The sequence below is a fragment of the Olleya aquimaris genome (assembly GCF_003259525.1).
GTDB classification, from domain to species: Bacteria; Bacteroidota; Bacteroidia; order Flavobacteriales; family Flavobacteriaceae; genus Olleya; species Olleya aquimaris.
On record NZ_QLLO01000004.1, the window covers coordinates 115,344 to 173,014 of the forward strand.

Here is a 57,671-nt window from a genome sequence, read left to right on the forward strand (position 1 = left end):
TAAATAGTTTTATTAACTGTTCATCTTCATTGGTAGGTTTGCGTAAATCTTTAATCATTTTAATTAATTCTTTTACACGAAGATTGCTTGGAAAATTAGCTATTTGAGGTAAATAATCTATTTTATGTCTGTAGTCAGAGTTTTTATAAATGTTTTCTCCTAGAACTGTAATATTTCCTTTATTAGGTATAACCATGCCTAAAACCGCTTTAATTAAAGTAGTTTTACCAGAACCGTTTGGTCCAAGCACTGCAAAAATTCCGCCTTCATTAATGGTTAAATTAACACCACTTAAGACTTGATTTTTCCCAAATTTTTTATGTAAATTTTCAATAATTACCATGTTATTTTTTTCATTTGTGGTTTATTATCCAATAAATTATCAGGTGTAAAAACAGGTGATACTTTTTCAGAAAAATCAATAATATCTATAAACATACTACGTAATAAAATGATGGTTTCTGGAGTACGATTAACAATGTAAGAAAATAGTTTTACAGGTCGATAAGGCACGTCTCCATTGCCATCTTTGTCTAAGTCGTAACCTGTGTAATTACTCCAATAGTTTTTGTCAAATAGGTTATCATTTACATTGCTATTGTAGGCAATGTCAAAAGAGTTGTATAAAAAGTTATTCTCTATAAATGTATTAGTGTAACAAGCGCCTTTTATTTTTATAGCCCAACCATTGTTTTTAAAATTATTATGCTGGTATATAATACGATTAGAGCCTTCTATATTTATGCCTATGGTGTTGTTTTCAAATGTATTACCTATAATTTTGGCATCATTTATTTCTTTTAATAGCATGCCATAAGAAGCAGTTCCCCAATTTTCTTTAAACGTATTATTATACATTTTTATTTTTTTTGAGAACATAACTGCAACACCTGCTCCGTTGTTTTCAAAAGTGTTATCACAATATTCATCGTTATTAGAAAACATAAAATGTAAACCGTATCTTATGTTTTCTGCACTAACATTATTTTTTATGAGGCAATCGTCAGAAAATTCTAAATAAATACCATCACGTACATGCTCCACATAATTATGTTCAATTTCTATATGGTTACTGTACCATAATTGTATGCCATTTCCAGAGTTATATTCTTCTTTAGCGTCACCTATAATTTTGTTATGATACACTCTACCGTAACTTGATTTTTCAAGATAAATACCAAAAAAAAGTTTTTCTAAAACAAGGTTCTGAATCAGGAAATGTTTGCTTTTTTTTATTCTAATGGCTGCATAATCTTCGGTATAACTTGTGCCAACGTTAATTATAAATAAACCGTCAACAGTAACATGATCTGCTGTAATAGTAATAATTTCACCTTTTAATTCGCCATCAATTATAGGATAGTTTTCTCCTATTATAGTAAGTGACTTATCCACTAAAATAGAATGCTCTTTATAGGTGCCTTTTTTAACTCGGATAGTATCAAAATCTTTAGCTTGCGTGATAGCTTTCTTTAAAGTTGAAACAGGGCAAGTTTCACATACGTTAATAGTTTGAGCATGTGAAAACAATGACGTAATTAGCAGAATTATAAAACTTAATATTGTTTTTGTCATGATTATCTAATAATCAAAAATTTAGAATTCTGAATAGCTTTTACCCAATGGTCTTTATCTTTTGGGAAACTGAAAATTTGATGTTTTAAAAGAGTATAATCTGTATTATTTATAGTGAAAATAATTTTGCCTTCCAAAACCAATAAATAAGCATCTCTTGGTGAGGAGTGTTTAGGAAAAACAGCATTGGCTTCTAAACTAATATGAAGCATTTCTTTAGCTTCAATATCTAAAATCTTTTTTGCTTTTAAACCCTCGTATGGTGTTTGATTTAATATGTTGTTAGTTAAATACATAGCCTTTTATTTTAGGTGTAATTTTAATTCTTCCCAATTGTATAGTGTACCACCTTTTTCTGATTGTACTTTTTCTGCATCCACTTTATTTTTAAAAGCAGATAAAAAAGCACCCATTGGACTAGGTACGTTTTTGCTTATTAAAAATGTGGCTTTATTAGCATCAATAAGTACTTCAGGCTCGGTATAGTTGTTGGATAAGAATAAGCCAACCTCAGAAGTGTCAAAGTCTTCTAAAAAATGAATCATACATTCTGTAGCATCAAACTTATAGACTTTTCCTTTTTTAGTTACAATTTCTGCAGCATGGATTTTATCTACAATGGTCATTTTACAGAAATGACATCCATCATTTCCATAATCTATGGGTTGTGGTGAGATATTACAGCCTACAAAAAATAGCGATAATATAAGTGTTAAAAGGTGTTTTAGTGTTTTCATGATTTTAGTGTTTTAGCTATTTAAATATTACATAATCTTAAGTTTTCTATTATTTTTCTTACCAACGATATAGGCTATAAATCCTGTGGCTATTCCTAAGCCTAAAAATAAAGCACCTAATTGTGGATAGGAGTGTGCTCTAAAATTAAGAATGTCTTTACTTCCAAAAAGAGGTGGTTGAAAGCCCATTTGAGTTCCATCTGGATTAGTAAATTTCATGATGGCTTTCGGATCTAGATTATGTCCATAATCATGCTCCCAAAGGTAAAAGTCATACATGCCTGCTGCACTTAATACTAGCATTAATATAAACCATGCTAAAAACCATTTATAATTTCCTTTAAAGGCTATTATTAAACCAATTAGTGTGGTAATAAGTATTCCTGCCGGAAATATTTTAAACTCTGGAATAGCATCTGGAATGTACTGCATGCCCACATAATGATTCATTAAATTTATATTTTTAATATCATGAGGGTTGGCGTCAGAAAAATCATTAATGTGTATATACATACCTAATGGTGTCGGATATTGTGGTGCTTCCAAAGTGATTTTCCAGAGTGGAAACAAGAATAATCCTAAAGGTAAAATTGCTGCAATTAGCATAATGATGTTTGACTTTTTCATCTTTGTAGTTCTCGCTAAGCGGGAATATGGTTTTAAGTTAAAAGTGTGAGATAATATTTAATGAAAAGGCGAGAGCGAAAAAAACAACTCTCGCCTTTAATAGAGAAATAAACACTAAAACAAAATCTCTCTAGACCTTAATTATTCTTCTATTTCTTCTCCTAACGACCATTTTAATGGTACATCTGAGTTGCTAGGTGAGACTCTAATATAACCTTGCATTTCTTGGTGTAATGCAGAACAGAAATCTGTACAATAAAATGGCCACACACCTACTTTTGTTGGTTCCCAAACCGATGTTTTAGTTTGTCCTGGCATGATTAATAACTCTGAAGTATTTTGTCCAAGTACAGCAAAGCCATGTGGGACGTCAAAGTCTTGTTCTAAATTTGTTACATGGAAGTACACTTTATCTCCTAACTTAATACCTTCAATGTTGTCTGGTGAAAAGTGACTTCTAATTGTGGTCATATAAATATGCACCTCGTTACCTTTTCGTACAATCTTAACATCATCATCAGAAAAAGCTGCATAAGGGTGTTTGTTGTCTTCTAAGTTGTAAATTTTTTGAGATCGTTCTTTAATAATATCTGCTCGCATTGCAGCAGCATAATGTGGTTCTCCATGTGTTGGAAAATCTAATAGTAACTCCATTTTATCTCCAGAAATATCATACAGTTGAGCACTGTGCTCTAATTCTGGACCTGTTGGTAAGTATCTGTCTTTTGTTATTTTATTCATAGCAAACATATATTTACCTTGAGGTTTTCTAGAGTTTCCTCCAGGAATGGTTAAATGACCAACAGAATAGTATGTAGGTTTTCTATCAATAACTTCCCAAGTGCCTAATTTCCATTTTACAACTTCAGAAGAAATAAAGAACGTTGTATACGCATTACCTTCACTATCAAACTCTGTATGTAAAGGTCCTAAACCTGCTTGTTCAACAGAACCAGCTAAAACATCTTCAAATTTTAAAATAGGAATACCATAGGCTTCACCATCAAATTTCTTACTATCAATAGCAGCTAACATTTTGGTAAAAGAATGTACTGTCAGATTAGCTGATAGTTTACCATTACCTACAATATATTCTCCAGAAGGATCTACATCACAACCATGAGGCGACTTTGGTGTTGGTAAGAAAAATACAGCTCCTGGCACATCTGTTGGGTTAACAACACGTACTTGTTTTTTCATTGTAGAGGTTGCTGTATGTGTATGTTCATCATAAACATTATGTGCATAGTCTGCAGGCATCATTTTTCCGCCTCCATTATTTACATATTCTTCAATTTTTTTCCAGTTTATTGCTGCAATAAAATCTTTATCGTTTTGAGAAGCATTAACTTCTAATAATGTACTTGCTTCTTCAGAATTATAAGTTGAGAAGAAAAACCAACCATGTGAGGCACCTCGTCCAGGATGGGCTAAGTCATAATTAAAACCTGGCATAAGCACTTGAAATTTGATATCCATAGCTCCAGTTTCTGGTGCTACACTAATAAAAGATAATGCACCTTGAAAATTACCTTTATATTCAATAATTGGCATATCACGTTGCGGAATTGGAACCGAAAAACGTGTTCCAGCGACAACATATTCTGTATTTTCTGTTACAAATGAAGAACTGTGGTTACCAGCACTATTTGGGACTTCGATAATCTCTGTAGTTTCAAATGTTTTAAGATCAATTTTTGCGATTCTTGGTGTGTTATTTTCGTTAATAAAAATAAAACGACCATCAATCTCTCCATTGGTTTGTGAAATATCTGGATGGTGAGAATCTCCCCAAGGTATAAAGCCATGAGAGGTGTTTAACATTGGCTTAGTTTCTTCAGAATACCCATAACCTGAAGTTGGAAATTGAGAAAACACAGGAATCTCCTTAAACATTCTACCTGATGGTAATCCATAGACTGTTAAATTACCACTGTATCCTCCAGAAATGAAGGCGTAAAACTCGTCATGCTCTCCAGGAGCAACGTACACTTTTTCAGCTACATTACTTGCTAATGCACCAGATTTATTATTTGATTTGCTAGAATTATTACAACTTGTTAATCCTATCAAGATTGCCAAAGTTGCGAAAACAATTTGTATTGAATTTTTCATTATTTATAGGGTTTTATTAGTGTTTAAAATTATTCGGTTGGAGGTAATAATACTTTGTCAATAACATGTACTATTCCATTACCTGCATTAATACTTGCAAGAATTTTTGCACCTCCAATGACTGGCTCACCATTTACAACTTCAACTTTTACATAACCATTATTGGCTTGGCCTAGTTTTTTAAATTTCTTTAAAAAGTCTTTAGAGTAATTCCCAGGTGTCACATGATATTTTAAAATATTTGCTAAAGCTTCTTTGTTTTCTGGTTTTAATAAATTTTCTACAGTACCTTCAGGTAAGGCTGCAAAGGCGTCGTTAGTTGGTGCAAATACCATTAATGGACCTGCGTTTACTAAAGCATTTTCTAATGAAGCTGCTTGTACAGCATCCACTAAAGTTGTGTGGTCTTTAGATTCCATTGCAATGCTTAAAACAGTAGGTTTACTTTCATCATCTTTTATAAAAGCTTGTCCAGATTTTTTATCTGGTGTAGCAGCTGTAGATGTTGTTGTTGTCGAGGTTGAGTTTTGGTTATTAGTTTCTTTGCATGAATAAGTTAAAACAACACATACACAAACTAATAATAGTTGCTTGATTGGTTTCATAATAAGTTATTTTAAAGTTCTAAAATATTCTAGTACTGCTCTTGCATCTTCTTCTGTAAGTCCTTGATTAGCCATAGGAGAACCATTAAACTCCATTAATAGTTCTTTAGCTAAGGGGTCTTCTTTAACCATTTGTTCTGGATTTAAAATCATATTCATTACCCATTCTGGTGTACGACGCTCTAAAATTCCAGTTGGTGCAGGTCCAATAAATTTTTTATTAGGTCTGTGACAAGCAGTACACATTTTTTTGAAGACTTCAGTTCCATGGGTAACCAATTTTCGGTCAATCTCATTTCCTAGGTCAATGTTTTTTATTGGGCCAACGCCTTTATTAACTAAATCTACTTTATTAGAGGCTAGTATTTTTTCTGGTTTAATAGCAGTTGTTTGATCTGTGGTTGTTTTCTTTTCGTATGAAAAGGTTTCTTTTTTCTTTTCATCTTTCCCACCACAACTAATTAAAAGTGTAGCAAAAAAAATAGTCATAAGTTTTAGTGTTGTTTTCATGTTATCTAGTTTTATTAACCAAAATTACAAATAGGTTGTAGCTTAAAACATGATAAAAATCATATTTAGGATAAATTTATCCTAATTAAAAAAATATTAGTTTTTATAAAAAATCCTCTTAACAATGAAGTAAAGAGGAGTGATTAATAGTAGTAAGATTTTGTATTAAAAGAACACCCTAACAAAAGGGACCCAAGCATTAGCATAAACGCTTTTGGTGTCGTCGTAAAGTAAATCGTATCGTATACCAACAGTAACATTGTTAGTTCTGTAACCAGCACCAACAAATAAAGCAGGTACCCAATAATTTCTATCTGGATTATTCGAAAAACTACCTTCAAATTTTTGATTTACATTAAGTTGCTCAAACTCGGCAGATAATTGTATCTCTTGGATAGGGTTGTAAAAAGACATAATACTACCACCAAGTATAGTAGATTTATAAACATTTTTACTTCGGTTATAGGTTCCATTTAATCCAACACCTAAAGCAAATGCATTATCAAACTGGTAAATAGCACTTGGAGCCAAAGTCGCACTAAAAAAATTATTTCCGGTACTTAATCCTAAACCACCTCCAAAACGTACATTTTCCCAAAAATCACCGCTTTGTTTAGGTGGATTATCTTGTGCAATTGATGATGTTGTAAAAAAACAAGCAACAATTGTTAAAATGATAATTCTAATGCTTTTAATAAAGCTTATTTTCATAATAATTAATTTAGATATTTTTGAATGTTATAAATATAATAAAAGCATCTCTATATTTAGTAAAAGTTGTATTTTTGATAAAATTTTGTTGAAGCGAACACGACTTACATATTGTAATGGATAAATATTCCTTTTTAAACGCAGCACATACAGCATACTTTGCTGATTTATACGAACAATACTTAAAAAATCCTGACTCTGTAGAGCCTAGTTGGAGAGCCTTTTTTCAAGGTTACGACTTTGGTAGCGAAACCTATGGTATGGATGGCGAAATTGTAGAAGGTGTTTCTACTCAAATTCCAGAGCATGTTCAAAAAGAATTTCAAGTAGTAAAATTAATAGACGGTTACAGAAACAGAGGACATTTGTTTACCAAAACCAATCCTGTTAGAGAGCGTCGTAAGTACGAGCCTACTCTAGATATTGAGAATTTTGGATTATCTCAATCTGATTTAGATACCACTTTTAATGCTGGAGAAATCTTAGGTATAGGTGCTAATACTTTACGCGAAATACTAAAACACTTAAACAGCATTTATTGTGATGCTATTGGTGTGGAGTATATGTATATAAGAAAACCTGAAGAAATACAATGGATTCAAAATAAATTGAATATTAATGATAATCAACCTAACTTTTCAGCAGAACAGAAAAAACATATTCTAAAAAAACTTAACGAAGCTGTTTCTTTTGAAAGCTTTTTACATACTAAATATGTTGGGCAAAAACGCTTTTCGCTTGAAGGTGGAGAATCTTTAATTCCAGGTTTAGATGCAGTTATTGAAAAAGCTGCAGAACTGGGTGTGCAAGAGTTTGTTATGGGAATGGCACATAGAGGTCGTTTAAGCACTTTAACAAACATATTTGGTAAGTCAGCAAAAGACATTTTTAGCGAGTTTGATGGTAAAGATTATGAACAGGAAGTTTTTGATGGAGATGTTAAATATCACCTAGGATGGACTAGTAATCGTCAAACAGATACGGGTAAAAAAATTAATTTAAGTATCGCGCCAAACCCTTCGCATTTAGAAACTGTTGGAGCAGTAGTAGAAGGTATTGTAAGAGCAAAACAAGACACATCTTATAGTGATAATTTTAGTAAAGTATTGCCAATTGTAGTCCATGGTGATGCAGCAATAGCTGGTCAAGGATTGGTTTATGAGGTCATACAAATGGCACAATTAGACGGTTATAAAACAAATGGTACAATCCACGTTGTGGTAAATAATCAAGTTGGATTTACAACTAATTATCTAGATGCAAGATCAAGTACCTATTGTACAGATATTGGAAAAGTAACATTGTCCCCTGTATTACATGTTAATGCAGATGATGCCGAAGCTGTAGTGCATGCTATGTTGTTTGCTTTAGATTTTAGAATGAATTTTAAACGTGACGTATTTATAGATCTTTTAGGATACAGAAAATACGGTCATAATGAAGGTGACGAGCCAAGATTTACACAACCAAAATTATATAAAGCAATTGCTAAACATGCCAATCCAAGAGATATCTATGCTGAAAAATTAATAGCTCAAGGTATCATTGATAAAGGGTTTGTTAAACAATTAGAACAAGACTATAAAGCTAGTTTAGAAGAAAAACTGGAAGATTCTAGAAAAGAAGATAAAACAGTGATTACTGCTTTTATGGAAGAAGAGTGGAAAGATTTTTCACAAGTAGATGAAACCCAAATGATGCAACCAGTAGACACAACAACGTCTACTAAAAAGCTTGAAGAAATCACTAAAGTGATAGCTAATCTTCCAAAAGACAAAAAATTTATTCGTAAAATAGAACGTCTAATTAACGATCGTCAAACAATGTTTGACGAAAACCGATTAGACTGGGCTATGGCAGAGCATTTAGCATACGGAACCCTTTTAGACGAAGGTTACAACGTACGTATATCTGGTCAAGATGTAGAGCGTGGAACTTTCTCTCACAGACACGCAGTAGTAAAAGTAGAAGATAGTGAGGAAGAAATTGTATTACTAAACCAAATTAACGATAAGCAAGGTAAATTTTACATTTACAATTCTTTACTTTCAGAATACGGAGTTGTAGGTTTTGATTATGGTTACGCTATGGCTAGCCCAAATACTTTAACCATTTGGGAAGCTCAATTTGGAGATTTTAGTAATGGTGCACAAATCATGCTAGATCAATATATTTCAGCAGGAGAAGATAAGTGGAAAACCCAAAACGGATTAGTTATGTTACTACCTCATGGTTATGAAGGTCAAGGTGCAGAACACTCCTCAGCACGTATGGAACGTTATTTACAATTATGTGCAAAAGACAATATGTTTGTTACAGATTGTACAACTCCAGCTAATATGTTTCATTTGTTAAGACGTCAAATGAAATCTAAATACCGTAAACCACTAATTGTATTTACACCTAAAAGCTTATTGCGTCATCCAAAGTGTGTGAGTACTGTAGAAGAGTTTGCAAATGGAAGTTTCCAAACTTTAATAGATGATTCTGCTGTAAAAGCAGATAAAGTAAAAACTTTAGTATTTTTAACAGGAAAGTTTTATTACGATTTAGACGAAGAACGCGAAAATTTAAAGCGTGACGATGTTGCATTAGTTAGAATAGAACAATTATTCCCATTACCAATTAAAGAAATTAAAGCGGTATTAAACAAATATAAAAACGCAGAAGATATTGTTTGGGCACAAGAAGAACCACGTAATATGGGAGCTTATAGTCATATGTTAATGCATCTTGATGAGGCAAAAACATTTAGGTTAGCATCCAGACGACCATATGGTGCACCAGCAGCAGGTAGCTCAGTACGTTCTAAAAAGCGTCATAAAGAAGTAATAGATTACGTGTTTGATAAAACAAAAAATAATCAGCGATAAGCTAAAATTTTCATACTATGAAAAAACTACTAATAGTTATAACTATAACGTTTTTAAGTGTTTCTTTTGGATTTGCTCAAGAACAAGATTCGTATAAAACTGTAGCGTCTACTTTTCAAAAGTATTTTAATAATGGCGATGTAGAAGGTATTTATAATATGTTTGACGAAAATTTCAAACAAGTTTTAACTTTAGAAAAAACCAAAGCTTACTTTAATGATCATATTAATATGGACGCTTTAGGCAAAATTAAATCTATTGTATATAAAGACACTGTAAGAACAGCCCATAATTATACAGTAACTTTTGAAAACGGAGTGTACAACGCCTTTTTTATGTTAGGAGACGGTAATAAACTGCAAAGTTTTCAAATGGATCAAATAACAAACAAACAATAACACACACAAAATAAAATTACATTACGATGATTTTAGAAATGAAAGTGCCTTCTCCAGGCGAATCTATCACAGAAGTTGAAATAGCAGAATGGTTAGTTCAAGATGGTGATTATGTAGAAAAAGACCAAGCTATTGCAGAGGTAGATAGTGATAAAGCAACTTTAGAATTACCAGCAGAAGCTAGCGGTATAATTACGCTTAAAGCGGAAGAAGGTGATGCAGTAGCAGTTGGACAAGTGGTTTGTTTAATTGATACAAGTGCAGAAGCACCAGCAAGTAGTACCTATGAAGGTGGTGATGAAGGTGGAAATACTGATGCTGAACAAGATTTAGCCAAAGATCAAAAAGCAACTCCAAATAAGGAGAATCATGAGAAAGCTCCAAATCCTGCACAAAAAACATATGCTTCAGGTGTTGCAAGTCCAGCAGCTAAAAAAATATTAGCTGAAAAAAATATGGAATCTTCATCGGTTTCTGGAACAGGAAAAGATGGTCGTATCACAAAAGAAGATGCTGTAAATGCTGTGCCTTCTATGGGTACTCCAACTGGAGGGAATAGAGGGACTTCACGTAGTAAAATGTCTATGTTACGTCGTAAAGTAGCAGAGCGTTTAGTAGAAGCCAAAAATACAACTGCAATGTTAACGACGTTTAATGAAGTTGACATGTCACCAATTTTTGCATTAAGAAAAGAATACAAAGAAGCTTTTAAAGCAAAGCATGGTGTTAGTTTAGGATTTATGTCGTTTTTTACTTTAGCAGTAGTTAGAGCATTAAAACTATATCCAGCAGTAAACTCTATGATTGATGGTAAAGAAATGCTATCATATGATTTTGTTGATATTAGCATAGCAGTATCAGGACCAAAAGGTTTAATGGTCCCAGTAATTAGAAATGCTGAAAACTTAAGCTTTAGAGGAGTAGAATCTGAAGTTAAACGATTAGCTATACGTGCTAGAGATGGACAAATAACTGTAGATGAAATGACAGGTGGAACTTTTACAATTTCTAATGGTGGTGTGTTTGGTAGTATGTTATCTACTCCAATAATAAATCCACCTCAAAGTGGTATTTTAGGAATGCACAACATTGTAGAGCGTCCAGTTGCTATTGATGGTAAAGTAGAAATTAGACCTATCATGTACGTTGCTTTATCTTATGATCACAGAATAATTGATGGTAAAGAAAGTGTAGGGTTTTTAGTAGCAGTAAAAGAAGCGCTAGAAAACCCAACAGAATTATTAATGAATAATGATGTTAAAAAAGCTTTAGAACTTTAAAAACATACTATTAAATTTATCTATAAAGAGTGGCTAACGTCACTCTTTTTTTTTAAATTATTTATCAAAATAAATAAAGAGATTAAACGATATTATTATTAATATTATAATAATTAAACAAACAAAAATAATACGGTTTTGCTCTCTTGTTCTTTTTTCTAAATCCACACTTAAAAACTTTTTGAATAAAACTCTGCACTATAACAATAACAGTGCAGAATTTCCTTAAATAATTCTCCCTAAGAACTAATTAATAGTACTAGCAAGTTATAATATAATTATGACCTATCAAATACGTAGAACTACGTATTTTTTTTGTTTTTAAAACAAAAAAAAGCTCCAAACAAATTAATGTTTCAGAGCTTTCACAATTCTCCCTAAATTGATTAATAACAACTGCAAGTTAGGTTATATATTTGACCTGTGAAATACGTAGAACTACGTATTTTTATCTGGATTTAAAACAAAAAAAAGCTCCAAAACAAACTAGTGTTTCAGAGCTTTTCCAATTTTCCCATAAATTGATTAATAGCATATGCAAGATAAAACATTTAATTGACCTATGAAATACGTAGAACTACGTATTTTTATTTGATTAATAAAATAAAAAAAGCTCTAAAACAGGTGTCCCATTTTAAAGCTTTTAGTGGTTGTAAGGTTGGTTAAAAGTATATGCAAGTTTAAAAAAAATTTTTTTTTAAAAACCCTTATAAAACTGTTTTAAAATAATCATAAAAAAAAGAAAAGCTCTATTTGTAATACAGATAGAGCTTTTTTCCTGATTTTCCCCTCAGAATGATTAATTAATAGCATTGTAAATATAGCTAAATATTTAGACCTATACAATACGTAGAACTACGTATTTTTTAAAACCTCTTGATTCATACTAGCCCAAAGCTTTAATTCGTTATGTGATTTTTTTAAATCTAATTTTTTCACAATATTACTTCTATGCTTTTCAATGGTTCTTGGAGAGCTCTGTAATTGTTCAGCAATTTCTGTTGAGGTAAGTTTTTCTGACAATAACTTAACTATTTTAAGCTCTGTAGGAGTTAACATCTCGATTAAGTTATTACTTGTGTAAGTTACTTTAGCATTAAGGTAAGAGGCAATCTCCTCACTAAAATAGGGTTCGCCTTCCAGGACATGAGCAATACATGTTTCTATTTCTTCAACAGCAAATTCTTTTAAAATGTATCCATAGACATTATAGGCTCTGGCTTTATCAAATAAATGCTCCTCGTTATCAAATGTAATTAAGATAATTTTAGTGTCTAATGCATTTTTAAAACAGGCTTTAGCAACATCTAATCCTGTCATTTTAGGCATTCTAATATCTAATAAAGCTATTTCTGGTTTTAATTTTACAATTAAATTGTATGCGGTTTGACCGTCTTCTGCACTTCCGATAATATTAAAGCCCTTTGAGGTAATAAAGTCAGATAGTCCTCTTAGCATTAAAGGATGATCATCTGCAATGACGATAGATACACTCATAAACGATAGGTCTTTTTATAGGTTAATTAGTAGCTAATAAAATTATAAAAAAATATAACCTTAGACTAATTTTTTCAAGTACAAATATTTTTTTTCGTAATCAATAATACCCTTTACCTTTTTTAGTATGTCTGCACCTATAATTCCATCTACTGGTTGTGCATTATGATTTATTAGCGCAGAATTAACATGACTTAAATCAAATAATACTAAAGCAGCTTTATCAATTTTAAGGCGTCCAATTTTAATAGTATTGTTTTTAGAGACTTGAGTAAGCATATCTATAGCACCAGCACCTGCTGCTAATATATTTGAGTCTTTTACCTTTTGAAGATTAAATTTTTGAGTAGCTTCAAAACCGACACAACTGTTAGAAGCACCTGTATCTAGAATAAACAACCCTTTAATGTTGTTGATTGAAGCTTTTATCTCAAAATGATTGGTTTTAGTTAGTTTTAGTTTAACCCGTATATACCCTTTTTTAAATAAAAATTCTTTAAGTGTTTGTTCCATTATTGCGTCTACGTATTACAATCCATAAAAGTAAGGCAATCCCTAAACCAACAAAAGCAAAAACAAGATATTTTGAAGTACCTAATGTTGTTTGTGGTGTTAAATCACCATAATATACAAAAGCGCTCCAGTAATAGGGTGACTTTTTAATATTGGAAATAGAAGAATTATTTAAATATTCAACCTTTGAAAGGTGATTGGCTACAAATGCAGACTGTTGTTTACTATAGTTTTTGTAAAACGAAGCCATTAATTGCGATGTCGATAAATCGTTAATTTTCCACAATGAAAACAATAAGTTTTCTACTCCAGCATATTGAAATCCTCTAGCTAAATTCATACTGCCTTCTCCTTTTTGAAGCTTACCAATACCAGTTTCGCAAGCACTTAAAACCACTAAGTTATTTTGAAGATTTAAGCTGTATAATTCATTTAAAAATAGCTTTTGGTCTATAAAATCAATATTTGCAGGAATTGTAAACGTGCCACTACTAGCATGAGTAGATAAGTGTAAAATACCAAACTGATTTGCTTGTGATAATACATCTTGTTTAGTCGCTGCATCATACATTAAAAACTTAGCGTTGACCTCTTTTTCTATGCTTTCAGCTTCGTTAATAGAGTAGGTTAATTTGGCATCTGTTTTGTCAAAAACAGGAAACACACCTAGTACTTCGTTGCTATACTTAAAAGGTTTGGTAGTCAGATAAAACGACGCACTTACATTATAAGCCAACTGTTGTTGGGTAGCAACAAATGGCATTTTAGAATAATTTGTAGTAGTGGTTTCTTGAGATAGAAAGCTTTCAAAAGGTATAAAGTTTAAAAAGCTATCAGGTATCACTACTACATTTTTGTAAGTAGATGTGTTTTCAAATCTTAATAGCTTGTATAGTTTGTAAGCATCACTTGTAAATTGCTGAATGTTATTATTAATTAAAGACGAGTTATTGAAATAATCAATATACTGTTCTACGGAAGTATTAAAATGGTCATCACGCTCAATCTTAAATAAATCTATGGTAGTTGGCGATATTAAAAACTGAAAAACAGCAGTTTCTCCATAAAAATATTCAACTAAAACAGCATTGTCTTTTAAAAGTTTGTCTTGAATTGTTTTAATAGACAATTCTTTATTAATTGAGTTTGGATATTTATTATCAATCTCTTTTTTTAATTGTTTTAAAGCAATACTCGTTTCCGTTAGGTCTTGGCTTAGTTTGTTTATTTGTACAGAATTGTTTTGATATTGTGCTTTAATAATAGCGTTGGTAAGTTGTTCTTGTTGTTGTAATAAAGTTTGTTCTTTAAGCAACAAACTATCATTTGGGAATTGTTGTAACAATGATTTTTTATCTATGGACTCCTTTAAAATAGAGGCTTTATTTTTTTCCGCGTAAGCGAAAGCTTGGTGTAAATAGTTAGCATGTTCTTCTTTTTTATAAGCATTAAACAGTAAGTTTATGCAGGCTTCGCTACGTCTTCTATTGGCATTTAAATGAATGAGTTTTGCTTCTTGAGAGGTGATGTTGTCTTGCAATAATTCTGAAACATAAAAACTACGATCATAACAGGCTAAAGCATTAATAAAGTTAGATTGAAGCTGAGCCAATAGATCAAAAATATCTATAAACGTGTTGTCTGCATACAAATCTTCATGTTTAGGAATGTCTTGCCCATTATAAGTTGGAAGTAGAGTATTTAAAGCTATTTTTAATTTTTTTGAAGCTGAATTAAAGTCGTTTAATTTAAAGTGAAGTTGTGCTTCTTCAACTTGTAATTTAGCAAGTTCTCTTGCAGAGATTGATGTTTTATCAATCTGTAAATATTTTAGATGAAATAAACTTAAAGCCTTTTGGTAGTCTTTATTTTTAAGAGCTAATTGGTATTTGACTTGATTGTCTTGTTTGGTGCTTAAAACAATAGCGTCTTTACTAGTCGTTATTTTTAAACTGGCTATTTGACTATTAGCTTTAATGCGTTGTAGTTTTTCTATCTGACTTTTACTTATACCTTTTATTTGCAATCCATTGTTTGCAATTTCAATAGCAGATTGATGTTTGCCAATAGTAAAATATAATTGCGCTAAATTGATTGCTCCACTAATTCTGTGTTGATTGTTTTTTTCTTTTTCTGATAAAAAAATATATTGTTTAATAATGTTTTCTGCATTGGTATAGTCACCTATTCTATTGTAAAGTGTACTTAGGTTTTTTAAACAAAGCTCGGTAATGTCGTATTTAAAGACACCTTTAATTTGTGATTTGTAAACTGTCCAAGCGTTTTCGTATGCAGTAATAGCTTGAGTTTGTTGGTTAGTATTAAATAAATAATAGCCTTTATTAACTAATAAATTGAGGTAAGCAAAATATTGATCTTTAGTTTTTATTTGAGATTTAAAACCTGCTTCTTTTTCAATTAGAGTTTGAAAAGTTGAAGCATTTGGATTTGCATTAAAAGTCTCAGTAGCCACATAAATAGCTTCTTCTAAATCCTGTGCGACTACTTTTGTAAAGACAAAAAAGAATATGATAATGAGGCTGTTTTTCATTTTAAAAAATAAAAAGATTTAAAAGCAATACACACACGATTAAGCTGTCAAATGACGCTTAGTGTCTAAAATTTCCATATAGCATACAATTGCATGTAGTTGTAGTTTTCTTTAAAGTTAAAGACATAGCGTGCACCAATACTTGGTCCAATTCTGGCAAATCCTACAGTCGCTTCAATTAAAAATCCGGTTCTAAAATTGGTGAACGAATTTTTAGTTTCGTTAGAGGATTGATCGCTGCTTATTAAGCCTCCAGGTTGCGTATTTATATTTTCATAACGTTCAACCAATACTTCTTCATTTCTTTTTTCATTAAGAGTTATGGTACCTTGTAATCCAGCACCTAATCCAATATAGTTGTTAACATTGTATCTTGCTAATACAGGGATTTCCCAATCAATATTCTCAAAAGATGTGGTTGTAGTTGTACGCTGAAAAAGCTCGTTAACTCCTGGTTCTCCTGTTAATTCTTCTCTTACCGTCGTGTTGCCATCATATTGATGAAAACTATTTAATAACTCCACTTGCCAATACCATCTATAAGATTTGTAAGGCGAAACAGTTGCACCAATAAAGTAGCTTTTAGAATTGTCTAAATCTGAAAACGAGTTATAACCTGCTTTAGCACCAATTGAAATACCTGGTAAAAAACGTGTTGTTGAGTAATTAGTAATTATGGGATCGTTTTTATCAAAAATAATTGCGGTACGCGATTTGGTTTTTTGCTTATGAAAATCTTTACCAAACTTGATTCTGTATTGCACAAAACCTTTAGTAGAATCGTACACCTTTACATTTTTTTGCTCGCTTCCAGGCAAGTAAATGTTTTTGAAGGTGAAAATAGCTTGTTTTTCTGTGTAGGTAGTGTCTAGACAACTATATTCTACGTCATATTTAGGGCAGATTTTAACTTTGGGATACATGTCCAAGACTTCTATCGACGATTTGTCAAACATATCCGGAATATCTGTTTCTAAACGAATGGTTCTTGCTGGACCTTCGCCATTATTTTGAAATCTAATTTTAAATTTTGGTCGTTTATAGCGGACTAATCTATAATTTAAAAAAGTTGCGTTAGATGACATTTTGTTTGGGTCATGAGAGGTGACAATTTCCATTTCCATGTCTTTAACATGGTGGTTGTCATAGTTATCATCTGGAATATACACACCTCTAACACTAATAATAGCACTAGTATCCTTAAGCATTTCTGGTGTGGTTTTTAACGTGTAAAATACGTTGCGCTCTTCATTAGGCTGCATGTTACTAAAGCGTAACTGACTAGAGTTTTTATAAGCTGCTTTAGCTTCTTCAAGGGTTAATGGTAAGTTTTGTTTTTCGGTAGAATCTTGGGGTTTAGCATACAATGATATGCTATTGTTTTCTGCGGAAGCGTAATAAGTATCTCTATTAAGTTTCTTGGTGTAAACTAAGTTGTCATTATTTATAATAGTTTCACCATGATGTGTTCTGGTATCTGTGATTTCAAAATTAGCATCCTTGTATACGGTCTCATTATAAAATAACATGAGTTTTCCGTTAGTGACATAATCTTTTGTGTTTTTATATTTAAAAATAACTACAATTTCTTCTTCTGGAATGGGTTCTCTGTTTCGTTGTATATCAATTGCGTTATCCATTGAAGCTTCTTCTTGATAGTCTTCGTCTACATCATCTACTCTTATTTTTTTAGGACGAGAGGTTGGTGGTTTACCTGTGTCATAGTTATTGGTTGCCCATAAACGCACTTCATATTCGCCAGCTTTTTTATATGTTTTTGTTGGGTTGTTTTCTTTACTATAGGTACCATCTCCAAATTCCCAATAGTTAGTGTAAAATGCTTTTGGTGCACCAGCAATCTGGTTTAGTTCTGGTGCATTAGGTGAGAATTGTACTTGGTTACCTACTGTTTTATACTCTATTGTAGCTACACGTCTAGTGGTATCTATTGTAGTGGCCTGTTGTGCAAAACACAAAAAAGTACTTATGCTGAAAAGAAAAGTGATTAAAGTTTTCATTATAGTTAGTGATTTAATAGCGTAATAAATTTAGTGATAATATTTGTAAGTCTTACTTGAGGATAGATAATAGGTTGATTTGAATAGATTATTAATTAGTATTAAAGCATATCAAAAAAATAAACCAGAAACAAAAGCTTCTGGTTTTTTATAAGTTGAGAGTTTAATTATGCAATTGAAGCAATAAGAGTTACCAAAATGGTTAGTCTAATAATGCAAAATAACACTTGTTCTTGTATGGCTTGGGCTGTTTTAAATTTACTAATCGTTTTCATAATACTTCGTTTTAATGTTATTACACCCTTATATCAATACTATTTAGTTTTTGTTACCCCTTATTATAAAAAAAAGTCAGAAAAATTAATTTCTGACTTTCAATTTACCACCAATGTAAAGTAGGAGTTTAATTATGGTAGTGCATTTATTATGGCTACAAATTGAGCTTCTGTTACGACGTTAGTTTCATTTAGGTCAAAAGTTATAATATCATTAGCTACTATTGTAACAGCTTTAACAGCATATCTCCACATTCCGTTGTCCTCTGTTGCGAAAATCACATGACATTCTAAACCGATTGGGATCTGACCATAATGCTCGCTAAATAAATTTAACGTTCCATCATAGGTGTCTAAAGAGGCTAATCCAGAATCTTCACCATCATATGATAAATAGATTGCACTGTTAGTAAAGTTATAACCTACTGGAGCTTGAGCTTGGATTAAGGTTTTTGGTCTTGGGTCGTTATAAAAACGATCAATATTAGACCATCCAAATTGTCCTAAAAAAGCGTAGTACTCTCCACCTTCTACAAATACACCACCTTGTCCTGTTGCATCTTCAACTTCATCCCAAGTTAAGTTATCGTCGTTGTCTATAGTGCCTTCCCATAAAGTCATTGCTGGATCTGCTCCTCCTGTTAAACTGTTAGGTACAACTAATTGTATGTTACAATTGGTATCTAATGCTACTCCATTTTGCGTAGCTTCAATAAAAAACTCACCACCAGAAATCAATAAGGCTTTATCTCCATTTGGTAATTCTCCCATGGTTGGTTTGTTAGTGGTTAGCATGTTTCCTTTTTCAAAAAGTTCGATATATTCTAAATCTACGTTTCCTGTTACAGGACTTCCGTTTAAGGTTAAACAGCTACCATTAATGTTAATTTGTACACCATTAGCTGAGGTAAACGTTACCGATCCATCTTCTGCATTAAAGTTGAAGTTCTGAGTGTTGTTTTCCAAAGCTTGTTCTCTAATGTTTTTAAATTCTTGAGATGTTGGTGGGATAAACTGTGTGTTGTTGTCATCAAAATCTTCATTATTATCACAACTTGTGAATAATAGAGTGGTCATTAATAGGGTTCCGAAAATTGTTTTTAAAGTTTTCATTTTAATTTGTTTTAAATTGTTATTCATCTTTATATAAACAGGGTAAGTAATTTGTTACCCTGTTTTTAGTTTTTTTATTTTTTAGTCTAATATGGCTAAAGCATCTAATATCTCTTGAGTGGATTTAGCTTCAAAGTTTAAGGTTAATTCTTCTTCGTCAGAGATAGTTACATTTTCTACAGCTAAGTATTGTTGATTATTTTCTAATGTAATTGCTATATAAGTAACCGCTAATCCTTCTGGTAACATATCTACATAACTTTGTATTCCGTTAGTGTAAGGCGTAGTAAATTTTACTACTGCAGGTAAGTTGTTTTCTTCAAACACCATAAAAATTACTGTTTCAGTTTCGTTTGGGCTATTAGTTAAATTAATATAGTTAGTGGTTTTGTTTCCAGGATAGCTGTAAAATTTATCACAGTTAGACCAGCCTGTATCAAATACCTGATAAATGTAAGATGCTGGAGAAGATACATATTGCATAGCATTAGTACCTAAGCTAACATCTGTAGTTGCATTCCAAACAATACCTTCTTCATCAGAAGTTGTACCAGCAAATGGTAGCATCTCGCTATCAAATCCACCAGCAGATGGAACAGATATTTGATAATTAGCACCAGAAGCTATCTGTACGTCGTTACCATTTTGCGAAATTCTAACTTCTGTTTCGCCTTCTGATAATAAAAAGGTGTTCTGGCTAGAAAAGTTAATGGCGTTTGTAGGTTTGTTTGATAAAATCATTTGACTAGGCTTAAAAATTTCTTTAATAGATACATCCACTATACCAGTAACAGGGTTGTTACTTCCATCCACAAAAGCATTTGGTGGAAAAGTAACTACTGTTCCGTCTTCTCCTGTGACACTGCCACCAGTTGAGGCATCAATAGTAAATGTTTGGTCTTGTACACCATGAGTTTCAAAAAAGCCTTGAATAGTCGTGTAGCTTAAAGTTTCTTGATAGTTGTTATTGTCGTCAAAATCTTCATTATTATCACAACTTGTGAATAATAGAGTGGTCATTAATAGGGTTCCGAAAATTGTTTTTAAAGTCTTCATATTTTGTGTTTTTAAATTGTTATTCATGTTTATATAAACAGTGTAGGTGTTTTGTTACCCTGTTTTTGGTAAATTATTTACTAGCTATAATTTTGTAAGACATAATATCACCTTTAGCAACTAGATGTATCATTTGTTTTGCAGAAAACTCTGAAGAAGAAAATCCTTTTGCATATCCTTTTTCACTTTTAACTTCCCAGAAGTATAGGCGTGACTCTTTTTTAAACATCTCGCTTTTTAAGACAAAGTAGTTTGTGATTTTTCGTTCTAAAACCACCTCGTTTTGTCCAACAAGATTGGATCTTTTTTTAGCTTCAAATAATGTTGCTGCAGTTCCGGAAAATTCTCCGCTAGTTGTTACAACTGTCCAGTCGTAAACTTCTACTAGTTCTTTTTTAGTAATGTCAACAGGTGTTACACTGTTACCATCTGTTTTTAAATTGGTAGCATTTGCGTTTAATAATCCAAATACTACTGTTGCGATAATTAAAATTGTACGTTTCATAATTTCTAAAGTTTAAATTGATTTATAATTTGTTTAAATGTGTTGTCATTTTTTGACCGTTACACCCTTATATCAAAACCATTTAAACTTTGTTACCCGTATTTACCGAAGTTTTTTTAAATTCGTTGTAAACAAAGGGTTTATGAGTGAAAAAAAAATACACGAAGACCAGAAGTATGTAGATGGATTGGTAAATAACAACTCCTTTATTATTCAGGCTATATATGATAAGTTTGCTCCAAAAGTGATAAACTACATTAGGCAAAATAGTGGTGATGCAGAACGTGCTCAGGATATTATTCAAGAAACCATTATTACCATTTATAATCAAGGTTGTCAAAAAAAACTGCAATTAACCTGTCCTTTTGATGCCTACTTTTTTTTATTGTGTAAACGTAAGTGGTTAAACTATTTGAAAAAAAGTGGCAATAAAGAGGTAACAATTAATGAAGAAGTTTTATCTAAAGATGACGACGCACAAGAACTGTCTTTTGAATCTTCTATTTTTGAAGGAAAACAAGCCCTTTTTAACCAGATGTTTCAAAAACTAGGAGATGCCTGCAAAGACTTGCTAAAAGCTACTTTTAAAATTAAATCTATGGAAGAAGTAGCAGCTAGCTTAAATGTAAGTTATGCTTACGCACGAAAGAAAAAATCGCTTTGCATTGGTCAATTAACCAAGTTAGTTCAGGAGTCGCCAACATTTAATCAACTTAATTATTAATGTTATGCAAGAACAAGATTACATCCTTTTTGAAAATTATCTATCTGGCGATTTATCTTCTGAAGAAATAACTGATTTTGAAAACAGAATCAATACAGATGAAGACTTCAAACAAGCCTTCACTATTTATAAAGAGCTATCAGCACATTTAGAGCAAGAAATAGGTAATGAGGATAACACCACAGATTTTAGAGCTAATTTAGATAGTATTTCTCATAGGTATTTCACCAAATTAGATATCGAAGAAAACCCTGTTGAAGTTAAAAAGACCTTTAGTGTTTACAAATTAGCAGTCGCAGCAAGTATTGCTTTAATAATGGGCTTCTTTGTGTTTAATCAGTTTTCTGGAGGAGCAGATTATTATGACTTTAATAACCATGGAACAATAGATTTTACAGAGAGAAGTAGCGAAGACAATGTTGGTCTATTAATCAAAACAACAAAAGCCTTTAATAACAAGGAATATAAAGAAGCAAAAAGTTATTTAGAAGATTTATTAAAAGTCAACCCAGAAAACGTTGAGTATAATTTTTACTATGCCATTACTAATATTGAGCTAGATAATTTTGATCAAGCAGATTCTATTTTAGGAACCATTGTAAATGGTAATTCAGCATATAAAAATAAAGCCACATGGTATTTGGCTTTAAGTAAATTAAAACAAGACAAGGAAGAAGACTGTATAAAGCTACTAAAACAAATCCCTGAAGATGCAGACGATTACAGTCAAGCACTTAAATTATTGAAGAAGTTAAAGTAACACATCTACAATCTTAAAATACTAGTTAAAAAGTCATCAAAACCATGATGACTTTTTTATTTTTGCCACATGATAATAACAGATACACATACCCATTTATATAGCGAAGCTTTTGACGAAGATAGAGACCAAATGATACAACGAGCAATAGATGCTGGTGTCTCTAGGTTTTTTGTGCCAGCAATAGATAGTGGATACACACAAGGTATGTTAGATCTTCAATCTAAATATCCAGAACACGTATTTTTAATGATGGGTTTGCATCCCACACATGTAAAAGATAATTACGAAGAAGAATTGTCACATGTACAGCAGATGCTTAATCAACATAAATGTTATGCAGTTGGCGAAATTGGTATAGACTTGTATTGGGATAAAAGCACTTTAGGGATTCAACAAGAGGCTTTTAAAGCTCAAATCAAACTAGCAAAACAACACAAGTTACCCATAGTCATCCATTGTCGTGAGGCTTTTGATGAGATTTTTGAAATTTTAGACCAAGAACAATCTGATGATTTGTTTGGTATTTTTCACTGTTTTACAGGAACAATAGATCAAGCGCATCAAGCTATATCTTATAATATGAAGTTGGGCATTGGAGGAGTGGTTACGTTTAAAAACGGAAAGATTGATCAGTTTTTAAATCAAATAGATTTAAAACATATTGTTTTAGAAACAGACTCGCCTTATTTGGCACCAAAACCTTACAGAGGAAAGCGTAACGAAAGTAGTTACATTACTAAGGTTTTAGAAAAGTTATCCGAAATTTACGTAGTGCCTCAAGAAAAAATTGCCGAAATTACAACCGAAAACTCAAAAAAAGTATTTAAAATTTAACTGATAATGTCATGCTGAGCGCAGTCAAAGCATAATTCGTAATTCAAAATTCGTAATTCGTAATTCAAAATGACTAAAACTATTCCAAACATACTCCTTATATATACTGGTGGAACCATTGGTATGATAAAAGATTCAGAAACAGGAGCGTTACGTGCATTTGATTTTGAGAATTTATTGGTTAGAATCCCAGAATTAAAACTATTAGACTGTTCAATTAAAACCTATTCGTTTAAAGAGCCAATAGATTCTAGTAACATGGAACCAGAATATTGGGTGCAGATCGCAGAAGTTATAGAATCGCATTACGATACGTTTGATGGATTTGTTGTGCTTCATGGAAGTGATACTATGAGTTATACCGCTTCAGCGTTAAGTTTTATGTTAGAGCATTTAGCAAAGCCAGTCATATTTACTGGGTCGCAATTACCTATTGGAGACTTACGTACAGATGCTAAAGAAAACTTGATTACTTCAATCCAAATAGCATCGCTTCAACATTATAATAAACCTGTTATTAAAGAAGTGGGTTTATATTTTGAATATAAACTATACAGAGCCAATCGTACAACAAAAATAAATGCCGAACATTTTGAAGCATTTGACAGCTTAAATTATCCAGACTTAGCAGAAAGTGGTGTACACTTAAAAGTAAATCATGAGTATTTATTAAAACCTAACCCAAGAAAAAACCTGATAGTCCATAAACATCTTGATGCTAATATTGCATTAATTAAGTTGTTTCCAGGTATATCAAAACAGGTATTAGAAAGTGTATTTAATACCAAAGGATTAAAAGGGGTTATTTTAGAAACTTATGGAGCTGGAAATTGTTCGACTAAAGATTGGTTTTTAGACTTGCTAAAAACAACCATAAATAAAGGTATACATATTGTAAATGTTACACAATGTTCTGGTGGAAGTGTATTAATGGGACAATATGAAACTAGCGAAAAACTAAAACGTATTGGTTTAATATCCGGAAAAGACATAACAACAGAAGCTGCTTTGTGCAAAATGATGTATTTGTTGGGACAAAATATTTCACCTAACTTGTTCAAAACCATATATGAAACTGCTTTGCGAGGAGAAATGAGTTAAAATTAACCTCTAAAATTTTATCATTAGCTTATTTTTTTGTTATTTGCTCTGCTGTAATTAAACATGAATTACAGAGAGGTGGCCGAGTGGCTTAAGGCGCACGCTTGGAAAGCGTGTATGCGTTAATAGCGTATCGAGGGTTCGAATCCCTTCCTCTCTGCAAGAGATTTTAAATTTTATTAAGGTATATTGGAATAGTTTTTGTGATAAAAAAATAGCCTCAAACACTATTTCATCTTAATTAAAATCTTTTGTTAATTAAATAAGAGTTAATAAGAAGAACTATTTAGTTTTACTAAACCTCTTTAGTAGTTATTTTTATATTTAATTACAATTTTTTTATATCTTTAACACTTTAACTAATAAAATTAAGATCAACAAAATGAAAAGATTATTTTCTATCCTAGCCATCGCGTGTATCATGGTATTCGGAACTGCAAACGCAACGACTAACGTAGCAATGACTACTGCAACTACTGTAGTGCTTACACAACAAGATGATGAAACAGCTGATGCAACTACAACTGCAGATGGCGAAAATTTAACGTTCCACCAAGAGCTTAAAAAGCGTTTTATTGAAGGTGGTCCAGGATTTATGGGAATTGTATTATTATGTTTAATTCTTGGATTAGCTATTGCTATTGAAAGAATTATCTTCTTAAACTTATCAACTACAAATTCTAAAAAATTAACTCAAGATGTTGAAGATGCACTTCAGTCTGGTGGTATAGAAGCTGCTAAAGAAGTTTGTCGTAACACAAAAGGACCTGTTGCTTCTATCTTTTATCAAGGATTAGACAGAGCAGATGGAGACTTAGAATCTGCTGAAAAAGCTGTAGTAGCTTATGGAGGCGTACAAATGGGACAATTAGAGAAAAACGTATCTTGGATTTCTTTATTTATTGCATTAGCACCAATGTTAGGGTTCATGGGAACGGTAATTGGTATGATTCAAGCATTCGATAAAATTGAAGCAGCTGGAGATATGCAACCATCATTAGTAGCAGGAGGTATTAAAGTTGCCTTATTAACTACTGTATTTGGACTTATTGTTGCTATTATATTACAAATCTTTTACAACTACATTATTGCAAAAATAGATAGTATCGTTAATGATATGGAAGATTCTTCTATCAACTTAATGGATATGTTATCTAAGTACAAAAAATAATTATTAACCACTTTAAATCATAACATATTATGAATTTACAAAAAATACTAACTTATGTAGTTATCCTAATTGGGATTATTGCAATTGCATTGTGGTTTTTAATGAATGGCAATATTAGCGACTTATTAACTGAAAACGGAGTAACAGATGTAAAGGATTTACCTCTAAATGAAACGATGCCTTTAGTGTCTCCATTATATTACTTAGTAATAGTAGTAGCTGTTATTGCATTAGTTTTAACTTTAATTTCTGTTATTAACTCTTTAATGAAATCTTCTAAAGGTTTAAAAAACATATTAATAGGTGTTGGAGCATTTCTTGCTGTAATAGTTATTGCTTATGCCTTATCTGGAGGAGATGCTAAAGAATATTTCTATAACGGAATTGCTGCAACAGACAAAGAATCTCATTTAGTTGGAGCTGGACTATACGCATTTTACGCGCTAATAGTTATTGCTGCAGGTACCATGTTATTCACAGGAATTAAAAAATTAATTAAATAATTATGGCAAAAAGATCAGCACCAGAAGTTAATGCAGGCTCTATGGCTGACATTGCCTTCTTATTATTAATATTCTTCTTAGTTACAACAACTATTGAAGTAGATTCTGGTATTAGTTCAAAACTACCACCAGATGAGATAATTGATCCTCCTATTATTAAACAGAAAAACATTTTTACTGTTGAGTTAAATAAGGACAATCAAATGTTGGTTGAAGAGGAATTGATGAAAGTTAAAGACTTGAAAGCAGCAGCTATTAAGTTTATTGACAATGGTGGAGGAGAAGGAACTGATGGTACTAAATGTAACTATTGTAATGGGGCAAAAGACCCATCATCATCAGATCACCCTACAAAAGCCATTATTTCTATCACACACTCTAGAGCAACAGATTATGAGACTTTTATTGTTGTTTACGATCAATTAGTTAGCGCTTATGCAGAACTAAGAGAACGTTTAGCACAAAAGATGTACAACAGATCTTTTAAAGAAATGGAAGCTTCAGTAGAGGATTCAAATTCAGCAGAATTTAACAGTGATAAATTAAAAGAGAAAATCAAGAAGATAAAAGATATGTATCCTCGTATTATCTCTAAAGCAGAACCTAAATAATTATTAAACTATGTCAAAATTTAAAAAAGGAGGCAAAAAAGAATTGCCAGCAATTTCTACAGCATCTTTACCAGATATTGTATTCATGCTATTATTCTTTTTTATGGTAGCAACCGTAATGAGAGACAACAGTTTGAAAATTAAAAACAATTTACCATCTGCTGCAGAAACTGAAAAACTAGGTAAAAAAAATCTTGTAATGTTTATTTACGCAGGAAAGCCTAGTGATAGCTATAAAGATATGGGTAATGAAGCAAAAATCCAGTTAAACGATAAGTTTGCAGATTTAAAAGATATTGCTCCATTTGTAGCTGCAGAACGTGCTTCTAAACGTGAGGAAGAAATACCTCAGTTAATTGCTGCACTTAAAGTAGATAAAGAGACCAATATGGGATTAGTATCTGATATAGAGCAAGCCTTACGTAAAGTAGGACAATTAAAAATTAATTACACCACCAAAAAAGGTAGTGGACTTAAATAAGTATTACTCTTAATTTTATAACAAAAGGTGTTTTGATATTCAAAACACCTTTTGTTTTTTATAACTTTAAACAGTCTATTGGATTTATTTTTAATCTATCAATTAAAGCAATATATTTAATTTATGAAAAAACTATTACTGCTTTTAACCCTTTTATTTATAGCTCCATTGGTTGTTGCTCAAGAAGATGTGGTCCAAAAAAATGTTATAGACTCCTTGTACAGGGAGGATCAATTTTATTTAGGGATAACTTACAACCTTTTAAATAAAAAGCCGAAGGGTGTGTCTCAAAATGGTTTTTCTAGCGGAATACACTTTGGAGTCATTAGAGATATGCCTATTAATAAACGACGCAATAAAGCTATTGGAATTGGTTTAGGGCTTTCTTTTAATTCGTATAACCACAATATATTAATTGCTGAGGCTAACAAACAAACCTCTTTTACTGTTTTAGATACCGATGAAATAGATTTTTCTAAAAATAAATTATACACCTATATTGTAGAAATGCCAATACAATATAGATGGCGAACTTCAACACCAACAGAATACAGTTTCTGGAGAATTTACACTGGTATAAAACTAGGATATGTTTTTGCTAATAGCACTAAGTACTTAGGTCCTCCTGAAGATGTTCGTATAAATAATAACAATTCGTTTAATACACTTCAATATGGATTAACAATGAGTGCTGGTTATAATACTTGGAACTTTTACCTGTATTATGGACTTAATAGCCTATTTGATAATGCCACTATTAATGACGAATCTCTGGATATGAGTGCTATAAAAATTGGTTTAATGTTTTATATTTTATAACCAATACTGTAACACTATTAATTGTGGTATTATACCAATAAATAATCCAACAATTAGCTCTTTATTGGTGTGTGCTTTTAAATGCAATCTAGACGTTGCTACTGCACCTAATATTAAAGCCATTAGCGCTAAACTTCCGTTTATATTAATGCTAAAATGAATAGCAAAAGCTATAAAAAACATAAATACACTTCCCGTTGCTACCATATGTAAACTTGCTTTAAACTTTAAAATAGCAAATAGTAAACACGTTAAATTAGAAATTAACACAGCAATAAAAAAGAAATATAATTCTGGTATTTGATCTATTGGAAACACTCTAATTAATAGTAGTCCTAAAATGAAACAATTTACCAAAAGAGGTAAAATACGTTCTTTAGTAGTTTTTAAGTGAATAGATTCTGCTTTACTTAACGTTTTCAATAAAAAATAGACCAAAATAGGAAGGACTACAGTAAGTATGAGAAGAGAAATTAATTTAGCATTCACAAACCCTTCTGGAATAAACCTTGGTGTTTTTTTAAAGTAGAAATGTATTGCCAATATTGGCATGATAATAGGATGAAATAGGTACGATATGCTTTTAATTAACCATTTCATCTTTTAATAATTTAGAAGTAGTATTTGAAGTTTCATCCAAGGTAGTTATATAAGTTTTAAACTTAAGTTTAGGATGAAATATTATATCTTTTTACGTAATCTCGCCACAGGAATATCTAGCTGTTCTCTATATTTTGCAACAGTACGTCTAGCAATTGGGTAGCCCTTTTCTTTTAGTATTTTGGCTAAAGCTTCGTCCGTTAAGGGTTTCTTTTTGTTTTCTTCCTCAATAACGGTTTCTAATATCTTTTTAATTTCTCTAGTAGACACTTCCTCACCTTGATCGTTGGTCATAGATTCCGAAAAGAATTCTTTAATCAACTTGGTACCATATGGTGTATCGACATACTTACTATTAGCCACACGAGATACAGTGGAGACATCCATGTCAATCTCGTCTGCAATATCTTTTAATATCATTGGCTTAAGGTTGCGCTCATCACCAGTTAAAAAATATTCTTTTTGATAATGCATAATCGTACTCATAGTTACAAAAAGAGTCTGCTGACGTTGTTTTATGGCATCAATAAACCATTTAGCTGCATCCAACTTTTGTTTGATAAACATCACAGCATCTTTTTGAGACTTGCTTTTATCTTTACTTTCTTTATACCCTTTAAGCATATTGCTATACTCTCTAGAGACATGCAATTCTGGTGCATTACGACCGTTTAGGGTTAGCTCTAATTCGCCATCAACAATTTTAATAGCAAAGTCTGGTACCACATGTTCTACTATTCTGTTATTTCCAGCATAAGAACCTCCTGGTTTTGGGTTTAATCGTTCAATCTCATGAATTGCATCCTTAAGCTGGTCTTCAGTAATATCAAACTTTTGCATTAATTTTTTGTAATGCTTTTTAGTAAACTGATCAAATGCTTTATCAATAATTTGAATAGCTAATTCTACATCTGGATGTTTTTCTTTTCTGTGTAATTGAATACTTAAACACTCTTGAAGATTTCTAGCACCTACACCAGCTGGATCTAATTGATGAACGATTTTAAGGACGTTAGCCACTTTTTCTTCATCTGTATAAACACTTTGTGTAAAAGCTAAATCATCAACAATATCGCTTAATTCACGACGTATATAACCGCTTTCGTCAACACTTCCTACTAAAAATTCTGCAATATCACGTTCGTCATCAGACAAACGATACGTATTTAATTGATTAACTAAATGCTGTGTAAATGAGGTTCCTGCAGCATAAGGGACGCTTTTATCCTCGTCATCTGCACTGTAATTATTGGCGTTGGTTCGATAATCAGGGACTTCATCATCACTTAAATAATCATCAACATTAATTTCTCCAGCATCTATAGTTTCGTTGTCATTATAATCGTCTTGTGTATTGTCAAAATCATCATCTAATTGGTCAGAGACTTCGTCTTTACCACTTTCTAACGCTGGATTTTCTTCCAATTCTTGCTTTAAACGTTGTTCAAATGCTTGCGTTGGCAACTGTATCAATTTCATTAATTGAATTTGTTGCGGTGACAACTTTTGCGATAATTTGAACTGTAAATATTGTTTAAGCATATATGCGTTTGATTATTTAACTAAAGATAATAAATTGTGTCTAATTTATTGGTTAAAACTCGGCATTTTGAGGTGTTCTTGGGTAAGGGATGACATCTCTAATATTGGTCATTCCTGTAGCAAACATGACTAAGCGCTCAAAGCCTAAACCAAAACCAGAATGTACAGCTGTACCATATTTACGTAAGTCTAAGTACCACCATAATTCTTCTTCAGGAATATCTAATGCAGCCATTTTTTCTTTTAAAACGTCTAGGCGCTCTTCACGTTGCGATCCACCAACTATTTCTCCAATTCCTGGAAATAAAATATCCATTGCACGTACTGTTTTTCCGTCTTCATTTAATCGCATATAAAATGCTTTAATGTTAGCTGGATAATCAAATAAGATAACTGGACATTTAAAATGTTTTTCTACAAGAAAGCGTTCGTGTTCTGACTGTAAATCGGCTCCCCATTCTTCAATAATGTAGTTAAATTTCTTCTTCTTATTAGGTTTGCTATTGCGTAAAATATCAATAGCTTCGGTATAACTAACACGCTTAAAGTTGTTTTCTGTAACAAATTTAAGTTTTTCAATTAAGCGTAAATCACTACGTTCTGCTTGTGGTTTTGTTTTTTCTTCATCGAAAAGACGTTGGTCTAAAAATTCTAAATCTTCTTGATTGTGTTCTAATATATAGCTAATAACAGATTTCATAAAATCTTCAGCCAAATCCATATTACCAGCTAAATCCATAAAAGCTACCTCAGGCTCAATCATCCAGAATTCTGCTAAGTGACGTGATGTATTTGAGTTTTCTGCTCTAAATGTTGGACCAAAAGTGTACACTTTACCCAATGACATAGCATAGGTTTCAGCTTCTAATTGTCCAGAAACCGTCAGGTTAGTTTCCTTGCCAAAAAAGTCTTCTTTATAATTTATTGTACCATCTTCATTTAATGGTGGGTTTTTCTGATCTAGCGTACTAACTCTAAACATTTCACCTGCACCTTCTGCATCACTACCAGTTATTATTGGTGTGTGCATGTAATAAAAACCATTATCGTTAAAGTATTTATGAATTGCAAAAGATAATGATGAACGTAAACGCATGACAGCACTAAACGTATTGGTTCTGGTACGTAAATGTGCATTTTCGCGTAAAAATTCGAAGCTATGTTTTTTAGGTTGAATAGGATAGGTTTCAGGATCAGAATCTCCTAAAATTTCAATTTTAGTGACTGCTACTTCAACATTTTGTCCTTTTCCTTGGCTTTCTACTAAATCGCCAGTAATAGACACAGCAGCACCAGTGGTAATACGCTTTAATAGGGCTTCGTCTGTATTTTCAAAATCTACTACACATTGGATATTTTGTAACGTAGACCCATCGTTTAAAGCAATAAAACGATTAGCTCTAAAGGTACGTACCCAACCTTTAATATGTATTTCTTGTAATTTGGTTTCTTTTAATAATGTAGCGACTGTATATGAGTTCATTTTTAAAAATTTGATTAAAAATAGAGATTTTCTGTTATTTTTTATTCTTTAAGAAATGCATTTTCATCATCATCTTCCTCTGGAATAATATTTATAGTTGGTTTTTTTAATACTTCTTTATTGGCAATGCTTCGTTCTAACGATAATAATAACGAAGGTAATAATAGTAAGTTGGATAACATAGCAAATAACAAGGTTACAGAAACTAATGCTCCAAGAGCAACTGTTCCGCCAAAGCTTGAAATTATAAATACTGAAAATCCAAAAAACAAAACTATTGATGTATAAAACATACTAACTCCAGTTTCGCGTAAAGCACCATAAACAGATTTTTTAATTTTCCAGTTATTGGCTTGTAACTCTTGTCTGTATTTAGCTAAAAAGTGAATGGTATCATCCACAGATATTCCAAATGCAATACTAAATACTAAAATTGTTGAAGGCTTTATAGGTACACCAATGTATCCCATTAATCCTGCTGTAACGACTAAAGGTAATAGGTTAGGTATAAGTGATACAATAATCATTCTAAACGAACGAAACATGTATGCCATAAATAATGAAATTAATATTACTGCAAGGGATAGCGATATGGCTAAGTTTTTTACTAAATATTTAGTTCCTTTTTGAAACACTAATGCTTTACCTGTCATGGTAACATTGTATTTTTTTTCAGGAAAAACGTTGTCTATTTTAGCTTGTAGATTTTCTTGGATACGTTCCATTTTGTCGGTTCCAATATCCTTCATAAAGGTTGTAATTCTGGCATATTGACCAGTACTATCCACAAAGTTGGTTAGCAAATCTACTTTGGAAGACGAGTTTTTTGCATATTTTAAAATGAAAGATTCTTCAAGTCCAGGAGAAGGTAATTGGTAATATTTTGGATTACCATTATAGTAGGCTTGTTTAGAATATTTTACTAATCCTACTACCGAAATAGGTTTTGAAAATTCTGGAGTCTCATTAATAAAATCTTCAATTTTCTCCATTCGTTTAAGAGTACTAGGCTTCATGACACCTTGTTTCTTTTTGGTGTCCACCATAATTTCTAAAGGCATAATGCCATCAAACTCTTCTTCAAAAAAGCGAATATCTTTAAAAAATTGTGCGTTTTTTGGCATGTCTTCTATAAGACTTCCCGAAATTTTTATTTGAAAAATACCAATTAAACACACAATTAATAACACCAATGACGTCACGTAAATGGTAATTCGTTTTTCTTTTACCATGCGTTCCATCCAATTTACAAATCCTCCAATCCAACGCTTGTTTAAGTGCTCTAGGTGTCTGTCTTTTGGAAATGGTAAAAAGGTGTAAATAATTGGAATGATAAGTAAGCACAATATAAAAATGGCAAGGATACTTAAAGAGGCTACTACACCAAACTCTTTTAATAATTGACTTTCGGTTAAAATAAAGGTAGCAAAACCGGAAGCAGTAGTTACGTTAGTCATTAAGGTGGCATTACCAACTTTGGTAATTACACGCTGTAAACTTCTAACTTTATTACCATGAGATTTAACCTCGTTTTGGTATTTGTTAATTAAGAAAATACAGTTTGGTATACCAATAACGATAATTAATGGCGGGATTAATGCTGTTAATACGGTAATCTCATAACCTAATAACCCTATAATACCTAGGGTCCACATTACACCAATACAAACGACTATTAACGAGATAAAAGTTGCCCTAAAGGATCTAAAAAATAAAAAGAAAATTAAGGAAGTGACCAATAATGCAGCTAATACAAATAGGTTTATTTCGTCAACTATATTTTGTGCGTTTAGCGTACGTATATAAGGCATTCCAGACACCCTAACGTCTAAATTTTGCGCTTTTTTAAAGGCATCAATTTTAGTGACTAGATTATTAATTATAAACTCTTTTCTAGCAGGCGTATTAACAATATCTTTTTTAAGATATATGGCTGTACGTACAGTTTTTGTTTCTTTATTGAATAAAAAATTGTCGTAAAAAGGATATTTATTAAATAGTTGATCTGTTAGTTTTTCTATTTCTTGAATGGAAGTCACAGAGTCTTTAATAAAAGGTTCTAAAACAAATTTTTCTTGTTCTTCGTCTTTAATTAATTTTTGAAGATCTTTTATAGAGACTACAGTTTCTACCTCTGGATTATCTCTAAAACTATCGGATAATGCATTCCAAGCATTAAGTTTTTCAACAGTAAATAATGTCGAGTCTTTAACGCCTAAAACCACAAGGTTACCTTCTTCACCAAATACTTTTAAAAAATCATTATAAGTTATATTAACTTCATGATCATCTGGTAATAAATTGGCTTCAGTGTAGGTAAAACGCATATACTTCCATTGCGTACTAAATAATATAGTCACTACAATGACACCTAAAAGAATGGCTATTTTATTGCGCAAAATAAGTCTTGCAACAACATCCCAAAAATTTGCTGAAAATAGTTTTAACATAATGCTTTAAAAAACGCAGCAAAGGTATGCAAAACCATTGTATTTACTAAGATAAATTTGGGTTTATAATGTAATATTAAATGTAAATTTTAATGCAATATTGTCTTCTTCTCTAGATAAATGGTAAGCACCATATCTGTATGTGACACTTAAGCCAAAGCCAAAAAGTAGTTTATTAATTTCGAAACCACTTTCTGTGTAACCGTGTTTTAAGGTTTCAAAGTTAACATTTTGATGCCTTCCTATATTATTCATATTTCCAATTGCATAACGCGAGACTAATACCAATTGAGGGTTGAAGCGTTTTGCTATTGCAAAGGGTTTAACATAATGTTTGATGACTAAAGTAGAAAAGCGGTCCGAGAAAAACTCGTTAAAATACATAGTTTCAAAACTATTAATACCTGCTACAGAAAATCGTTGAAGTATGGTTTCTTTGGTAATATTATTAGGGTAAGCATGATATAAATGAGTTAAAGGTGCATCACCATGTGCAATTCCAGCAGATAATGTACCAATGGTGTAGGAGTCTTTATTTAATTTAATTTTATGAATGGTTCTAAAATCTATTTTCGAAAAATTGAAATCTGCATTAAACACATCCTTAAAACTCTTGGTGTATTGTAACGTAAATTTTGGATACCCTTGATTGGTACTAGTTGTACCATCTTCTAATTGTTCTGTTGAATTAAAAGGGTCCCATTGTAACGCTATTTTTGCGGTAGAGGTTTCAAAACCACTATAATTCTTATTGTCCAGGACATAATTATAATCATAGGTTGGTCTAATATTACTTACTGCAAGTTCAGCTTTAGTGTATAATTTAGGATTTAATTCATGTTCTATGGATATAGCAGAAGTAATGTGTTTATGAAATAAATCGATATTAAGTAATCGTGGTTCAAAAAAAGAAAAGGACCTACCATCTGTTAAAAAAGCAGAACTTCCTGTTTCTTTTAAATCGTCTATATAAGAAACATTAACCCAGGTTTTTGTATCAGGATTTACTCTGAAACCACCGCCAATTTTATATTTAAAACTATCATCTCTAAACCCATATACAAGGTAGGAATCTATTCTAAATTTTTCAGAAAACGCTTCATTAGTAATACCTCCTAATCCTGTTCTAAATCCTTCGTATTGGTTAAATTTGATAAGATATCTTAGGTCAAAATTCCAGACTTTAGTTGGGAAAAACCCATTGCCAATTTGTTTTAATAATTCGCCAGATTTAGTAGTATCATTGACTTTTAAATTTTTTTCTTTTGGTTCTTGTGCATGGACAATTGTTATACTTAAAAAGCATAAAATAACCAGTAGATATTTAAATGTTGAAGAATTATAGTGCTGCATTGATGGCTTTTGTAAGAACAGATTTAATATTGGTTCTAAAACCTACTTCCTTTGCTACTATTTTACCTTTTTTGTCAATAACAATGCTTGTAGGGAAACTATTAACAGCAAACAAAGAGACCACATCATTTGCATTTGGTACAATAGTAAATGTAAAGTCTTGCTCTTCTAAAAATTGTTCGACAATATCTTTTTGGTTAAACGTAATAGCTAAAAACTTTACGTTTTTATCTTTAAAACTCTCAGTTAGTTTATTTAATTCTGGCATTTCTTGAATGCAAGGACCGCATTTAGTAAACCAAAAATTAAGCACAACCACTTGTCCTTGTAAATCTGATAATTTAAAGGTGTTTCCGTCTAAATCAGTAGCAATAAAATCTAACGCTTTTTCACCTTTTGTAAACTCGGCTTCAGGGTTTTTAGCCACTTTATTATCTTTAGCTTTGACTCTTTTAAATACTATGGATTTTAGCTTATTGTCTTTATCCACATAAAACAGAGGTTTAAAATCAGAATTTGTCATCAATTCTACTTGAGACTTGGGTAATAGTTTTCCTTTTTCATTAAACAATAAAACATCTGGAGTTATCATAATTTCCATAGTTTTAATTTCTTCATCTGTTAGCAGACGTTGATCTTTAGGTATAAACTTATAGTCTTGAGCTTGAAGTAATCCAAACACCATGAAGGTTAAAACAAAACAGAAGGACTTTAAAAACTTCATAATTGGTAATTTAGTTAAAACAATACAACGTAAAAACTTTGTAAAAGGTATAAAAAAAGCGACTTGTTAGTCGCTTTTTGAAGAGTTATACAGTCATAATCTCTGCTTCTTTATTAGATAAAATGTCGTCAATTTTTTTAACGTATTTATCTGTCAATGCTTGTACGTCTGCTTCTGCGTTTTTTTGTAAATCTTCAGATGCGTCTTCTGCTTTTTTAATATCGTTATTAGCTTCTTTTCGTGCGTTTCTAACACCTACTTTAGCGTCTTCAGCTTCCGCTTTAGCTTGTTTTGCTAAGTCACGTCTACGTTCTTCTGTTAAAGGCGGAACGTTAATTATAATACTTTCTCCATTATTCATAGGGTTAAATCCTAGGTTTGCTACCATAATAGCTTTTTCAATTTCTTGAAGCATACCTTTTTCCCAAGGTTGAACTGTAATAGTTCTACCATCTGGAGTATTAACGTTTGCGACTTGACTTAACGGTGTTTGAGAACCGTAATAATCAACCATCACGCTACCTAACATAGCTGGACTAGCTTTTCCAGCTCTAATATTTACAAATTGCTTTTCTAGATGCTTAATGGCTTTGTCCATTGCTTCTTTAGCAGTATCTATAATAAATGTAATTTCTTCGTTCATTGTAATGTCATTTAATATTGAATGGCTTTCAAAAAGCGAGCCAAAATATTTTAAATTGTCTGTTTAATCTTAATACTAAAATAATTAATTTTTAAAATAAAGACGAATTAACTTTTTAAAATTGCTTTGTCATGCTAAGCGCAGTCAAAGCGCAATAATAGTCTTAAAATTTGAAATTATCAATCAGATTCCTGCCTGCGCAGGAAATTGTTATAAACTTACTTGTGTTCCGATATTTTCTCCAGAAACGACTTTCATTAAGTTACCAGTTGTATTCATATCAAATACAATAATTGGTAAATCGTTTTCTTGACTTAAAGTAAATGCTGTAGTATCCATTACCTTTAATCCTTTGCGTAATACATCATCAAAAGTAATGTGATCAAATTTAATTGCCGAACTGTCTTTTTCTGGGTCAGCATTATAAATTCCATCTACACGTGTACCTTTTAAAATAACATCTGCTTCAATCTCTATTGCTCTTAATACTGCAGCAGAATCTGTTGTAAAATAAGGGTTACCTGTTCCTCCACCAAAAATAACTACACGTCCTTTTTTTAGATGGCTCATTGCTTTTCTGCGTATAAAAGGTTCTGCAACTTCGTTTATTTTTATAGCAGTTTGTAATCTAGTTTTAACACCTGCATCTTCTAAAGCTTGTTGTAGTGCTAATCCGTTAATTACTGTTGCTAGCATTCCCATATGGTCGCCTTGTACACGATCCATACCATTCATAGCACCTGCAACACCTCTAAAAATGTTTCCACCACCAATTACAATAGCCACTTCAATTCCTTTTTCGGTGACTGCTTTAATTTCTTCTGCGTATTCTGATAAACGTTCGGGATCTATACCATACTGGCGATTTCCCATTAAAGCTTCACCTGATAATTTAAGGAGTATTCTTTTATATTTCATAGTCTAATCTAACGATTATGAGTTTCCCAATTTTTGAGGGAACAAGAGTTTGACAAAGCTACACATTTTTTTTATTTTTTTGGAATGAATATATCTCTGTTGTAATTCTTTTTTCTGTCATTAAATCGCATAAAAAAACCACTAACTCTGTAGTAGAGTAGTGGTTTTATATATTAAAATTGAGATTCTTCGCTATACTCAGAATGACAACTAGGATTTGTTATCCTAAAGACACACGTTTAAAACCTGTAACTTCAACGTTTTTAGATGCTACATAATCTGCAACAGTCATTTTTTCGTCTTTGATAAACTTCTGGTCAAGTAAACATTGTTCTTGATCTAAAGTCGTGTTATCAGAAATAAAACGATCCATTTTTCCTGGTAAGATTTTGTCCCAGATTTGTTCTGGCTTACCTTCTGCTTTTAATTCTGCTTTAGCATCCGCTTCAGCTTGAGCTAAAACTTCTGGAGTTAATTGAGACATAGAAATGTACTGAGGTACATTTTTAAGTGTCTTACCTAAACGTGCTAATTCTTCGTTGTCTTTTTCGATAACTGCAATTCTAGCTTCAGTTTCTGAAGCGACAAATGCAGGATCAAAATCTTTGTAAGATAAAGTTGTTGCTCCCATAGATGCTACTTGCATTGCTACGTCTTTAGCTACAGTTTCATCTTCTTGAGATAAACCAACTAAAGCTCCAATTTTATTGATGTGAACGTAAGATCCAACATAAGGTGCTTCTAATTTTTCAAAAGCGTTGATTTCTAATTTTTCACCAATTACACCAGTTTGCTCAACTAATTTTTCTGCAACGGTCATACCACCAAAATCTGATGCTAAGAAATCTTCTTTATTATCAAAGTTGATTGCTTTTTCAGCCATTTGGTTTGCTAATGCTAAGAAGTTTTCGTTTTTACCAACAAAATCTGTTTCACATCCTAAAACGATAGCTACACCTACAGTGTTGTTATCATTAATTTTTACTGCAGCAGCACCTTCAGAAGAGTCTCTGTCAGCTCTTTTTTCTGCTACTTTTTGTCCTTTTTTACGTAATACATCGATTGCTGCATCAAAATCACCTCCAGCTTCTACTAAGGCTTTTTTACAATCCATCATACCTGCACCAGTAGCTTTTCTTAATTTATTTACTTCTGCTGCTGAAATTTTTACTTCACTCATAATAAGTATAATTTAAAAAAAGTCGTTTAATTTATTTCAATAACCCTTCGACTGAGCTCAGGACAAGAGAAAAATTAAACGACTTGTTTGTGTTTTGAAATAGTTATTTTATTCTTCTTCCTCTTTTTTAGCTGCTGCTGCTTTTTTAGGAGCTGCTTTATCTGCTTTAGCTGCTTCTTTATTAGCTTTTTCAGCTTTACGCTCGTTAAGTCCGTTAGTAATAGCGTCTGTAACGTGCGTTAAAATTTTATCAATAGATTTAGAAGCATCGTCGTTTGCTGGTATTACGTAATCTACCTGACGTGGATCAGAGTTAGTATCTACCATTGCAAAAATTGGAATGTTTAATTTTTGAGCTTCTTTAATCGCGATGTGCTCACGCTTAATATCTACAACAAATAAAGCACCTGGTAAACGTGTCATGTCAACGATAGACCCTAAGTTTTTTTCTAACTTAGCTCTTAAACGGTCAACTTGTAAACGTTCTTTTTTAGATAAGGTTAAAAAGGTACCGTCTTTTTTCATTCTATCAATAGTCGCCATCTTTTTGATTGCTTTACGGATAGTTACAAAGTTAGTTAACATTCCACCTGGCCATCTTTCAGTAATGTAAGGCATATTAATGTTACCAGCTTTTTCTGCTACGATATCTTTTGCTTGCTTTTTTGTTGCAACAAATAAAATTTTACGACCAGAAGCTGCAATTTTTGCTAATGCATCTCCAGCTTCTTCAATTTTAGCTGCTGTTTTGTATAGATTTATAATATGGATACCGTTACGCTCCATATATACGTAAGGCGCCATGTTTGGATCCCACTTACGTGTTAGGTGACCGAAGTGTACACCTGCTTCAAGTAATTCTTTTACTTCTACTGCCATTTTGTAATAGTTTACGTTCTGTTGAATTAGCAATAATTAAGTGGTCATAATTATAAATCGCCTTAATTATTTAGATGCTAAACTAAATCCTGTCTTTTGGACTAGGACAACAATAACTAGTTTAAATTTTTGTTTTGTGAAATGAGATGCTTCGACAAGCTCAGCATGACAAATCGAAATAATATTAACGTTTCGAGAATTGGAATTTTTTACGCGCTTTTTTCTGTCCGAATTTTTTACGCTCTACCATTCTTGGGTCTCTAGTTAATAATCCTTCAGGTTTAAGAATCCCTCTGTTTTCGTCATTTAACTCGCACATTGCACGAGAAATTGCTAAACGGATAGCTTCTGCTTGACCTGTAATACCTCCTCCAAATACATTTACTTTAATATCAAAGTTACCTTCATTTTCTGTTAAAGCTAATGGTTGGTTTACTTTGTATTGTAATGTTGCTGTATCGAAGTAGTCTTTAATGTCTTTTTTGTTAATCGTAATGTTTCCTTTTCCTTTAGAAAGGTACACACGAGCAACTGCGGTCTTACGACGACCAATTTTGTGAATTACTTCCATTACTTGAATTCGTTTAAGTTAATTACTGTTGGTTTTTGTGCTTCATGTGTATGAGCTGAACCAACAACAACATTTAAATTACGGAATAAATCTGCACCTAATTTGTTTTTAGGTAACATTCCTTTTACTGATTTTTCTACTAATCTTGCTGGATCTTTTCCAAACAATTCTGTAGCAGTTAAACTTCTTTGACCACCTGGATAACCTGTGTGACGAATGTAAGTTTTGTCATTCCACTTGTTTCCTGTTAAGTTGATTTTTTCTGCATTGATAACAATGACGTTATCTCCACAATCAACGTGTGGTGTGAAGCTAGGCTTGTGTTTTCCTCTTAAAAGTTTTGCAACTTTAGAAGACAAACGCCCTAATGATTGACCTTCAGCATCTACTAAAACCCACTGCTTATCTGCAGTAACTTTATTAGCTGAAATCGTTTTGTAGCTTAATGTGTCCACGTTATTAATTATTTTTTATTAAACATTCCTCTCTCAAAAAGAGTTTGCAAATTTACGATTATATATTTGATTACCAAATAGTGAAAGGACTTTTATTTAATAAGTCTGTGGATATCTTTTTAGTGTAAAAAAACATGTGAAAATTAATGGCTTAAAACATTAGTTAGTTGATTTGTTAGAATTAAAATGTGATGGTTTATTAAAAATCTCCCAAAACAGTACACTAAATACAACAATATATTCAAACCCTATAATCCATAAATTCTCTATATTGTCTGCATTTGCATACGCCAAATAGCTTATAATTATTATATAACTCCACACGATAGGATACTTGTAATTAGTAAACACACTTAGAAGTAATATAGTTGCTATATACCAAGGATGTACAGTTGTACTAAATAATAAATAACAAGTCATTGCAAAAAGCATGCTAACAATTAAAGCATGCAGATTTTCATTTTTTCTTTTTAAAGCTAATATCCATATAATTATGAAAACTAGTATGGGTAGAATTTTTCCAATAATAGTTATCTGGTTATATCCTGTAATTTGGTATCCAATAGCTCTTAATATATAATATATGCTAGCATTAAACTCGAAATCACCAAACCATAAGCCTACCGTTTTTGAGTAGTTATTAATAAACTGCATTGAAAAATAAGGCGCAAATAGTAAAACGGTAATGCTACCAATAATAAGGTAAAAACTAATAAGTTTTTTGTAATCTATGGTATGATTACTTTGTCTAAACCATTTTATAAATAATGGCAAAAACAAAAGTGGTACTAATTTAGTTGAAATTGATAAAGCAAAAACTATTGCTGACCATTTCCATTTATTAATGCTTAGCAAATACAAACTAAAGATTAAAAAGAATATCATGACACCCTCAAAATGAAGATTACCTGTCAGCTCTATTATTATAAATGGATTTAAAATATACCAGAATATTTTATGCTTTTTTAAACCCAGTTTTGTTAAAAGTTTACTTCCAAAATATAATGTCCCAATATCTGCTGCTATGATTATTAATCTTAATCCTATTACTGATCCTAAAATATTGGAAGTAGAAAACAGGTTGGCAATAATAAAAAATAACTGATTTATTGGAGGATAATTTGAAAAATGACTGGCATTTAATGCTTGCATTCCTTTTACAAGTTCCTGTGCTTGATTGATTGGAAATTGCCCATTGGAAATGAAGCTTTGAGGAGTGTATAAATAGGGATTAATACCTTGTAGAATAAGTCGTCCATCCCAAATAAAACGATAAAAATCTTGTGATAGATTTGGAATGGCTAACAAAAAGACTAGCCTGATAATAATGGCAATAGCCACTAATAATTTGAAATTGTTTTTGTTTTGTTGAACTATTTTATAAAAGCAAAAGAATAATCCAGAATATAGTAAGATGAGTTTAAGATGGTCAGTTCTAACCAAATCGTAAGCAAAAAGCCAGTACATAATTAGGCTTAGCACTATTAAAAGTGAAGTTGTTTTGCTAAATTTTAACCAAATAGTGTTAAACATAACGATTGCGTTAGCTGTAGAAGTGTTGTGTTAAAACATAAATTAATATAAGCTTAGATATTACAATTAGCAGATTGGCAAGTCCTGCGTCCTCGCAATGACATTAATGATTATGCTTTAGAGGTTAACGATTTAAAAAACACAAAACCAAATCCGATGGTTAACATTAAATGAAAAGGGAATAACCCAAAGTCACCTCCTTGGTCACCAACTATAAAAGCTAGATACATCCCAAAAGCAAAATATAACATTAAAGCACCTTCAAAAATAACGTGTACAGATATGTTTTTACGTAAATATTTGTTGCCTTTCCAACTATCTTTAAGCGTACTGATATTAAATTTTGGAGTACGTACAAACTCACTTCGTTTGCCAATGTGACCTTCTAAAACTGCAATTGAGTTATGCAGTGAAAAGCCCATTGCTATTGAAAAGAAAGTAAAAAACAAAGCGATATACTTTAAAAAATCTTTAAACGTGTTTCCATGACTTTGTTTATACATTACCCAATAACACACAAAAAAGATTACAGTACTTAGTACAAAAAAGCTCATGACATAAAAGTATGGTCTTAAGTGTGCATATTCATTTTTTATGTAAAGCATTGGAATACTTAGTACTCCAACTATCAATACATTTAAAAACATTGTACTGTTTAATAAATGTAATATACCATGTACTTTAGTTTTAGCCGAAATATTTTTGCTTTTAAGCACGCGACCTAACATTTTTCTAAAGTTTTCTGCGCCACCTTTATTCCATCTAAATTGCTGTGATCTAGCAGCACTTATTACAACAGGTAATTCTGCAGGCGTTTCGACATTTTCTAAATATTTAAACTTCCAGTTTTTAAGTTGTGCTCTGTAACTTAAATCTAAATCTTCAGTTAAAGTATCACCTTCCCAATTTCCTGCATCTATTATACATTGCTTTCTCCACACTCCAGCTGTACCGTTAAAATTAATAAAGTGACCTTTACTACTACGTCCAACTTGCTCTAAAGTAAAATGTGCATCTAACGCAAAAGCTTGTATTTTAGTTAATGTAGAATAATCTCTGTTTATGTGTCCCCAACGTGTTTGTACGACACCAATTTCTGGGTCTTTAAAATAAGGTATGGTCTTTTTTAACCAATCCGGTTGTGGTAAGAAATCGGCATCAAAAATAGCAATGTATTCTCCTTTTGCAATTTCTAATCCTTCCTTTAAAGCGCCTGCTTTAAAGCCTTGACGGTTAGTTCTGGTGATGTGTGATATGTCTAATCCTTGAGATTTAAGTTTTTCTACATGTGCTTTGGTTGTTGCTACGGTTTCGTCTGTAGAATCGTCCAATACTTGTATTTCTAACTTATCTTTAGGATAGTCTATTAAAGCAATATTATCTAATAATCTATCCATAACATACAACTCGTTAAAGACAGGAAGCTGTATGGTTACAAAAGGGATTTCATCTGTATTATTTAGATTGAATTTGGGTCCATTATCTTTCTTTTTTTGCGCAGCAATATAATTGAACATTAAGTTTAATTGAGCCAAAGCATACAAGAAGATAAGTATGAGTGCAATGGTGTAAACAATAATAATTGTTGTTTCTATAATCACTTTTTAAAACTGTATTTGAAAATCCACGTTAATATTTTAACGCCAGCAAATATACTACCTTTTACGGTTCCTGAAACTTTTGAGACACCAATTCTATTTTTGTAGTTTACAGGTACTTCTGTGTAAGTTAATTTTTGTTTGAGTGCTTTTAACTGCATCTCTACTGTCCAACCGTAGGTTTTATCTACCATATTAAGGGCTAATAACTTATTATATTTAATAGCTCTAAAGGGTCCAAGGTCTGTAAATTTTGCTCTAAAAAAAAGTGTCATTAATGAGGTAGCCAGCCAATTACCAAAAATTTGTTGAGGTGTCATACTCCCTTTTTCCCTTAGTTCTTTAGTTCTGGCACCAATCACAAAATCTATATCTTGTTGTATAATAGGCGCAACAATTTTTGTTAATTCTTCAGGATAGTCGCTATAATCTCCATCCAAAAACACAATAATATCAGGTTTTTGGTCTTGATTAGCAATATAATCCATCCCTTTTAAACATGCATATCCATAGCCTTTTTGGTTTTCGGTTAAAACAGTAGCACCTGCTTGTTTAGCTTGAGTTTCTGTTTGATCTGTCGAGTTGTTGCTAACTACAATTACCTCTTGGACAATAGAAGGGATATCTTGTATAACTTTTGCTATAGAATCTTGCTCGTTGTAAGCAGGGATTATGACTTTAATTATGGGCATTTAGTGTTTTATCAGGTTGCAAAAATACAATTGTTTTTTACATTATTTCTGATTAATTAAATCCATTAAATTTACATCGTTACCTAATAAGATTTCATTTGGATTAATACGCCCTTTCATACTATCGTTTTCCAGTTTAAGCACTCCTCTTGGGCAAACAGCACTACAAATACCACAACCAACACAACTAGAGCGTACAATATTTTCTCCTTTTTGAGCGTAAGCACGTACATCAATACCCATTTCGCAATACGTAGAACAATTACCACAAGAGATACATTGTCCTCCATTTGTGGTAATTCTGAATTTTGAAAACAAACGTTGCTGAAATCCTAATATGGCAGCCATAGGACAACCAAATCTGCACCACACACGATTACCAAAAATTGGATAAAACCCTGTGCCGATAACTCCTGAAAATATAGAACCTATTAAAAATGCATAAGTTTTTCTAAGCGTTTCTGGCTTGAATAAAAACAAATTACTGTTTGAACTGAAATAATAAATGGCGAAAAGTGATATGATAATAACAAAATAGCCAATTGCTCCATATTTTGCGTCTTTAGCGAGTTCTTTTCGCTTAAAAACAAAAGCGCCTACGAAAACAATAGTTAGCAAAGAAGCTACCAAAATTAAAAAAGTGCTTTTTGTAAGCCAATATTTAGTGTTATCAACGCCTAAATAACTATGAACAACTGCGGTAGTCATTAAAACTACGAAAACCAAAACAGAATGTATTACCCAACGCTCAACCTTCCAAGCAAACTGAGATTTATCACTTAACTGTCTAAAACTATCTCCAGCGGTTTCGGCTAAAGCACCACAACCACATACCCAAGAGCAATACCAGCGTTTTCCATATTTGTAGGTTAAAATAGGTGTAATTATAAAAATAGAAGCGATACCAAAAATAAGTAGTCCAGTACCAATGTCACCAGCGCTAATCATAGAATTTACTCGGTATTGCTCAAAGTTGTAATAGTTTAGTGGCCAAATGTTTTTAAGATCGTAATAAGGTAAGCTAAACGAATCCGAATTTAATCTAGCCATAAATTCTGGGATTAAAAAAGCAAAAGCCAACTGAAAAAACATCACAGAACCTGTGCGGATTTTCTCATACCTGTTGTGTCTGTATTTTAAAATAAATTTATAGCCAAAAGCTAAAATTGCCAAGGTATAAAGAGTACCATATACAAACCACTGACTTGCTGGATTACCACTTAGCAACCTACTTAAAGGATCAAATAGTGCAATTAAACCTGTATTAGCCACTCCTTTTTCTGTTAAGCCTAATAATTCAGGGAAAAAATAAAGCACAATGTAAAACCCAGTTAATACCAATCCAGTTAACCATCCTATTAATCCTCTAGAAGAAATTGATTTAAACCATACGCCATCGTTTTTAATGCCTTCAGAAGTATTTAAATAGGCATTGTTAGCAAACCAAACAGTCCCAAATGCAATTAATAATAATGCAATAGTTAATACTAGTCCTCTGTTAGTAAACTGAACATTGAAAATGGCTAAAAGAAAAATAAACAGACCTAATATACCAATTGCTGATGCTATTTTTTGCGATTTAGATAATCCGTAAGAATTAGCCAAAGACATACTATAGTTTAATTTATTACTCATAATTAGTTGTTAGGCTGTTTGTAATTGATTGTTGAAGGCTGCTTTAATGTCTTTTTCAAAATGTTTGTAAAACTCTGGGTCAAAATTGGCTTCAGCTAAATGATTAACCACATAATCTACATCCCGTTTTTCTGTTAACCATTGATCAAAAGTTTGATGACGCATTCTAATCCCAAAGGTGTTGATGCCTAAAAATTGATTAGTGTCTTTATGGTAAGCAATGGTTATACATTTGGTATCATCATCGTGTTTCCAATGAAAATGAGTTTCGTAATCTGGTCGTCCTTTACTACCAAATACCCAACCATAGGTTTGGTATTCTATATCTAAAAATTTAGCGCTATTAAACCAATGACCAGGATTGTACTGCATAGAATTGCCACAAATAGTTTGCGCCAAAACTTCTCCCATCATTCGTCCTGTATACCAAACAGCTTCAATAGGTCGTCTGTTACCAATTGCTTCACGTTGCTCTGCACAATCACCAATTGCGTAAACATCTTTTATGTTAGTTTCAAGGTAACGATTAACTAAAACCCCTTTATTAGTTTCAATTTTACTGTCTTCTAAAAATGAAATATTAGGAGATACACCAGCTGTTAAACCCACAAAATCACAAGTTAATTCTTCACCAGTTTCTTCAATAATAATGGATTTTACTTTTCCGTTTTCGTCAGAAATAATTTCTTTTAAATTACTACTTAAACGTAAATCAATATGATGCTTTTTAATGTGTCTGTTTATCATTTCGCTTTCGCCTTCAGGCAAAACGCCATTCCAAAAACTGGATTCGCGTACTAAAAAAGTAACAGGAATATTTCTAGAATTTAGCATTTCTGCCAATTCAATTCCTATTAAACCACCACCAACAATAACAGCGCGTTTACAGACTTGATTGTTAGGTGCAACCACTTCTAGATTATCTAAATCTTGTTTACTGTATAAACCTTGTACGCCTTTTAGATCTTGTCCTGGCCAACCAAATTTATTAGGTTTACTACCAGTTGCAATGACCAATTTATCATAGGTTATAGTGTCACCTTCAGCAAAATGAAGTGTTTTAGAGTCAGTATCTATTGTATTAACATAGCCTTTTTTAAGGTTTATTTTGTTTTTCTCCCAAAACCAGTTTTCATAAGGTTGCGTGTGTTCAAACTTTAGGTGTCCCATATATACATACATTAATGCTGTACGAGAGAAAAAATAGTCAGTTTCGGCAGAAATTATAGTAATTTTTTTATTAGATAATTTTCTAATGTGTCTAGCAAGTGTGACGCCAGAAATACCATTACCTATAATTACAATATGCTCCATAGTTTTGGTTTAGTTATAAAAGCTAAGTCGAAGGTTTTGTAAAAACCTTAATCAATTATTTCTATTTGTTTAAATTTAGAGATAAATTGACACTTATGAGATGGATTTTTAAAATTTGTGTATTCTTCTGTTGTTTTGGTTGCTCTATGACACCTGTTATAAAAGAAAAAATTAATGGAGTAAGCTTTGTAGCGCATAGAGATAGTATATCTCAAAAAAATGTCGATCCATTACTTAACATTAATGCTAACTATGCTGCAATTATGCCTTTTGCTATGATTAAAAGTTTAGATAGTCCAAACGTAAATTACGATGCAGAACGACAATGGTTTGGAGAAACAATAGTAGGTGGTAAACAATATATTAATACTTTAAAAAAGTCTAATATAAAATCTATGTTGAAGCCACAATTGTGGGTTTGGAAAGGAGAGTTTACGGGTTTTATTGAAATGAAAACAGAAGACGATTGGAAGATGCTTGAAGACACCTATTCTAAATTTATATTAGCGTTTGCACAAGTAGCTCAAGATACAGAAACTCCAATTTTTTGTATTGGCACAGAACTAGAAAAATTTGTTGAAGCAAGACCAGACTATTGGACTAGTTTAATTACACAAATTAGATCTATTTATAAAGGGAAATTAACTTATGCTGCCAACTGGAATGAGTACAAAAAAACACCCTTTTGGGAGCAATTAGATTATATTGGTATAGATGCCTATTTTCCTGTTAGTGATAGTAAAACACCTACAGTAGAAGAATGTTTAAAAGGTTGGAAAAAGTACAAGGATACAATAAATAGTTACTCAAAAAAATATAATAAACCCATCTTGTTTACCGAGTTTGGCTACAGAAGTATTGACTATTCTGGTAAAGCACCTTGGACAGTAGATAGAGTAGAAAGTAAGGTTAACTTAGAAGCGCAGACTAATACAACCAAAGCGTTATTTGAAACGTTTTGGAAAGAGGATTGGTTTGCAGGTGGTTTTATCTGGAAATGGTTTATAAACCATGATAAAGTAGGAGGGTTAAATAACAACCGCTTTACACCGCAAAACAAACCTGTAGAGCAAGTTATTAAAGCACAATACGGTTTATATTAATGAGATTTTTTTATTTTTTTATTGTCTTCGGAATTACATTTTCAAGCACAACATCTCAAACAATTACAGATATTAAAATCGAAGGAAATAAAAAACTTAAAACCTCTTTTATTGAAAAAATTTCTAAAACGGAAACTGGACAATCCTTAGATTCTATTCAATTAGAAGATGATATAAAATTATTAAAAAGATTGCCTTCTGTGTCTTTTGCAGATTATAAAGTTGAATATACTGATGAAGGTAATTACACTGTAATTTATACCATTGAAGAAAACTTTACTATTATTCCATCTGTAAATGTTTACACGTCTAATGAAGAAGATGTTGCCTACAGAATAGGTCTTTACGAGTTTAATTTATTAGGTCAAAACATGACTTTTGGAGGTTTTTATCAAAAAGATATTTATAACTCCTACGGTATTAACTTTAGAGCACCCTATTTGTTTAGTCGCGAGTTTGGATTAGCTATAAACCATCAAGATTGGCAAACCCAAGAACCCGTTTTTTATGATGAAGCGACAGTAAATTATAGATATAGAAATAAGGCTTTTGAAGTTTTAGGCTTGTATCAACCCGATTTTAATAATCGGTTTGAGCTTGGAGTTAATGTATTTAAGGAGAATTATTCTTCCCTTGAAGAGCAAACCTTATTTAATTTTCTTTCAGAAATTTCAGCTAATAAAACCATGATTAGAGGAGTTTATGAGTTTAATAATCTGGATTTTAATTACCAATATGTTTCAGGGTTTAAAAGCATGCTTAACTTGCAGTATGTTACCACAGACAACAACCAATTACCAGAATTTTTAATTGGCTGGAACGACTTTAATTACTACAAACGTTTGGGACAAAAAGGTAATTGGGCAAGCCGACTAAGGGTAGGTTTAGCCACCAATAACGACAGTCCATTTGCACCATTTTCTCTAGATAATAATTTAAATATTAGAGGAGTTGGAAATACGATTGATAGAGGTACAGGTGCTATAGTTTTAAACACAGAATATAGACATACGTTAATTGAAAAAGGTTGGTTTGTCCTTCAAGGAAATGCATTTATTGATGCAGGATCATGGCGAAATCCAGGTGGTGATTTAGGCGACTTTGGCGATGCAGACAACCTAAGAGTTTTTCCAGGAGCTGGTTTAAGATTTATACACAAATCTATTTTTAATGCTATTTTTAGAATAGATTATGGGTACGGAATTTCTAAAAAAGATGGTCGTGGCTTAGTATTTGGTATTGGACAATATTTTTAACAACTTACTTCTATTAATCTCAATATTAAAACATTATCCTCTAATCAAATTGCTTAAACATTATAATTATATATTAATAATATTGGGTTTATATAAACCGTGATAAACATTAATTTACTAACTTTAGTTATTATTTTATTAACTAATAATGAAGGTTTTAGTTGTTGATGATCATGTTATTTTAAGAAAAGGGATCATCCAAATTTTAAAAAATGAGTTTAGTAACGCTTCTTTCATAGAGGCTTCTAACGGAATTGAAGCTTTAAAACTATTGACCAAAAAAGTTTTAGATATTGCTCTAATAGATATTTCTATGCCAAAAATAGATGGTATTGAAGTTGTAAAAAAAGCTAAATCTTCACAAATTTCTACACCAATTTTAATTTTAAGTATGCAGCCTGAGGAGCAATATGCAATAAGGGTTTTAAAAGCTGGCGCTCATGGTTTTTTAAAAAAAGATTGTGATCCAGAAGTATTGATTGAGGCAGTAAAAAAAGTACTTGATGGTAAAAAATATATTTCTGAAAATGTTGCAAATATGTTGGTTAATACTACTACTTATAAACCAGTAGATTCTTTAATAGAATTACTATCAGATCGTGAGTTGGAGGTTGTAAGGTTAATGGCTAGTGGTAAATCTGTAAAAGAAATTGCACAAAGTATTTCTTTAAGTGCAAATACTATTAGTACCTACAGAAGTAGAATTTTACAGAAACTGAATCTAAAAAATAATGCTTCCATTGTCAAGTTTGCAGTAGATAATAACATTATCTAATAAATAATTGTGGTCTAAAACACTACATAAAAATCATATTTATCATTAACATGTTATTAATTAGTGTTAGATACCTTTGACTTCCTGAAAATAAGTAAAAAAGGGATTTTTTTCGAATTATAAGTATAGGAGTGATTGATAGCAACTTTTATGATTTTTAATTATTTTCAAAATATAACTAACTAAACAAGATATTTATACTTTGTTTTAAATATCTGAAAAACAAAGGTGGTATTTATTTACCACCTTTTTTTATGTAATGTGTTTTTTGTAGTAGTTATATAAATCTTCTGGTGAAGCACCAAACCACTGCTTGATGTAGATAGTCCAAAAAAGATATTGTAACTTCCACACACCAATTTTTTCATATAATCTTGCAGAGGTTTTTAATTTTTTATTAATGACAACAAACTCCTTCCGTTTGTATAATTCATTAATTAAAATATTGTCTTCGTAAATAGTATAGATTTCGTCAAAACCACCAATTTCATTAAATAGTGCTTTAGTTATAAATTGGCTTTGGTCGCCTCCTCTACAAGCACGCCATGAAAATTGTGTTAGCCAACTAGCTAAACGCAACCACCAATGGTTACTATCAAATTGAAGTCTAAAACAACCGGCGTTATTTCCTTTTGTAATTTCATTTAGTATAAGTTGGTCGTAATGTGTTGGTGGAAAAGAATCTGCATGTAAAAAATAGAGTATGTCTCCTTTAGCCATTTTAGCACCAAGATTCATCTGTTTTGCACGACCTTTTTCTGAATGCAATACAGTAATGTTGAGGTCCAATTGTTTAATGAGGTTTACAGTATTATCTGTACTGCCACCATCTACAACTATAATTTCTTGAATAGTATTTAAAGATGCATTATCAATTAAATGATACAACACCTCTGTAATGTGCTTTTCTTCATTTAAAACTGGAATAATAATACTAATCATTTAAATCCCAATTGTAATCTTTATAGCTAATTTTTGCGTCTTCAGAAATGTTAGTTGTAGTGTATGTATTGATAAAATCAATTAAGCTACCATTCTGTTTAAAATCGTTATCAAACCATCTAAATATTTTAGATAATTTTAAACTGTTTTCAGAAATTTCGTTACGTTTTGTGTCACTTAAAAACTCTTTTGTAGCATTGGTTAATTGCGTTTCTAAATGTTCAGCAGTAAAGGCTTTGTTTTGCAACTTAGGACAAGAATACGAGGCGCAAACAATAGCAAAGTGTATACGTGGTTCGTCCATTTTACGTAATATCTGGTGCTCAATTTCATCTAAATTGTACCATTTATTACCCAATTTCCAAAGACGTTGTTTCCATGGGTCTTTGATATCTTTAATGCTCTTAATAGGATAGTTTCGTAGTATTAAATCTACTGTTAAAGCGTTGTATGTGTTAATCCAATAGGCAAGTTTTTCTTGTTTAGACCAACTGTCAGTCGGAACATTTTCACTTAAAGCATCAATATAAACTGCTAGTATAGTTTTATCACTTTTAAATTGTAGATAGTTTACATTTCCTTGGTCAGAGACATGTTTTTCTAAAAGTGTATTCCATCTACCATGACTAAACGTTGCTAAGCTATCTTGTTTAGGTGGTTTAGGAGGAAGTGTCAAATATGCTATAGTGTCTGTTTTTTTTGAATTGTTTGCTATAACTTGATTAGCCTCTTTATATGTATCTACTTCTGCAATTACATTGTTTTTTTTATCCTTAACTTCAATAGTTTGTGTAATAGAATCTTTAGTAGTTTCAGAGATTTTATCAACTGTTACAAAATTGTTTTGATAGATTTTTTCTGAAGAATTTAAAGCCATCTTTTTAGCATTACAGCAAGATGAAGTAATTAAAGCTAATACTATTATTAGTAATTGTTTCATTAAAAAAAGAGGTTTTAAAATCAAGTTATATTAATTAACAGCAGCCACCACCATCATAGTGATAGGTAGATTCGCTAATAAAAATATCATCTCTTCCTAAGTCTGCCAATGCACCAGCGGTTTTGTCGCAAATAGCAATAGGTTGATTTTTTAGTAAAATATGTCCTTTTTTATCATCAAAATAATCTTCGCTTCCAAAATAAATAGCAGCTTTACCTGTAAAAATGCAAGGTCCATCTTCTGGCATTGGGTCTTTAATTGCTGCAACTTCTATAGATTCGATATAAATTAACTCGTCTGTTGGGTAGTTTTTAGGGTCTAAAATTCTGTATGGTTTACGTGCTCTAATTTCAATAGTTCCAAAACCAGCATCAGTTAAGGCTTTAACATATTCAGCAATTGGTAAGCTTCCGCTTAAGCACAGGGCACGCAAACGGTCGTCATTACGTAAGGTGTCATTCATAGGTTGTTCGCACGTTGGATCGCTCATCACTAATCTTCCGTGTGGTTTTAAGACACGATACATTTCGTCTATTGCTTTTTTTAAGTCTTCCGCTTTAAAAATATTGAATAAACAGTTTTGTGCTGCAACATCAATAGAGTTATCGTCAACCGGTAAGTTTAAAGCATCTCCTTTTTTAAGATCTACAAAGTCGCTTTTAAACCAATCGTTTTGCGCTTCGGCTTCAATAAAATTTTTCCGAGAAGCCTCCAACATTTCATCAACCACATCTACACCAATAACACCTCCTTTTTGACGATTAAAATAAGAGAATTGTAAAAGCTCCATGCCACCACCAACACCAACATAAAGCATTTTTGGGTTGTTGGTTAGGTCTCTTGCATTAACTGTGCTTCCGCAACCGTAATTCATTTCTTGCATGATTCTAGGAATTTTCAAACCTGGTAATTCCCAAATAGGGTTGGTCGTACAACATAGTCCAACATCTGGTGTTAATGCTGCTTCTTTGTATAAATCGTTTGTAGCGTCTAAATAGCTCATAAATTTTAGTATTCAGTTTTCAGTCTCAGTTTACAGTTACAGTGAGACTGAAAACTGTGACTGCGACTGCCAACTATTTTATAATATCTTTATTAATTCTTTAAATAGTGTAATCATTTCTGGTTCTGCTTTGTTAGCCATAGCGATAATTTCAGCAATGTCAACAGGCTTTAAATTACTTGGGTCGCATTCGTCAGTCAAAACTGACACTGCGCCAACTTTTAATCCTAAGTGATTAGCAACAATAACTTCCGGAACCGTACTCATACCCACAGCATCTGCACCAATAATTTTAAGCATTTTGTATTCTGCTCTAGTTTCTAATTGCGGACCTACAACACTAGCATAAACACCTTCGTGTAGTTTGATATTATTGGCTTTAGCAATTGCTTTTAATTTAGAGTTTACATCCAAATTATAAGGCGCACTCATATCTGTAAAACGCTCGCCAAGTGCTTCAACACCTTTAAATGCTAAAGGAGAGCTACCTTGGAGATTAATATGGTCATCTATTAACATTAGTTCACCTTTTTTAAAGTCTAAATTAATGGCTCCAGCAGCATTTGATACCAGTAGGGTTTTAATACCCAATTTTTCCATAATTCGCACAGGATATGTTACATCTTGCAATGTGTAGCCTTCATAAATATGAAAACGACCTTGCATAACAATTACCTTTTTGCCTGCTAGATTTCCGTAAATTAATTTTCCTTTATGAAACTCGACAGTAGCTGTAGGAAAGTTAGGAATATGATTATAACTTACCTCTTGAATAATATCTAGCTCATCTGTTAGTTTGCCCAATCCTGTACCTAAAATTATTCCCACTTCTGGGTTTTCAAACCCTTTGTCTTTAAGGTAGTCTACAGTTTTATTAATCTGCTTGATCATGTTGTAATTAATGCTTTAAGTGTCTCGTTATTTTTGATGTCTTCAAACGTATCTACGTCATTTAGGGGTTCTAACAAAAATACGCTTTCATTTTGTAAATTTCTTATGGTGTCTTCAAAAACAGATGCTGTTCCCCAATTTTTGTTTTTAAATACATCTGTATGCATTTTTTTCATGCCTAAAAGATAATAACCACCATCTTCTGCAGGACCAATAACAACATCATTATTAGTTAAGGCATTAAATGCATCTGTGATGTGATTTGGTTTTAAATCGTATAAATCACTACCAACTATTATAATATTTTGATAACCATTATTAAAACCATTTTCAAAAGCCTTTTGCATTCTGATACCTAAATCCTCACCTATTTGTTGATGCTTTTGATAAATGCTATTGTCCCAAATATCGTTGTCTCTAATTTTAACCGAATAATAAACTGCTTTGTCGCAATCTAAATTACGTAAAACACTCTGGGTGTGTTCTAATAACTTTTTATATATCGCTAAAGCAGAAGTGTTGCCAATGGTTTTGGCTAATCTTGTCTTAACTTTTCCTAATTCAGGGTTTCTGGTAAAGGTGATGATGAGGTTTTTGTTAGTCATTATCTTGATTTGATTCTATGTCAAAAACTTTAATCCCTTTTGTTAACCATTTGCTCCAATGTTTATTAAAAACATGGATGTTTTCCGTTTCATTATCTTTAGTGTCTACCACACTGAAACCATTATTTTTCCATTCAAAAATGCCACCATATACATTATAAACATTAGTATATCCAACTTTTTTAAGTTGTTCTGCTATGGTTTCAGAACGTATACCTAATGAGCAATACACAACAATAGTTTCATTTTTATTAGGTAAGTTTTTAATAACTTCATCTAAATTAAAAGTAGTGTAACCAACAAAAATGGCATCTTTAAGGTGGCTAACTTCAAATTCATATAACTCTCTTGCATCCAATATAATAGCGTCTGTTTTTGGCATTGCTAATTCTTGAACGCTGATATATGGAACACTATTAGTATTGTGCTTTTTTAAAAGCTCAGACAGAGTGTCTTGCGACCACGCAATACTGGAAAATAAAATAAAAATAAAAAATATATAATGTTTCATAAGTTAAGCGACACTACCTTGACAGCTGCTTCCTGCTCCTGCAGTACAACCATAACAATGCTGAGAGATGACAATGTTACGACCTTCTAAGAGCTCTTCGTTATATTCTGATATGTGTTTAGCCTTACTATTAACCGGTAATTCTAGCATTTGGTTAAAGTCGCAATCAAACAAATACCCATCCCAACTTACAGATAATGTGTTAGTACACATGACGTTTTTAACAGCAGCTGGATTATAAGCTTCTACTAGAGCATACATATAATCCTCGTAATTTTCTGAAGCAATTAAATAATCTAAAAACCGTGCTATTGGTAAATTAGTAATGGCAAATAAATTATGAAAATTGATACCAAAATCTTCCATTAATGCTTTTTTAAAGTCTTTTTCCATTGCAGCTTGATCACCTGGTAAAAAAGCACCACTTGGATTATAGACTAAATCTAATTTTAATGGGCTATCTGGCATACCATAACCAACAACATTAAGCTCTTGTAGGGCTTTTATAGACATGTCAAAAACACCTTCGCCACGTTGTTTGTCTGTTTTTCCTCTAGTCCAATGTGGCATAGAACTAACCACATGTATGTTGTGCTTTTTGAAAAATTCTGGTAAGTCGTAATACTTTTTATTAGCTCTAATAATGGTTAAGTTAGAACGCACAATAAAATCTTTAATACCAATTTTTGAGGCTTCTTCTACAAACCATCTAAAATTAGGATTCATTTCTGGTGCGCCACCTGTTAAGTCTAAGGTATGTGCTCCAGTGGTTTTAATGACATCCAAAATTTGTTGCATGGTCTCTTGCGTCATAATCTCCTTACGGTCTGGACCTGCATCTACATGGCAATGCTCGCACACTTGATTACACATGTAACCAACATTAACCTGTAAAATTTCTAATGTTTTCGCTTTAAGCGGAAATTGATTACTTTCTGAAATCTTACTTTTAAAAGTCGGTAACTCGCCATTTTGAAAAATACCATTGGATAAAATTTCTAATTGCCTGTTAGTATTAGCTAAATCGCTACCTTGTTTTTTAAGGGATTTTGTTGCCATGTATTGGATAGTCTAGTTTGTAGTTTTTACGTAATTAATAAGTGTATGGTTTTATTTTAACCATCTAACTTGTTAACTTTATTCATCATTTGTACACCATGAACTAATGTAGCTCCGCTTTTAATAGCAGCGCCAACATGGATGGCTTCCATCATTTCTTCTTTGGTGATACCTCTTTGTAATCCATCTTTAGAATATGCATCAATACAATAAGGACACTGCTCTGTATGCGCTACAGCTAATGCTATTAAAGATTTTTCGCGAGCTGTAAGTGCGCCTTCTTCAAATACTTTTCCGTAATAATCAAAAAACTTGTTGCCAAGCTCTTCACTCCATTCCGTGATTTTTCCAAATTTTCTTAAGTCTGCAGGATCGTAATAAGTTTTTGACATAATTTTTTTTGATAAAGATATAAATCTAGAATTTGTTTGTCGAAAAGTTATGAAACTACTAACAAAACTTATTAATATTCTGTTTTATCCTCTTTTTTAGTCCACTCTTGAAAAGGCTCTAATGCAATCTCTCTTGCTAATTGCTCAAAAGGGATGCTTCTTTTATCATAAGGTAATGGGATTTCTTTGTAAATAAACTCGTCATCAAAACCAATATTGGCAGCATCAACCTGGTTGCTTCCGTAATAAACTTTGTCTGGTCTAGCCCAATAAATGGCACCTAAACACATTGGGCAAGGTTCGCAAGAGGTATAAATTTCGCAACCCTCTAATTGAAAAGAATCTAGATTCTTGCAAGCATCTCTAATGGCAGTAACTTCTGCATGAGCTGTTGGGTCGTTTGTTGAAGTAACTTTGTTGTTTCCGCGTCCTACAATTTTTCCGTCTTTAACAATAATGCAACCAAACGGTCCGCCTTCATTGTTGTTCATTCCTTTTAATGCTGCGTTTACAGCTTCTTTCATGAATTGTTCTTTGTCTGTCATTGATAAATGTTGTATTAGCTAATTTACTACTTTTTGTAGTGAATTAAAATTGAATAAGTTAGTGTTTATAACCAAAAAACCCGATTCAGTTGAATCGGGTTTTTAGTGGTGGT

Annotated in this window: 57 protein-coding genes and 2 tRNA genes (2 of these 59 cut by a window edge); 16 read left to right on the plus strand and 43 right to left on the minus strand. The window is 31.9% G+C overall.

Annotation, left to right across the window (positions count from 1 at the left end):
* The 9 genes from LY08_RS06935 to LY08_RS06975 form a co-directional block, all read right to left on the minus strand.
* A protein-coding gene (locus LY08_RS06935; RefSeq protein ID WP_111659724.1) for an ABC transporter ATP-binding protein crosses the window boundary here: on the minus strand, positions 1-343 show its 5' end (the start). It extends 365 nt beyond the left edge of the window; 343 of the gene's 708 nt are visible here — the first part of the coding sequence; the start codon lies at positions 341-343; its stop codon lies beyond the left edge, outside the window.
* Positions 337-1,575 (minus strand): nitrous oxide reductase family maturation protein NosD, encoded by a 1,239-nt coding sequence (locus tag LY08_RS06940; RefSeq protein ID WP_111659725.1) that lies wholly within the window; start codon positions 1,573-1,575, stop codon positions 337-339. Before LY08_RS06940 ends, LY08_RS06935 begins: the two co-directional genes overlap by 7 nt.
* Before the next feature lie 2 nt (positions 1,576-1,577).
* Entirely contained in the window at positions 1,578-1,871 is a 294-nt protein-coding gene (locus LY08_RS06945; RefSeq protein ID WP_111659726.1) for a cupin domain-containing protein, read from the minus strand.
* 6 nt (positions 1,872-1,877) lie between these two features.
* Positions 1,878-2,312, minus strand: coding sequence for a nitrous oxide reductase accessory protein NosL (locus LY08_RS06950; protein WP_111659727.1), 435 nt, complete (start codon positions 2,310-2,312; stop codon positions 1,878-1,880).
* A gap of 27 nt (positions 2,313-2,339) precedes the next feature.
* Positions 2,340-2,939 (minus strand): hypothetical protein, encoded by a 600-nt coding sequence (locus LY08_RS06955; RefSeq protein ID WP_170120605.1) that lies wholly within the window; start codon positions 2,937-2,939, stop codon positions 2,340-2,342.
* A 141-nt stretch (positions 2,940-3,080) separates the two neighbouring features.
* Positions 3,081-5,054, minus strand: coding sequence for a Sec-dependent nitrous-oxide reductase (gene nosZ, locus LY08_RS06960; RefSeq protein WP_111659728.1), 1,974 nt, complete (start codon positions 5,052-5,054; stop codon positions 3,081-3,083).
* A gap of 29 nt (positions 5,055-5,083) precedes the next feature.
* Complete coding sequence (locus LY08_RS06965; RefSeq protein WP_111659729.1) at positions 5,084-5,659, minus strand: fasciclin domain-containing protein; 576 nt, start codon at positions 5,657-5,659, stop codon at positions 5,084-5,086.
* Positions 5,660-5,665: 6 nt separating this feature from the next.
* Positions 5,666-6,169 carry a c-type cytochrome gene (locus tag LY08_RS06970; protein ID WP_111659730.1) on the minus strand — a complete coding sequence of 168 codons (504 nt, stop codon included), beginning with the start codon at positions 6,167-6,169 and terminating at the stop codon, positions 5,666-5,668.
* A 165-nt stretch (positions 6,170-6,334) separates the two neighbouring features.
* Entirely contained in the window at positions 6,335-6,880 is a 546-nt protein-coding gene (locus LY08_RS06975) for an alpha-ketoglutarate decarboxylase (protein WP_111659731.1), read from the minus strand.
* 116 nt (positions 6,881-6,996) lie between these two features.
* Between LY08_RS06975 and LY08_RS06980 the strand changes: the two genes are divergently transcribed.
* From LY08_RS06980 to odhB, 3 genes are read left to right on the plus strand one after another with little or no spacing between them, the layout of a single operon-like run.
* A complete protein-coding gene (locus LY08_RS06980; protein ID WP_111659732.1) occupies positions 6,997-9,753 on the plus strand; it encodes a 2-oxoglutarate dehydrogenase E1 component in 2,757 nt (918 codons plus the stop codon).
* 17 nt (positions 9,754-9,770) lie between these two features.
* Positions 9,771-10,151 carry a DUF3887 domain-containing protein gene (locus tag LY08_RS06985; protein WP_111659733.1) on the plus strand — a complete coding sequence of 127 codons (381 nt, stop codon included), beginning with the start codon at positions 9,771-9,773 and terminating at the stop codon, positions 10,149-10,151.
* Positions 10,152-10,177: 26 nt separating this feature from the next.
* On the plus strand, positions 10,178-11,431 hold the full coding sequence (gene odhB / locus LY08_RS06990) for a 2-oxoglutarate dehydrogenase complex dihydrolipoyllysine-residue succinyltransferase (RefSeq protein ID WP_111659734.1): 1,254 nt from the start codon (positions 10,178-10,180) through the stop codon (positions 11,429-11,431).
* 855 nt (positions 11,432-12,286) lie between these two features.
* Here odhB and LY08_RS06995 read toward each other — a convergent pair.
* From LY08_RS06995 to LY08_RS07025, 7 genes are all read right to left on the minus strand, one after another.
* Positions 12,287-12,928 carry a response regulator gene (locus tag LY08_RS06995; RefSeq protein ID WP_111659735.1) on the minus strand — a complete coding sequence of 214 codons (642 nt, stop codon included), beginning with the start codon at positions 12,926-12,928 and terminating at the stop codon, positions 12,287-12,289.
* A 60-nt stretch (positions 12,929-12,988) separates the two neighbouring features.
* The gene (locus tag LY08_RS07000) at positions 12,989-13,441 is read right to left on the minus strand and encodes a retropepsin-like aspartic protease (RefSeq protein WP_111659736.1); all 453 of its coding nucleotides are present in this window, start codon (positions 13,439-13,441) and stop codon (positions 12,989-12,991) included.
* Entirely contained in the window at positions 13,425-15,992 is a 2,568-nt protein-coding gene (locus tag LY08_RS07005; RefSeq protein WP_111659737.1) for a CHAT domain-containing protein, read from the minus strand. The genes LY08_RS07000 and LY08_RS07005 overlap by 17 nt, the downstream gene beginning before the upstream one ends.
* Positions 15,993-16,057: 65 nt before the next feature.
* On the minus strand, positions 16,058-18,010 hold the full coding sequence (locus tag LY08_RS07010; protein ID WP_111659738.1) for a PKD domain-containing protein: 1,953 nt from the start codon (positions 18,008-18,010) through the stop codon (positions 16,058-16,060).
* 407 nt (positions 18,011-18,417) lie between these two features.
* Positions 18,418-19,398 carry a hypothetical protein gene (locus LY08_RS07015; RefSeq protein WP_111659905.1) on the minus strand — a complete coding sequence of 327 codons (981 nt, stop codon included), beginning with the start codon at positions 19,396-19,398 and terminating at the stop codon, positions 18,418-18,420.
* An 81-nt stretch (positions 19,399-19,479) separates the two neighbouring features.
* On the minus strand, positions 19,480-20,454 hold the full coding sequence (locus LY08_RS07020) for a hypothetical protein (protein WP_146603203.1): 975 nt from the start codon (positions 20,452-20,454) through the stop codon (positions 19,480-19,482).
* A 73-nt stretch (positions 20,455-20,527) separates the two neighbouring features.
* A complete protein-coding gene (locus LY08_RS07025) occupies positions 20,528-20,959 on the minus strand; it encodes a hypothetical protein (protein WP_111659740.1) in 432 nt (143 codons plus the stop codon).
* Positions 20,960-21,101: 142 nt separating this feature from the next.
* On the opposite strand from LY08_RS07025, the gene LY08_RS07030 reads away from it, so the two are divergent.
* The 10 genes from LY08_RS07030 (at position 21,102) to LY08_RS07075 (ending at position 27,966) form a co-directional block, all read left to right on the plus strand.
* On the plus strand, positions 21,102-21,683 hold the full coding sequence (locus tag LY08_RS07030; RefSeq protein ID WP_111659741.1) for an RNA polymerase sigma factor: 582 nt from the start codon (positions 21,102-21,104) through the stop codon (positions 21,681-21,683).
* Between the two features lie 4 nt (positions 21,684-21,687).
* Entirely contained in the window at positions 21,688-22,443 is a 756-nt protein-coding gene (locus LY08_RS07035) for a tetratricopeptide repeat protein (protein ID WP_111659742.1), read from the plus strand.
* 69 nt (positions 22,444-22,512) lie between these two features.
* Positions 22,513-23,280, plus strand: a complete 768-nt coding sequence (locus tag LY08_RS07040; RefSeq protein ID WP_111659743.1) for a TatD family hydrolase — start codon at positions 22,513-22,515, stop codon at positions 23,278-23,280.
* 69 nt (positions 23,281-23,349) lie between these two features.
* Positions 23,350-24,381, plus strand: coding sequence for an asparaginase (locus tag LY08_RS07045; protein WP_111659744.1), 1,032 nt, complete (start codon positions 23,350-23,352; stop codon positions 24,379-24,381).
* Positions 24,382-24,453: 72 nt separating this feature from the next.
* Positions 24,454-24,541, plus strand: a tRNA-Ser gene (locus LY08_RS07050).
* A 222-nt stretch (positions 24,542-24,763) separates the two neighbouring features.
* A complete protein-coding gene (locus LY08_RS07055) occupies positions 24,764-25,552 on the plus strand; it encodes a MotA/TolQ/ExbB proton channel family protein (protein WP_111659745.1) in 789 nt (262 codons plus the stop codon).
* Positions 25,553-25,581: 29 nt separating this feature from the next.
* Complete coding sequence (locus tag LY08_RS07060) at positions 25,582-26,055, plus strand: hypothetical protein (RefSeq protein WP_111659746.1); 474 nt, start codon at positions 25,582-25,584, stop codon at positions 26,053-26,055.
* A 2-nt stretch (positions 26,056-26,057) separates the two neighbouring features.
* The gene (locus LY08_RS07065) at positions 26,058-26,666 is read left to right on the plus strand and encodes an ExbD/TolR family protein (protein ID WP_111659747.1); all 609 of its coding nucleotides are present in this window, start codon (positions 26,058-26,060) and stop codon (positions 26,664-26,666) included.
* A gap of 10 nt (positions 26,667-26,676) precedes the next feature.
* Positions 26,677-27,147, plus strand: a complete 471-nt coding sequence (locus tag LY08_RS07070; protein ID WP_111659748.1) for an ExbD/TolR family protein — start codon at positions 26,677-26,679, stop codon at positions 27,145-27,147.
* A 123-nt stretch (positions 27,148-27,270) separates the two neighbouring features.
* A complete protein-coding gene (locus LY08_RS07075; RefSeq protein WP_111659749.1) occupies positions 27,271-27,966 on the plus strand; it encodes a porin family protein in 696 nt (231 codons plus the stop codon).
* Here the strand turns inward: LY08_RS07075 and LY08_RS07080 are convergent.
* The 17 genes from LY08_RS07080 to LY08_RS07160 all read right to left on the minus strand — a co-directional run bounded on the left by LY08_RS07080 (position 27,961) and on the right by LY08_RS07160 (position 47,536).
* Positions 27,961-28,566, minus strand: a complete 606-nt coding sequence (locus LY08_RS07080; protein ID WP_111659750.1) for a hypothetical protein — start codon at positions 28,564-28,566, stop codon at positions 27,961-27,963. The two genes, LY08_RS07075 and LY08_RS07080, sit on opposite strands and share 6 nt — an antisense overlap.
* Positions 28,567-28,647: 81 nt before the next feature.
* Complete coding sequence (gene rpoN, locus LY08_RS07085) at positions 28,648-30,108, minus strand: RNA polymerase factor sigma-54 (protein ID WP_111659751.1); 1,461 nt, start codon at positions 30,106-30,108, stop codon at positions 28,648-28,650.
* Positions 30,109-30,160: 52 nt separating this feature from the next.
* The gene (asnS, locus tag LY08_RS07090) at positions 30,161-31,591 is read right to left on the minus strand and encodes an asparagine--tRNA ligase (RefSeq protein ID WP_111659752.1); all 1,431 of its coding nucleotides are present in this window, start codon (positions 31,589-31,591) and stop codon (positions 30,161-30,163) included.
* 41 nt (positions 31,592-31,632) lie between these two features.
* The gene (locus tag LY08_RS07095) at positions 31,633-34,041 is read right to left on the minus strand and encodes an efflux RND transporter permease subunit (protein WP_111659753.1); all 2,409 of its coding nucleotides are present in this window, start codon (positions 34,039-34,041) and stop codon (positions 31,633-31,635) included.
* 63 nt (positions 34,042-34,104) lie between these two features.
* Positions 34,105-35,394, minus strand: a complete 1,290-nt coding sequence (locus tag LY08_RS07100; RefSeq protein ID WP_245907564.1) for a DUF5686 family protein — start codon at positions 35,392-35,394, stop codon at positions 34,105-34,107.
* The gene (locus LY08_RS07105) at positions 35,381-36,118 is read right to left on the minus strand and encodes a peroxiredoxin family protein (RefSeq protein ID WP_111659754.1); all 738 of its coding nucleotides are present in this window, start codon (positions 36,116-36,118) and stop codon (positions 35,381-35,383) included. The genes LY08_RS07100 and LY08_RS07105 overlap by 14 nt, the downstream gene beginning before the upstream one ends.
* 85 nt (positions 36,119-36,203) lie before the next feature.
* Positions 36,204-36,761, minus strand: a complete 558-nt coding sequence (gene frr / locus LY08_RS07110) for a ribosome recycling factor (RefSeq protein WP_111659755.1) — start codon at positions 36,759-36,761, stop codon at positions 36,204-36,206.
* A gap of 210 nt (positions 36,762-36,971) precedes the next feature.
* Positions 36,972-37,679 carry a UMP kinase gene (gene pyrH / locus LY08_RS07115; protein ID WP_111659756.1) on the minus strand — a complete coding sequence of 236 codons (708 nt, stop codon included), beginning with the start codon at positions 37,677-37,679 and terminating at the stop codon, positions 36,972-36,974.
* 220 nt (positions 37,680-37,899) lie between these two features.
* Positions 37,900-38,859, minus strand: a complete 960-nt coding sequence (tsf, locus tag LY08_RS07120) for a translation elongation factor Ts (protein WP_111659757.1) — start codon at positions 38,857-38,859, stop codon at positions 37,900-37,902.
* Positions 38,860-38,967: 108 nt separating this feature from the next.
* Positions 38,968-39,738: a 30S ribosomal protein S2 gene (gene rpsB, locus LY08_RS07125; protein WP_111659758.1), complete on the minus strand. Its 771-nt coding sequence runs from the start codon at positions 39,736-39,738 to the stop codon at positions 38,968-38,970.
* 184 nt (positions 39,739-39,922) lie between these two features.
* Positions 39,923-40,309 (minus strand): 30S ribosomal protein S9, encoded by a 387-nt coding sequence (gene rpsI / locus LY08_RS07130; RefSeq protein WP_111659759.1) that lies wholly within the window; start codon positions 40,307-40,309, stop codon positions 39,923-39,925.
* Positions 40,309-40,764 carry a 50S ribosomal protein L13 gene (gene rplM / locus LY08_RS07135; protein ID WP_111659760.1) on the minus strand — a complete coding sequence of 152 codons (456 nt, stop codon included), beginning with the start codon at positions 40,762-40,764 and terminating at the stop codon, positions 40,309-40,311. Before rplM ends, rpsI begins: the two co-directional genes overlap by 1 nt.
* A 159-nt stretch (positions 40,765-40,923) precedes the next feature.
* Complete coding sequence (locus LY08_RS07140; RefSeq protein WP_245907565.1) at positions 40,924-42,231, minus strand: mannosyltransferase; 1,308 nt, start codon at positions 42,229-42,231, stop codon at positions 40,924-40,926.
* Positions 42,232-42,407: 176 nt separating this feature from the next.
* Positions 42,408-43,898 carry a cellulose synthase family protein gene (locus LY08_RS07145; RefSeq protein ID WP_111659762.1) on the minus strand — a complete coding sequence of 497 codons (1,491 nt, stop codon included), beginning with the start codon at positions 43,896-43,898 and terminating at the stop codon, positions 42,408-42,410.
* Positions 43,895-44,587 (minus strand): glycosyltransferase family 2 protein, encoded by a 693-nt coding sequence (locus tag LY08_RS07150; RefSeq protein WP_111659763.1) that lies wholly within the window; start codon positions 44,585-44,587, stop codon positions 43,895-43,897. Before LY08_RS07150 ends, LY08_RS07145 begins: the two co-directional genes overlap by 4 nt.
* A 42-nt stretch (positions 44,588-44,629) precedes the next feature.
* A complete protein-coding gene (locus LY08_RS07155) occupies positions 44,630-46,222 on the minus strand; it encodes a 4Fe-4S binding protein (RefSeq protein ID WP_111659764.1) in 1,593 nt (530 codons plus the stop codon).
* A 9-nt stretch (positions 46,223-46,231) separates the two neighbouring features.
* A complete protein-coding gene (locus tag LY08_RS07160; RefSeq protein ID WP_111659765.1) occupies positions 46,232-47,536 on the minus strand; it encodes an NAD(P)/FAD-dependent oxidoreductase in 1,305 nt (434 codons plus the stop codon).
* Between the two features lie 95 nt (positions 47,537-47,631).
* Here LY08_RS07160 and LY08_RS07165 point away from each other — a divergent pair, with 95 nt between their 5' ends.
* From LY08_RS07165 to LY08_RS07175, 3 genes are all read left to right on the plus strand, one after another.
* The gene (locus tag LY08_RS07165; RefSeq protein ID WP_245907566.1) at positions 47,632-48,639 is read left to right on the plus strand and encodes a glycoside hydrolase family 113; all 1,008 of its coding nucleotides are present in this window, start codon (positions 47,632-47,634) and stop codon (positions 48,637-48,639) included.
* Complete coding sequence (locus LY08_RS07170; protein WP_111659767.1) at positions 48,639-49,895, plus strand: POTRA domain-containing protein; 1,257 nt, start codon at positions 48,639-48,641, stop codon at positions 49,893-49,895. Before LY08_RS07165 ends, LY08_RS07170 begins: the two co-directional genes overlap by 1 nt.
* A gap of 148 nt (positions 49,896-50,043) precedes the next feature.
* Complete coding sequence (locus tag LY08_RS07175; RefSeq protein WP_111659768.1) at positions 50,044-50,670, plus strand: response regulator transcription factor; 627 nt, start codon at positions 50,044-50,046, stop codon at positions 50,668-50,670.
* A gap of 252 nt (positions 50,671-50,922) precedes the next feature.
* Here the strand turns inward: LY08_RS07175 and LY08_RS07180 are convergent, their stop codons facing one another.
* The 10 genes from LY08_RS07180 to LY08_RS07225 form a co-directional block, all read right to left on the minus strand.
* Complete coding sequence (locus tag LY08_RS07180; protein ID WP_111659769.1) at positions 50,923-51,612, minus strand: TIGR04283 family arsenosugar biosynthesis glycosyltransferase; 690 nt, start codon at positions 51,610-51,612, stop codon at positions 50,923-50,925.
* Positions 51,605-52,552, minus strand: coding sequence for a DUF547 domain-containing protein (locus LY08_RS07185; protein WP_245907567.1), 948 nt, complete (start codon positions 52,550-52,552; stop codon positions 51,605-51,607). Before LY08_RS07185 ends, LY08_RS07180 begins: the two co-directional genes overlap by 8 nt.
* Positions 52,553-52,586: 34 nt before the next feature.
* Positions 52,587-53,555, minus strand: coding sequence for an arsenosugar biosynthesis arsenite methyltransferase ArsM (arsM, locus tag LY08_RS07190; protein WP_111659771.1), 969 nt, complete (start codon positions 53,553-53,555; stop codon positions 52,587-52,589).
* A 78-nt stretch (positions 53,556-53,633) separates the two neighbouring features.
* Entirely contained in the window at positions 53,634-54,446 is an 813-nt protein-coding gene (locus LY08_RS07195) for a purine-nucleoside phosphorylase (RefSeq protein WP_111659772.1), read from the minus strand.
* Positions 54,443-55,051, minus strand: coding sequence for a TIGR04282 family arsenosugar biosynthesis glycosyltransferase (locus tag LY08_RS07200; protein ID WP_111659773.1), 609 nt, complete (start codon positions 55,049-55,051; stop codon positions 54,443-54,445). The genes LY08_RS07195 and LY08_RS07200 overlap by 4 nt, the downstream gene beginning before the upstream one ends.
* A complete protein-coding gene (locus tag LY08_RS07205) occupies positions 55,044-55,562 on the minus strand; it encodes a rhodanese-like domain-containing protein (RefSeq protein ID WP_111659774.1) in 519 nt (172 codons plus the stop codon). The genes LY08_RS07200 and LY08_RS07205 overlap by 8 nt, the downstream gene beginning before the upstream one ends.
* Positions 55,563-55,565: 3 nt before the next feature.
* Positions 55,566-56,621 (minus strand): arsenosugar biosynthesis radical SAM (seleno)protein ArsS, encoded by a 1,056-nt coding sequence (gene arsS, locus LY08_RS07210; RefSeq protein WP_111659775.1) that lies wholly within the window; start codon positions 56,619-56,621, stop codon positions 55,566-55,568.
* A 56-nt stretch (positions 56,622-56,677) separates the two neighbouring features.
* On the minus strand, positions 56,678-57,013 hold the full coding sequence (locus LY08_RS07215) for an arsenosugar biosynthesis-associated peroxidase-like protein (RefSeq protein ID WP_111659776.1): 336 nt from the start codon (positions 57,011-57,013) through the stop codon (positions 56,678-56,680).
* 71 nt (positions 57,014-57,084) lie between these two features.
* A complete protein-coding gene (locus tag LY08_RS07220) occupies positions 57,085-57,558 on the minus strand; it encodes a nucleoside deaminase (RefSeq protein WP_111659777.1) in 474 nt (157 codons plus the stop codon).
* Positions 57,559-57,664: 106 nt separating this feature from the next.
* Positions 57,665-57,671 (minus strand) — tRNA-Phe (locus LY08_RS07225); it runs 69 nt beyond the window's last position.

Excerpts from the sequence above, each read along its gene's own strand:
- LY08_RS07070 (WP_111659748.1), top strand. The coding sequence starts at position 26,677 with ATGTCAAAATTTAAAAAAGGAGGCAAAAAAGAATTGCCAGCAATTTCT.
- LY08_RS07170 (WP_111659767.1), top strand. The coding sequence starts at position 48,639 with ATGAGATTTTTTTATTTTTTTATTGTCTTCGGAATTACATTTTCAAGC.
- LY08_RS07020 (WP_146603203.1), bottom strand. The coding sequence starts at position 20,454 with ATGAAGACTTTAAAAACAATTTTCGGAACCCTATTAATGACCACTCTA.
- LY08_RS07015 (WP_111659905.1), bottom strand. The coding sequence starts at position 19,398 with ATGAAAACTTTAAAAACAATTTTCGGAACCCTATTAATGACCACTCTA.
- rpsI (WP_111659759.1), bottom strand. The coding sequence starts at position 40,309 with ATGGAAGTAATTCACAAAATTGGTCGTCGTAAGACCGCAGTTGCTCGT.
- LY08_RS07075 (WP_111659749.1), top strand. The coding sequence starts at position 27,271 with ATGAAAAAACTATTACTGCTTTTAACCCTTTTATTTATAGCTCCATTG.
- frr (WP_111659755.1), bottom strand. The coding sequence starts at position 36,761 with ATGAACGAAGAAATTACATTTATTATAGATACTGCTAAAGAAGCAATG.
- LY08_RS07140 (WP_245907565.1), bottom strand. The coding sequence starts at position 42,231 with ATGTACTGGCTTTTTGCTTACGATTTGGTTAGAACTGACCATCTTAAA.
- LY08_RS06970 (WP_111659730.1), bottom strand. The coding sequence starts at position 6,169 with ATGAAAACAACACTAAAACTTATGACTATTTTTTTTGCTACACTTTTA.
- LY08_RS06940 (WP_111659725.1), bottom strand. The coding sequence starts at position 1,575 with ATGACAAAAACAATATTAAGTTTTATAATTCTGCTAATTACGTCATTG.
- LY08_RS07095 (WP_111659753.1), bottom strand. The coding sequence starts at position 34,041 with ATGTTAAAACTATTTTCAGCAAATTTTTGGGATGTTGTTGCAAGACTT.
- asnS (WP_111659752.1), bottom strand. The coding sequence starts at position 31,591 with ATGAACTCATATACAGTCGCTACATTATTAAAAGAAACCAAATTACAA.
- LY08_RS07060 (WP_111659746.1), top strand. The coding sequence starts at position 25,582 with ATGAATTTACAAAAAATACTAACTTATGTAGTTATCCTAATTGGGATT.
- nosZ (WP_111659728.1), bottom strand. The coding sequence starts at position 5,054 with ATGAAAAATTCAATACAAATTGTTTTCGCAACTTTGGCAATCTTGATA.
- LY08_RS07165 (WP_245907566.1), top strand. The coding sequence starts at position 47,632 with ATGAGATGGATTTTTAAAATTTGTGTATTCTTCTGTTGTTTTGGTTGC.
- LY08_RS07150 (WP_111659763.1), bottom strand. The coding sequence starts at position 44,587 with ATGCCCATAATTAAAGTCATAATCCCTGCTTACAACGAGCAAGATTCT.
- LY08_RS07010 (WP_111659738.1), bottom strand. The coding sequence starts at position 18,010 with ATGAAAACTTTAATCACTTTTCTTTTCAGCATAAGTACTTTTTTGTGT.
- LY08_RS07105 (WP_111659754.1), bottom strand. The coding sequence starts at position 36,118 with ATGAAGTTTTTAAAGTCCTTCTGTTTTGTTTTAACCTTCATGGTGTTT.
- LY08_RS07080 (WP_111659750.1), bottom strand. The coding sequence starts at position 28,566 with ATGAAATGGTTAATTAAAAGCATATCGTACCTATTTCATCCTATTATC.
- LY08_RS07100 (WP_245907564.1), bottom strand. The coding sequence starts at position 35,394 with ATGCAGCACTATAATTCTTCAACATTTAAATATCTACTGGTTATTTTA.
- LY08_RS07175 (WP_111659768.1), top strand. The coding sequence starts at position 50,044 with ATGAAGGTTTTAGTTGTTGATGATCATGTTATTTTAAGAAAAGGGATC.
- LY08_RS06955 (WP_170120605.1), bottom strand. The coding sequence starts at position 2,939 with ATGAAAAAGTCAAACATCATTATGCTAATTGCAGCAATTTTACCTTTA.
- LY08_RS07005 (WP_111659737.1), bottom strand. The coding sequence starts at position 15,992 with ATGAAAAACAGCCTCATTATCATATTCTTTTTTGTCTTTACAAAAGTA.
- LY08_RS07215 (WP_111659776.1), bottom strand. The coding sequence starts at position 57,013 with ATGTCAAAAACTTATTACGATCCTGCAGACTTAAGAAAATTTGGAAAA.
- pyrH (WP_111659756.1), bottom strand. The coding sequence starts at position 37,679 with ATGAAATATAAAAGAATACTCCTTAAATTATCAGGTGAAGCTTTAATG.
- LY08_RS07065 (WP_111659747.1), top strand. The coding sequence starts at position 26,058 with ATGGCAAAAAGATCAGCACCAGAAGTTAATGCAGGCTCTATGGCTGAC.
- LY08_RS07195 (WP_111659772.1), bottom strand. The coding sequence starts at position 54,446 with ATGATCAAGCAGATTAATAAAACTGTAGACTACCTTAAAGACAAAGGG.
- LY08_RS06965 (WP_111659729.1), bottom strand. The coding sequence starts at position 5,659 with ATGAAACCAATCAAGCAACTATTATTAGTTTGTGTATGTGTTGTTTTA.
- LY08_RS06950 (WP_111659727.1), bottom strand. The coding sequence starts at position 2,312 with ATGAAAACACTAAAACACCTTTTAACACTTATATTATCGCTATTTTTT.
- LY08_RS07030 (WP_111659741.1), top strand. The coding sequence starts at position 21,102 with ATGAGTGAAAAAAAAATACACGAAGACCAGAAGTATGTAGATGGATTG.
- LY08_RS07040 (WP_111659743.1), top strand. The coding sequence starts at position 22,513 with ATGATAATAACAGATACACATACCCATTTATATAGCGAAGCTTTTGAC.
- arsS (WP_111659775.1), bottom strand. The coding sequence starts at position 56,621 with ATGGCAACAAAATCCCTTAAAAAACAAGGTAGCGATTTAGCTAATACT.
- LY08_RS06945 (WP_111659726.1), bottom strand. The coding sequence starts at position 1,871 with ATGTATTTAACTAACAACATATTAAATCAAACACCATACGAGGGTTTA.
- LY08_RS07200 (WP_111659773.1), bottom strand. The coding sequence starts at position 55,051 with ATGACTAACAAAAACCTCATCATCACCTTTACCAGAAACCCTGAATTA.
- LY08_RS07025 (WP_111659740.1), bottom strand. The coding sequence starts at position 20,959 with ATGAAACGTACAATTTTAATTATCGCAACAGTAGTATTTGGATTATTA.
- LY08_RS06985 (WP_111659733.1), top strand. The coding sequence starts at position 9,771 with ATGAAAAAACTACTAATAGTTATAACTATAACGTTTTTAAGTGTTTCT.
- LY08_RS06995 (WP_111659735.1), bottom strand. The coding sequence starts at position 12,928 with ATGAGTGTATCTATCGTCATTGCAGATGATCATCCTTTAATGCTAAGA.
- LY08_RS07155 (WP_111659764.1), bottom strand. The coding sequence starts at position 46,222 with ATGAGTAATAAATTAAACTATAGTATGTCTTTGGCTAATTCTTACGGA.
- rpoN (WP_111659751.1), bottom strand. The coding sequence starts at position 30,108 with ATGCTTAAACAATATTTACAGTTCAAATTATCGCAAAAGTTGTCACCG.
- LY08_RS07000 (WP_111659736.1), bottom strand. The coding sequence starts at position 13,441 with ATGGAACAAACACTTAAAGAATTTTTATTTAAAAAAGGGTATATACGG.
- LY08_RS07185 (WP_245907567.1), bottom strand. The coding sequence starts at position 52,552 with ATGAAACAATTACTAATAATAGTATTAGCTTTAATTACTTCATCTTGC.
- LY08_RS07180 (WP_111659769.1), bottom strand. The coding sequence starts at position 51,612 with ATGATTAGTATTATTATTCCAGTTTTAAATGAAGAAAAGCACATTACA.
- rpsB (WP_111659758.1), bottom strand. The coding sequence starts at position 39,738 with ATGGCAGTAGAAGTAAAAGAATTACTTGAAGCAGGTGTACACTTCGGT.
- LY08_RS07205 (WP_111659774.1), bottom strand. The coding sequence starts at position 55,562 with ATGAAACATTATATATTTTTTATTTTTATTTTATTTTCCAGTATTGCG.
- LY08_RS07055 (WP_111659745.1), top strand. The coding sequence starts at position 24,764 with ATGAAAAGATTATTTTCTATCCTAGCCATCGCGTGTATCATGGTATTC.
- LY08_RS06980 (WP_111659732.1), top strand. The coding sequence starts at position 6,997 with ATGGATAAATATTCCTTTTTAAACGCAGCACATACAGCATACTTTGCT.
- LY08_RS07035 (WP_111659742.1), top strand. The coding sequence starts at position 21,688 with ATGCAAGAACAAGATTACATCCTTTTTGAAAATTATCTATCTGGCGAT.
- LY08_RS07220 (WP_111659777.1), bottom strand. The coding sequence starts at position 57,558 with ATGACAGACAAAGAACAATTCATGAAAGAAGCTGTAAACGCAGCATTA.
- odhB (WP_111659734.1), top strand. The coding sequence starts at position 10,178 with ATGATTTTAGAAATGAAAGTGCCTTCTCCAGGCGAATCTATCACAGAA.
- arsM (WP_111659771.1), bottom strand. The coding sequence starts at position 53,555 with ATGAGCTATTTAGACGCTACAAACGATTTATACAAAGAAGCAGCATTA.
- LY08_RS06975 (WP_111659731.1), bottom strand. The coding sequence starts at position 6,880 with ATGAAAATAAGCTTTATTAAAAGCATTAGAATTATCATTTTAACAATT.
- tsf (WP_111659757.1), bottom strand. The coding sequence starts at position 38,859 with ATGAGTGAAGTAAAAATTTCAGCAGCAGAAGTAAATAAATTAAGAAAA.
- LY08_RS07160 (WP_111659765.1), bottom strand. The coding sequence starts at position 47,536 with ATGGAGCATATTGTAATTATAGGTAATGGTATTTCTGGCGTCACACTT.
- LY08_RS07045 (WP_111659744.1), top strand. The coding sequence starts at position 23,350 with ATGACTAAAACTATTCCAAACATACTCCTTATATATACTGGTGGAACC.